This window comes from Sphingomonas sp. (assembly GCF_041661885.1).
GTDB lineage: Bacteria > Pseudomonadota > Alphaproteobacteria > Sphingomonadales > Sphingomonadaceae > Sphingomonas.
On sequence record NZ_JBAZTL010000005.1, the window covers coordinates 56,673 to 111,052 of the forward strand.

Below are 54,380 nucleotides of genomic sequence, written 5' to 3' on the forward strand. Positions count from 1 at the left end.
CGGGGGTTTCATCGGCCAGGCTGGCCAGCCGCGCGGCGGCGGTCAGCTCCGCAAGCGTAACGCCCGGAACGGGCAGGAACGCGGTCGCCTGACGGTCGCCGATGGTGATCGTGCCCGTCTTGTCGAGCAGCAGCGTGTCGATGTCGCCCGCCGCTTCCACCGCACGGCCCGATTTGGCGAGCACGTTGAAGCGCACCAGCCGGTCCATCCCGGCAATGCCGATCGCCGACAGTAACGCCGAAATCGTCGTCGGGATCAGCGTGACGAACAAGGCAACCAGCACCGGCACCGCAATGCCGCCATTTGCATAAGCGGCAAAGGCGGGCAGCGTGCCGACCGCGATCAAGAAGACCAGCGTCAGGCCCGCCAGCAGGATGGTGAGGGCGATTTCGTTCGGGGTCTTTTGCCGCTGCGCACCTTCGACCAACGCGATCATGCGGTCGAGAAAGCCCTGGCCTGCACCCGCCGTCACCCGCACCGTGATCGAATCCGCGATCACGCGCGTGCCTGCGGTCACCGCCGAACGATCGCCGCCGCCCTCACGGATGACCGGCGCGCTTTCGCCGGTGATTGCCGCTTCGTTGACGCTCGCGACGCCCGCGACGACTTCGCCATCGGCGGGGATCAGATCGCCGGTCTCGACCAGCACTGCGTCGCCGACGTGCAGGCGAGCGGCGTCGACCCATTCCCACGCACCCGCCCCTTTTGATTCTATGGGGCCGATCAGTTTCTTGGCGCGGAGATCCGCCTTGGTGGCGCGCAGCGCGGCGGCCTGTGCCTTGCCGCGGCCCTCGGCCAGCGCCTCGGCGACGTTTCCGAACAGCACCGTCAGCCACAGCCAGAAGACGAGCTGCCCTTCAAAGGCAGCATGGCCGGTGCCGGTGGCGAGGCCCTTGATGAGCAAGACGGTCGAGAGGCTGGCAACGATCGCCGTGACGAACATCACCGGCGTCTTGATCAGCTTGGCGGGGTTGAGCTTGAGGAAGGCATCCCGGACCGCTGCGGCAAGCAGCGGGCCGGTGAAGAGCGAAGCGTTCTGGTTTGCCATTGGCTTGGACCTTTTAGAGCAAAGTGCCGGCGGCGACCTGCGCCTGGTCCGCAATCGGACCGAGCGCGAGCGCGGGCAGGAAGGTGAGACCGCCGACGATCACGATCACGCCCGCGAGCAGGCCGATCCACAGCAGCCCGGTGGTCGGGAACGAGCCCGGCCCCTCCGGCACGCGGCGCTTGGCGGCCAGACCACCGGCAATCGCGAGCACCGGCAGGATCACCCCGAAGCGGCCGACGAACATGTCGAGCGCGAGCAGCAGATTGTAGAAGGGCGTATTGCCGCTGAGGCCACCGAACGCCGAGCCGTTATTGGCCGCGCCCGAGGTGAAGGCGTAGAGAATCTCGCTAAAGCCATGCGCGCCCTTGGCGGCGGGCCCCGCAAGCCCCGCGCCCGTGACGCAGGCCACGGCGGTGAGGCCGAGGATGGCGAGCGGGGGGACGGCGATGGCGATCACCGCCAGCTTCATCTCGCGCCCCTCGATCTTCTTGCCGACATATTCGGGGGTACGACCGACCATCAACCCGGCGATGAACACCGCCAGGATGCAGTAGATCAGCACCGCATAAAGCCCTGAGCCGACACCGCCGATGACGAGTTCGCCAAGCTGCATGTTGAACATGGGCACGAGACCGCCGATCGCGGTGAAGCTGTCGTGCATCCCGATCACCGCGCCGCAGGAGGTGGCGGTGGTAATGACAGCGAACAAAGCGGTGGTGGCGATGCCGAAGCGAACTTCCTTACCCTCCATATTGCCCCCGGCGACGCCGAGCGCGTGGTGGATCGGGTTGCCGGCAGCCTCGGCCCCATAAGCGACCGCGACGCCGACGAGGAACAGCATCAGCATGGTAGCGAGGATCGCCCAGCCCTGGCGGATGTTGCCGACCGCCTTGCCGAAGGTAAGCGTGAGCCCTGCACCGAGCACGAAGATCGAGATCATCTGCAGGAAGTTGCTGAGCGCGGTGGGGTTTTCGAACGGATGCGCGGAATTGGCGTTGAAGAAGCCGCCACCATTGGTGCCGAGCATCTTGATCGCGAGCTGCGAGGCGACCGGGCCGACCGCGATGGTCTGCTTGGCACCTTCCACCGTCGTCGCGACGACCGCGGGACCGAAGGTCTGCGGCACGCCCATGACGACATAGCCAAGCGCCAGCACGATCGAGAGCGGTAGCAGTAGATAGAGCGTGGCGCGGGTGACATCGACCCAGAAATTGCCGATGCCCGAGGCTTGCTTACGCGCAAAACCACGGATCAAGGCAAAGGCGACCGAGATGCCGACGGCGGCGGACAGGAAGTTCTGCACCGTCAGCCCCGCCATCTGGCTGAGGTTCGACAGCGAGGATTCGCCACCGTAATTCTGCCAGTTGGTGTTGGTGACGAAACTGACCGCCGTGTTGAAGGCGAGCAGCGTCTCCATGCCGCCAAACCCTTGCGGGTTTATCGGCAATACCCCCTGCAATTTCAGGATCGCGAACAACAGCGCGATGCCGCCCAGGTTGAACACCATCAGCGAGACGGCGTAGCCGACCCAGCTTTGCTCGGCCTTGGGATCAATCCCGGCGAGTTTGTAGAAGCCGCGTTCGAGGAAGCCGAACGGCATCTTCTCGCGGGCATAGAGGGCGTACATCCAATCCCCGGCTGGCTTGGCCAGCGCGACGATCAGCAAGGTGAAGAGCAGGATCATGCTCCAGCCGGTGAGGGTCATGGCCGCGCCTCCCTCAATACCGCTCGGGCTGCGCGAGCACAGCCAGCAGATAGATCAGCACGATGATGGCGACGACGCCGCCGAGTAAAAGGTCAAAGGACATAGGGCCCGCCTGTGATGGTTCAGGCGACGTCCCTGCGCCGAAACGGCGTTAGCCCGCGCGGGGGATTGCGGGGGGCGGGCGTAAAGCGAGCGTAAAGCGGGCTTAAAGCGGGCGTAAAGTGCGGGGGGCTCTCCGGCTAGGCCGCGAGCACACAAAATGGGGATTGCCTTTGCATGGGACGGAACGGCAAAAAGTGTTAGCCGCCGTTCCGAGGCTTGTGTAACGAGGTATACTTCTGCGGCGGCTGCGAGCGATAGCGACCTTTCGCCCTATATGGCGGCAGGCGATCCACTAGGCTAAACACGGCCCGCGTTACGAGACGATCTTTCCAGAAATCGAGCGCTACAAGCACAGCGATGACAGCGATGCCGATTGCAAATGCCGCCAACGCGCTCAAGCTCGCTCTCCTACCATTGCACCTGCATATATGTAGATCGCACCGTCCCCTATCGAGTGGAAGGAGACTATCCCCTTTGTCTAATTCGACCAATAAATATAAGTCTCGCCCGGTTTCGGCTTGGTGCCGAGCGGTCGGTCGATCGCGATTGGGGAGCGGATCAGCGACGGCCAGGCGGGTTTGACGCTGGCGCGGTCATGCGCGGCGAGTAATTGGTCGAGATGCGCGACGACGTCGGGGTGCTGCGCGGCGACGTCCTTCCGTTCGGTCGGATCGGCCTTCATGTCATAGAGCAATTCGACATGCGGTAAATCGAGCGCCTGGAGCTTCCAGTCGCCGTCGCGCACGGTGCGATAGCGACCGCTGCGCCAGAACAGCGTCTGGTGCGGCGTTCCGCTCTGCTTGCCGTCGATGAAGGGCAGCAGATCGACCCCGTCGAGCGCGCGGTCGCGGGGCAGGCTTGCATGGCCCGCATCGCCCGCAGTGGCGAAGATGTCGAAATGGCTAACGGGGCCGGCGATCCTCGTTCCCGGCTTGATCCGCGCGGGCCAGCGCATGAAGAACGGCACCTTCACCCCGCCTTCGAAGAAGGTCGCCTTCCACCCGCGATACGGGCGGTTGATGTCGGGCAGGCCGATATAATTGGCACCGCCATTGTCGCTGGTGAAGATGACCAGCGTGTTCTGGTCGAGCCCCTGTTGCTTAAGCGTCGCCATCACTTGCCCGACCCCGCGATCGAGCGCGCGGATCATCGCGGCATAGACGCGCAGGCGATGATCGGTGATCTGCGGCAGCGCGTCATAATCGGCCTTCGATGCTTGCAACGGCGTGTGCGGCGCATTGTAGGCGAGGTACAGGAAGAACGGCCGGTTGCGATTGGCGGTGATCGCGGCCTTGGCCTGCACCGTCAGATAATCGGTCATGTAGCGATCGGGGTGGAAGCGCTGTCCGCCATTATATTGCACGCTGAACGGCAAATTGGCCCAGAGGAACTTGTCGATCGGGTCGAACGGTTGTTTCGAATTTTCGACGTCGGGGCTCGCTTCGGGCAAATACATCTGCCCGCCGATCAGGAAGCCCAGGCTCTCGTCAAAGCCCTGCTCCTCGGGGCGCATCCCCTTGGCTTCGCCAAGATGCCATTTGCCGAGGTGCATGGTGTGATAGCCCTTGCCGCGCAGCAACTCGGCAATCGTCACTTCGCTCGACGGCACGCCCTTGGGTGCGGTCGAGGCGGGCTGGCGTGCGGCATCTTCGTCGAAGATCGTCTTGTGTTCCCATGTCGTCGGGAAATTGGCGATCGTGCGTGAAAACATCGCATCGGTGCGGATCAGGCTGGAGGGAAACCAGGCTGGCGGGTGCGTATCGGCGGGCGTAAATTCATACCCGAAGCGCGTCGGGTAACGCCCGGTCATCAGCGCGGCGCGGCTCGGCGCGCAGGTGGCGTTGCCGGCATAGCCGTCGGCGAAGGTGACGCCGTCCTGCCCCAGCGCATCGATATTCGGCGTCTTGACCAGCCCGCCCGCAACCCCGCCGCCATTGAAGCTGATGTCGTTATAACCAAGGTCGTCGGCGACAATCAGCACGATGTTGGGCGGGCGTGTGCCCGCTGGAATGGCGGGGGCGGGGCCGCGCTGCCAGGTTACCGCGCGCGTGGGATAGACATGCGGCGCGGTCCAGCCCGGCAGGTGCAGCAGGACATAATCCTTGGAGGCAACCCCCGCGATCGCCAGCACTGCGAGCAGGGCGAGCGTGATCTTGCCCCAATGCTTCACCGTGCGGCGTCCGCGAAGGTGCGGCGTGCGAACAGCAAGATAGCGATCATCACCGCTTCCGCGATCATCGGTGGGAAGGCGGTGGCAGGTGTGCCGTCGAGGATCAGGCTCAGGCAGCGCCCGCCAATCGCGATGCCGAGCAGCGACAGCGGCACCAGCAGCGGCGCGCGCGCGCACCGCCATGCGCCGATCAATGCGAACACCCCGCCGGTGACGAAAAAGGCAGTGAAATCGGCGCGCACCGTCGCCAGACCCTGCGTGCCGACCGGCGTGAGGAAGAAGCGCGACATTGCCCGCGCAGGCTCGAACAGGAAGGTGATTCCCAGCCCGACATTGAACAGGCCAACCAGGCCGACCACCCCGCGCATCAGGTTCCGCATCGCAACCCTCCCCCTATTGCGTCGTCATAGCTCGGTCAGCGACGACGCGACGTTACGACACGTATAGTGTCATTATCCCGCGCGCAATCCGTGGCCGAATCAGGCGTCGCGCCGCGCCAGCCCCGTTTGCTCCATCCGCCATTTGAGCTGGTCGAAGCGATCCTGCCCGAAAAAGGGTTCGCCTTCGAACACCATCAGCGGCACGCCATAATGGCCGCCATCGCGCTGCGCCGCCTGGTTGGTGGCGACGATTTCGGCATAGCGTTCCGGTGTAGCGGTGATCGCGGCATCAAGTTCATCAAGGTCGAGCCCGGCTTCGGCGGTAGCGCGCGCCAGATGGTCGCCCTCATGCCAGCCGCTGATTTCCCCGCTCCAGATCAGTCGGCTGACCGCGCCGAGAAAGGCGAGGCCGCGCCCGCGTTCCGCCGCCGCGACGCCGAGATGCGTCAGGCGGTAAATATAGGGTTGTTCGAGCGGATAGGTGCGCGTCGCGAAATCCATCACCACCGGGTCGGGTTGCGCCCAGCGAAATGGCATCCCCGCAAAGGCGGCGCTGCGCCCGATATCGCGCAGGAAGTAGCTCAGCCACAACGGATCGTTGCTGGTGAAGAAATCAGGCTGGCGAACCGCGATCGGATAGACCGGGCGCACGCGCGCCTGGACATCGAAATCGCGTTCGAGTTCGATCAGGCGCGGTGTCACCAAATAGGAATAAGGCGAGCGGAACGACCAATAAAGGTCATAGACGAGCGTCATGCGCCGAGCGGCTTGGTACGGATGTTGAGCTGCCCCGCGAGCCCGGCGACACGGTGTTTCTCGATCGCCTGATATTCAGGCGATTGCACCATCGCCAGCATCGCGGCGCGTGATGGATAGCGGGCGAGCGCGACCATGTCCCACATCTCGTCCATCTCGCCGATCATCAGCTCGCTCACCGCACCGGCGTAGACCGACGATCCGCCAACCGCGGCGAGGCACGCCTGCACCGCTGCGCCATAGCGGGCATAGGCCTCGCGCCCGGTGAGCGTTGCGTCGGAGCCGTCGGGATATTCGGCATTGTCCTTGAACTTCAGCAGGTTGACCATCACGAATGGCCCGTCCTCCGGCCCGCCGAAAAAGGCGGCGGCTTGCTCGGGCGGGGGGAAGACCGCGTTGGTGAGGTTCATGCCGATGCTCCCGTGCGGCGAATGAAGCCGTCGATCAGCGCGCTCAATTGCTCGGGCGCGTCCTCCTGCAGGAAGTGGCCGGCACCCGGGATGATGGTGTGCGGCTGGCCGCGCGCGCCGGGGACGCGTTCGATAAAGATCTTCTCGCCGCCCGCAGTCACCGCATCCTTGTCGCTGAAGGCGGTGAGGACGGGCTTGTCGAAACGCTCCAGCACCGCCCACGCCGCGCGGTTTTCGGCAACCGAGGCGTGATCGGGCGTGATCGGCACCAACGTCGGGAATTGCCGCGCGCCTTCCTTGTAGCTTTCGTCGGGGAAGGGCGCGTCATAGGCGGCGATTTCGTCGGCGGAGAGCTCCCGCACGGTGCCGCCATTGACGATCGCGCCGACGGGAAAGAGCGGCACATTCTGGCTGAAGGTCAACCACGCATCGAATCCCGCCGATGATCCGGTGCCGATGGGCAAGCCGGTATTGGCGATCACCAGCCGCGCGAAGCGATCGGGGAAGGCGGCGGCCAGCCGCAGCCCGATCAGCCCGCCCCAATCCTGGCAGAACAGCGTGATGCCCTGCAGGTCGAGCGCGGTGAGCCAGTCGGACATCCACGCGACATGGCGTTCATAGGTGTAATCGGCGCGCGCGGCGGGCTTGTCGGATTTGCCGAAGCCAATCAGGTCGGGCGCGATCACGCGGTGTCCGGCGGCGGTGAGCGACGGTACGAATTTGCGATAGAGATAGGACCAGCTCGGCTCGCCATGCATCAGCAACACAGGCGCGGCGTCGCGCGGTCCTTCATCGACATAATGCACGCGCAGCGCGGTGCCGTCGGCGTCGTGTATCTCGCGATAGTGCGGCGCGAAGGGATAGTCGGTCAGCCGATCGAACCGCGCGTCGGGCGTTCTCAAAACCTGCACTACACTCTCCTTATGACATTATTCGTGCCAATAGAATGTCGCATGGTCAAGTGCGAAGACGGAGGTGGACGCTCGCGCACCAAAGCAAGCGTTGCCAGGTGTCGCGCGGATCGGCAGAGAGGAGGCATTGTTTGGGGGACAGATGAAGAACACCGCCGAAACCTTCCTGGTTGCAATGCTGTTGATCTTTGCGCTGCCGTATCTGGTGTGGCGGGTTGGCCGGACCGAGCACGCAGCGCCGCTGGTGGTGGTGCAGATTATCGGCGGGGTATTGCTGGGGCCGGGGGTGCTGGGTGCGGCGCTGCCGGGCTATTACGGCTATGTGTTCAACCCGCAGGTGATCGGCACGTTGAACGGTATCGCGTGGTGGGCGGTGATGTTGTTCGTCTTCGTCGCCGGGGTGGAACTCGATCTGGGCGAAGCGTGGAAGCGGCGACGCGAGACTGGGTTGACCGCGGGCCTGGCGTTGACGGTGCCGTTGATGTTCGGCGCGGGCGCGGCACTGATCCTGCTGCAATGGCCGGGCTGGATCGGGGCGAGCGGCACGCGCTGGCAAGTCGTGCTTGGCATCGGCATGGCCTGTGCGGTCACGGCCTTGCCGATTCTGGTGTTGTTTCTCGATAAGCTCGAAATTCTGCGCCAGCCCTTTGGCCAGCGGATCCTGCGTTATGCCAGCCTGGACGATATCGCGATCTGGGGCGTACTGGCGCTGATCCTGCTGGATTGGGAGCGCGTCGGGCGGCAGGTCGCCTTTCTCGCGGCTTTTGCGATCGCGGCGGTGCTGATCCGTCGCCTGCTGACCCGGATTGTGGTGCGGGACCGCTGGTATGTCGCGTTGGTCTGGGTTGCCCTGTGCGGTTTTGCGGCGGATTGGTCGGGGCTGCACTTCATGGTCGGTGCCTTTGTGGCGGGGGCGGTGCTCGACAAGGACTGGTTCGGCGAGGCCGAGATGGATGCCTTCCGCAACTTCGTCCTGCTGGCGATGATGCCGGTGTTCTTCCTGAGCACGGGGCTGCGGACCAGTTGGAGTGTGGGCGGCGTGCAAGTCTTCGCCGCCGCTGCGCTGTTGCTGGTCGCCTCGGTCGGGGGGAAACTGGCGGGCGTGCAGCTTGCCGGGCGTACGCTGCGCTGGGGCAAGGGCGAGGCGTCGATCGTCGGCTGGCTTTTGCAGACCAAGGCGCTGATCATGATTATCTTCGCCAACATCCTGCTTGATCGCGCGGTGATCTCGAGCGCGACGTTCACCGCATTGTTGCTGATGGCGGTCGGCAGCACGATGCTGACCGTGCCGATCGTAACGCCGCTACTGCGGCGCTACGCCGGAATTGCCCGCGCCGGATCAGGGTCCTGAACCGGCGCGGACTCAGAGTCTGTTTGGAAATGCGCCATCGCGCATTTCGCGGCACCGGCCCGCTCCCCCACCCGGCCACCCATAGAATACTGCCGTTGGGTGGCCGGGTGGGGGAGCGGGCCGGTGCCGCCTTGAAATTCGCTCTTTCGCGAATTTCCAAACGGTCTCTCAGCCCTCAATCCGAGAAGGGGTCGCGGACCAGGATGGTGTCGTCCCGCTCGGGGCTGGTCGAGACCAGCGCAACCGGGCAGCGGATCAGTTCCTCGACGCGGCGGATGTATTTGATCGCCTGCGCGGGCAAATCGGCCCAGCTTCGCGCGCCCGCCGTGGTCTCCTGCCAGCCGGGCATGGTTTCGTAGATCGGCTCAACCTCGGCCTGGTCGGCGGCGTGCGCAGGGAAATAATCGAGCGTTTCGCCGCGCAGGCGATAGCCGGTGCAGATCTTTACTTCGTCGAAGCCGTCAAGCACGTCGATCTTGGTCAGCGCAATGCCGGTGATGCCGCCGACTGCCGCCGACTGCCGCAGCAACACCGCATCGAGCCAGCCGCAGCGCCGCTTGCGCCCGGTGACGGTGCCGAATTCATGGCCGCGTTCGCCCAGGCGCACCCCGGTTTCGTCCTCCAGCTCGGTCGGGAACGGGCCCGATCCGACACGCGTGGTATAGGCCTTGGCGATGCCGAGCACGAAGCCGACCGCGCTTGGCCCAAGGCCCGAACCGCCCGCCGCCGTGCCCGAAATCGTGTTGGACGAGGTGACGAAGGGATAGGTGCCGTGGTCGACATCGAGCAGCACGCCTTGCGCGCCTTCGAACAGGATACGCTTGCCGTTCGCGCGCGCATCGTTGAGCACGCGCCAGGTCGGCTTGGCGAAGGACAGCACGAAATCGGCGATTTCGCGCAGTTCCTGGACCAACGCATCGCGATCGATCGGCGGCTCGCCAAAACCCGCGCGCAGCGCGTCATGGTGCGCGGTCAGCCGGTCGAGCTGTGCGCCGAGCGAATCGAGGTGCGCCAGATCGCAGACGCGGATCGCACGACGGCCAACCTTGTCCTCATAAGCCGGGCCAATGCCGCGACGCGTCGTGCCGATCTTGCCCGCACCGCTGGCATCTTCGCGCAAGGCATCGAGATCACGGTGGAACGGCAGGATCAGCGGGCAGGTATCGGCGAGCATCAGTGTGTCAGGCGTGATCGTCACGCCCTGGCCGCGCAATTTCTCGACCTCGGCCTTCAGCGCCCACGGGTCGAGCACCACGCCATTGCCGATGACCGAGGGGGTGCCGCGTACGATGCCCGAGGGGAGCAGCGACAGCTTGTAGACGCTTTCGCCGACGACGAGGGTATGGCCGGCATTGTGCCCGCCCTGGAAGCGCACGACGACATCGGCACGCTCGGCCAGCCAGTCGACGATCTTGCCCTTGCCCTCATCGCCCCATTGGGCGCCGATCACTGCTACGTTTCCCACGTGTGTTGCCACCTGCTGTTACATTTTCGGTGCAGCCCTAATGCGCAGGGGACAGGGGGTCCATTGTTATTGCGCCTGCCCGTGGGGCAATGAACCTGGCGAAAGCCCCGATACACCTTGCGACACTTGTTTGCTTGTCGCGAAAAACGCTGCCCGATACCAGCACGTCCGACAGGGAATGACGGTGTCCGGGAGCATTGTTGTGAAAAATCGGGCTTTGATGGTAACGATCGCCGCCGCGCTTACGCTGGCAAGTGCCGCTGACGCGCAGGGGCCGCTGCGCAAGGCGATCATGAAGCGCTGGATCGAGCGTCAGCAGCAACAGCAGCAATCGGGCCCGGCAGGAACCGATATCGCTTACGGTGCGGATCCGCTCCAGCACCTCGATTTCTGGCACGCGACCAGGACCGATGGCGCCGCCCCACTGGTAATTTTCGTGCATGGCGGCGGCTGGGAACGTGGCGACAAAAGCATGGCGCGCGGTTCCGCCAAGGTCAGCCACAGTCTTGAGCGGGGCTATGCCTTTGCCTCGGTTGGCTATCGGCTGGTTCCAGCGGCCACGGTCGAGCAGGAAGCGCAGGATGTGGCCGACGCCATCGCGACTTTGGTGCGACAGGCCCCAACGCTTGGTATTGATCCACGGCGGATCGTGCTGATGGGCCATAGCGCGGGCGCGCATCTCGCAGCGTTGGTTGGGACCGATCCGCGCTATCTCGAACGCGCGCACTTGCGGGCGGATGCGGTAAAGGGCGTGATCCTGCTGGATGGCGCTGCGTATGATGTGCCGCGCCAGATCGCCGAAGGCGGCAGCTTCATGCACGATCGCTATCTGGAGGCCTTTGGCAGCGATCCGGCGCGGCAAAAGGCACTGTCGCCAACATTATATGCGGCAGCGCCCAACGCGCCGAGCTTTCTGATCCTCCATGTCGCGCGCGAGGACGGCACGGCACAGTCCGAAGCGCTCGCGGCGGCACTGCGCAAGGCGGGTACTCCAGCCGAAGTGCGCGGCTTCGAGGGTTCGGGCCTACGCGGGCACGCCGCGATCAACCGCCAATTGGGCGAGAAGGACTATCCCGCCACGCCGGTGGTGGATGCCTATCTCGACCGGCTGTTCAAATAAGCCGGGGTTAGACCGCGCGCGCTTCGCCCTCGCGTAAAACATGCGTACACAATTGCGCTTCGGGCGTGTCCCCCGCCTCCAGCGCGGCGACGGTGACCCAGCCTGCGGCGCGCATCGCGGCGGCCAGCGCCGGATCGGTGCCGAGCGGGACGAACAGGCGACGGCGGTCGACCTCGGCCAGACCTGCCGCAACGATCGCATCGGCATAAAGCGAGAAGCCGACGGCGGATTCCTCGGCGCCGCCTTCGTGCATGATCGTGTAGGTGCCGCCGCGCCCGATTTCGCCGCGCACCCCGCCTGCAAAGATCGAGAAGCCGAGCCAGCTTTGATATTCGAAGCCGTGGCGCTCGGTCGGGTCGAGCGTGAGCGCGACGCGGCCTTGCAGGCCCTCGGCGATCTTCCACAAGGCATCGAGCCGCGAGGTCAGCGCGCCGCCTGCGTCAAACGCGCAGAGCCGGGCGTGCGCGGATTCGAAGGGGCCCGCCGCCTCGATCAGCGGCAGATAGGCGGGCGCGATCGCGGCGACGCCGCCGGCATCCTTGGCGTCGAGCCGGTCGCGCAACGCACCGATCTGCTCGGGCGCGATCGGGAAGGGGCCGCTGGCGAGGACGTCGATCAGATCAGGCAGGGTGAAGTCGATCGAAATGTCGTTGACGCCTGCCGCTTCGAGCGCGGCGACTGCAACCTCCACCACTTCGCGCGCCGCCGCCACGGTATCGAGCCCGATTAGCTCGCAGCCGATCTGGCGCAATTCACGTTCGGGCGCGAGTTGCGAGGCGCGCAGCTTCAGCACGGGTCCGGCATAGGACAGCCGCACCGGGCGCGGGTGGTGGCCCATGCGAGTCGCGGCGATGCGGCCGATCTGCGCGGTCATGTCGGGGCGAATCGCCAGCGTCGCCTGGCTGACCGGATCGACGAAGCGCACCGCATCCTGCGCGCGCGCGGCTTTCAGGCGGCCGGCGAGGCCCGCCTCGAACTCGGCGAGCGCGGGGTCGGCGCGTTCATAGCCATAGGCATAAGCGGCGGCGAGGGCTGCGGCTTCCAGCCGCGCGGCGGCGTCGGCGAAGGGGGGAAGCCGGTCACGAAAACCGGTCGGGAGGAGGGCGGTGGTCATGCTATATCCTTCTCCCTCTCCCCTTTTGGGGGGGAGAGGGTGCCTAACTTCCTTAAAACGCCAAGCCCATCGCGGTCTTCACGCCCGGCAGCGCGCGGACCTGTGCCAACAATTCCGGCGTTACCGCATCGTCGATCGACAGCAGTAGCACCGCCTCACCACCCGCCGAGCGTCGGCCGAGATGGAAGGTGCCGATATTGACCCCCGCCGCGCCGAGCAACGTGCCGAGGCGACCGATGAAGCCCGGCGCATCCTCATTGACGACATACAGCATGTGGCCGACGAGATCTGCCTCGACCTTGATGCCGAACAGCTCGACCACGCGCGGCGCCGCTTCGCCGAACAAAGTGCCGGCGACCGACCGCTCGCCCGCATCGGTTTTGACCGAAACGCGCAGCAGCGTGTGGTAATCGCCCTCGCGCTCGGTACGGACTTCGCGCACCTCGATGCCGCGTTCCTTGGCGAGCAGGGGGGCGTTGACCATGTTGACCGTGTCGGTCTGCGTGCGCAGGAACCCGGCCAGCACCGCCGCAACGATCGGCTTTTGGTTGAGCTCGGCGGCGGCACCTTCGCTATGGACCGAAATGCGCGCGATCGATCCGGTGGTGAGCTGGCCGACAAGCGAGCCGAGCTTTTCGGCCAGCGCCATATACGGCTTCAGGCGCGGGGCCTCTTCGGCGGACAGGCTCGGCACGTTGAGCGCGTTGGTGATGCCGCCCGACATCAGATAATCCGACATCTGCTCGGCGACCTGGATCGCGACATTGACTTGTGCCTCATCGGTCGAGGCGCCGAGATGCGGGGTCGAGACGAAGTTGGGCGTGCCGAACAGGGGCGAATCCTTCGCTGGCTCCTGCACGAACACGTCGAGCGCGGCACCGCCGATATGGCCCGAATCGAGCCCGGCCTTGAGCGCGGCCTCATCGATCAGGCCGCCGCGTGCGCAATTGATAATACGCACGCCCTTCTTCGTCTTGGCGAGGTTTTCCGCCGAGAGAATATTGCGCGTCTGGTCGGTGAGCGGGGTGTGCAGCGTGATGAAGTCGGCACGCGCCAGCAGGTCGTCAAGCTCGACCTTCTCGACGCCGAGTTCGACCGCGCGTTCGGGGCTGAGGAAGGGATCATAGGCGATCACCTTCATACGCAGGCCAAGCGCACGGTCGGCGACGATGCCGCCGATATTGCCCGCGCCAATCAGACCGAGCGTCTTGGCGGTGAGCTCCACCCCCATGAAGCGGTTCTTTTCCCACTTGCCGGCCTGGGTTGAAGCGTCGGCCTCGGGCAATTGGCGCGCGAGCGCGAACATGAGCGCGATGGCGTGTTCGGCGGTGGTGATCGAATTGCCGAACGGCGTGTTCATCACGACCACGCCTTGCGCGCTGGCCGAGGGGATATCGACATTGTCGACGCCGATGCCGGCGCGACCGATAACCTTGAGGTTGGTCGCTGCGGCGAGGATCGCCTTGGTCACCTTGGTCGAGCTGCGAATCGCCAAGCCATCATAGTCGCCGATAATTGCGATCAGCTCTTCCGGCGTCTTGCCGGTGATTTCATCGACCTCGACGCCGCGTTCGCGGAAGATTTGGGCGGCTTTGGGGTCCATTTTGTCGGAAATGAGGACTTTAGGCATGGGAACTTCCTTCGATTTCGCGTCCGTCATTCCAACCAGCGTCATCCCCGCGCAGGCGGGGATCCATACGGGCTGGCGTTGCGGATCGGGTACGGACGTCGGGATTGTGGATTCCCGCCTTCGCGGGAAGGATGGAGACTAGTTTTTCAGGCTCGCATAGGCCCAGTCGAGCCACGGCCCGAGCGCGACGATGTCGGCGGTGTCGACGGTTGCGCCGCACCAGATGCGCAGGCCCGCCGGAGCATCGCGATACCCGGCAATGTCATAGGCGGCGTGCTCCTTTTCGAGCAGACCGGCGAAGGCCTTGATGAAGGCTTCGTCGGCACCCTCGACCGTCAGGCAGACGCTGGTCTTCGAGCGTGAGGCCGGGTCGGTTGCGAGATGCCCAAGCCACGGGCGGTCCGCAACGATCTGGTCGAGGGCTGCGGCATTGGCGTCGCTGCGCGCGATCAGTCCGTCCGCGCCGCCGACGCTCTTGGCCCATTCGAGTGCCGCGATGGCGTCCTCGACCGCGAGCATCGAGGGCGTATTGATCGTCTCGCCCTTGAACACGCCTTCGGTGAGCTTGCCCTTGGAAACCAGGCGGAACACCTTGGGCAGCGGCCAGGCGGGGGTGTAGCTTTCGAGCCGTTCGACCGCGCGCGGCCCCAGGATCAACACGCCGTGCGCGCCTTCGCCGCCCAGCACTTTCTGCCAGGAGAAGGTGGCGACGTCGATCTTCGCCCAATCAATGTCATAGGCGAACACCGCGCTGGTCGCGTCGGCGAAGGAGAGGCCTTCGCGCGTCTCGGGGATCCAGTCGGCATTCGGCACGCGCACGCCCGAAGTGGTGCCGTTCCAGGTGAACAGCACGTCGTTCGACCAATCGACCGCGTTCAAATCGGGCAATTGGCCGTAATCGGCGCGCAGGACGGTGGGATCGATCTTGAGCTGCTTGACCGCGTCGGTGACCCAGCCTTCACCGAAGCTTTCCCAGGCGAGCGCGGTGACGGGCTTGGCGCCCAGCATCGTCCACATCGCCATTTCGTACGCACCGGTGTCGGAGCCGGGGACGATCCCGATGCGGTGCGTGTCGGGGAGCTTCAACAGCTCGCGCATCAGATCGATCGAATATTGCAGCCGCGCCTTGCCGATCTTCGAGCGGTGCGAGCGCCCCAACGATTCGGTGGCAAGATTGGCGGGGGTCCAGCCTGGCGGCTTGGCGCACGGGCCCGAGGAAAAATACGGGCGTGCAGGCAAATGCGCGGGACGCGCAGGAAGGTCAGTCATGTAGTCTCTCCTCACAGAGAGCACGCGCGGCGTTGGGACCGCGTGGCCCATCGACCGCCCTAGAGAGTTTCGCCCGGCGGTCAACCGGTTTGCGCGTGATCTGCTCGCCATGCCGGCCACCACGCCATTGCGTGCGCTATCCCGCAAGCGGAGCATTTGCGCTATAAGGGCATGGTGAAACGCGCGGTATTCCTCCTTCCGCTCCTGCTTTCCGCCTGCATGTTCGGGGGCGGGCAGGACCGACGCCCCCCGCCGCGCCCGCGCGGGGCGAAGCCGGTGACGCTCGCGCTGCCGACCAATCGCGAAACGCAGGCTTGCTACGCCGATCTTTCCCGCGAGGATGTGCGCTTTTCGCCATTGCCCGATCATGATTATGGCGGCGGATGTCGGTTGATCGGGACGTTGCAACTGATCGACATCGGCGTGCCGGTCACCAATTTGAAGGCGATGCGCTGCGGGCTGGCGCGGGGCTTTACCGCGTGGGTCGATTATGCCGTTGCCCCCGCCGCGCGGCAAATGCTGGGCAGCGATGTCGTGCGGATCGAAAGCATGGGCAGTTACGCTTGCCGCGCGGTGATTGGCGCACCCGGGGCCGCCGGGCGGCTGTCGGGCCATGCGACCGCCAATGCCGTTGATGTGTCGGGTTTCATCCTGAAGGACGGGCGGCGCATCACGATCCAGCAAAACTGGAACGGCGGCGACCCGCAAGCGCGCGCTTTCCTGCGCACGATCCGTGCATCGGCGTGCAAGCGTTTCGGCACGGTGTTGAGCCCGGATTACAATGCCGCGCATTACAACCACCTGCACTTTGAAGACGATCATGCGGGTTTTTGCCGCTAGGCTTCAAATTTGCGGCGTGGTGGCTTAGGAGCGGTGGATGAACGACACACCGCAAAACCGCCCCCCGCATCACGACACCCCTTCGCAAGACACGCATGTCCCGTCGCGCGTGTTCGCCCCGGCACGGCAGGATGCCGAGACCGCAAAAACCGGCGTCAGCACGCCGCAAACCGAAAATCCGTCCTATCGCCTGGCCTTTCAGGACATGGATTTCCTGCTGCGCGAGGATTTGCGGCCGGTTCGCTTCCAGCTCGAATTGCTGAAGCCGCAACTGATCCTGGACGAAGCCAATATCGGCTCGACCTTCGTGATGTACGGATCGGCGCGTATCCCCGAACCCGCCAAGGCGCAGGCACTGCTTGACCGTGCCGAGGGCGAGACCGCGATCCGCATCGCGCAGAGCCTGGTCGAGAAATCGAAATACTACACCGTCGCTTATGAACTGGCGCAGCTCGTCAGCGCATTCCCGGAGGATGAGGAAGGCAAGCGGCAGTTCGTGGTGTGTTCGGGCGGTGGCCCGTCGATCATGGAGGCGGCGAATCGCGGTGCGGCGGAGGCAGGGTATGATTCGGTCGGGCTCAACATCGTGTTGCCGCACGAGCAGGCGCCCAATCCTTACGTTACGCCGTCGCTTTCGATGCAGTTCCACTATTTCGCGCTGCGGAAGATGCACTTCTTGCTGCACGCGCGCGCGCTGGCGGCGTTTCCCGGCGGCTTTGGCACCTTTGACGAACTGTTCGAGCTGCTGACGCTGATCCAGACCGGCAAAATTGCCCCGATTCCGGTGCTGCTTTATGGCCGCAAATTCTGGGACCGCGTGGTCAATTTCGAGGCACTGGTCGAGGAAGGCGTGGTCTCGGCCAAGGACCTGAACATCTTCACCTTCGTCGAAACCGCCGAAGAAGGCTGGGCGGTGGTGAAGGCGTTTTACCGCGACAAGGATTGAGGCGACATCCCCATCGCGGCTGCGATGGGGATGCGTCGGGCCTTATTGTTCAGTGGCCGTATTGGCCGCGGCAGGATCGGTCGCGTTGTCGGCTTCCGGCGCGGGAGCGGCAGCGGGTGCTGCCGCCGGAAGCGGCATGTTGGAGCCTTGCGCGTTGAGATACAGGATCACGTCGGCGCGATCCTTGGCGTTGGTCAGTCCGGCAAAGGTCATCTTGGTGCCCGCTGCGTAAGCGCGCGGGCTGGTGAGCCACTTGTTGAGCTCCTCAAAATCCCATTTCTTGCCGGTACTCGCAGTCTTCAGCGCGTCCGAGAAAGCGTAACCCCCCTTGCCCTGGGCGATCGCCTCACCCACGGTCGCCCACAAATTGGGGCCGATGCCATTGGCACCGCCTTGCGCGACGGTGTGACAGGCCGAGCATTTCTTGAACACTTCCGCGCCGTGCGAGGCATCGGCCACGGCCATCATTTCCCCAATCGGCTTGTCGGCTGCGGCTGCCCCTGCGCCCTCTTCGGCACCGCCCTCGATCGGATAACCGGCCTTTTCGGCCTTGATCGGGTGAACGATCATATTGCCGGCAATGCCCAGCGCGAGCGCCACGCCCATCGAGCCCAAAACCCAGCCAGCGATTGTATTGGTCCGGTTGCTCATGTCTCGTCCTGTACCTTCTGCCGCGGGGCGGCCCCTGTTAGAGCCACGAAGTACCTCAACCCATAGATTCGCGCGGCGTGCATCGCAAGCGCCGTTGGTGGATGGCACTGCCGATGGCTTGCAGCGGGGCTGCGGGCGCAGTACCGCCCGGCCCGCATGGAAAGCTTTCCCGAACCCGCGCGCGCGCTCGTTGCCGAGATGACCGCCGCCGCCGCTGCCGATCCCGCCCGCGCCGTTGCCTTTCAGGGCGCGCCCGGCGCCAATTCGCACATCGCCGCTCGTGAGGCGTTTCCACAGGGGCTGCCGCTACCGTGCTTCGATTTTGCCGATGCGATCGACGCAGTGCGCGATTTCCGCGCCGATTGCGCGATCATCCCGATCGAAAATTCGCTGCATGGCCGGGTTGCCGACATGCACTTTCTGCTGCCCGAATCGGGGCTGGTCATCACCGGCGAACACTTTCTCGGCATTCGCTATGCCTTGATGGGCAGCGGACCCTTGTCGGGTGTGCGCGAGGCGATGAGCCATCCGCAGGCGCTGGGGCAATGCCGGTTGTGGCTGCGCGACCAAGGCATCGCACCGGTGGCGTATCCCGATACCGCAGGGGCGGCGGCGCTGGTCGCGGAGCGCGACGATCCGACATTGGCCGCGCTTGCCCCGCCGGGCGCGGCGGCGCTGTACGGGTTGGACACCCTGGCCAGCGACATTGCGGACGCCGAACATAACACCACGCGCTTCGTGGTGCTGGCGCGCGAAGGGCAGGAGCCGGTCGGCGAGGGGCCGTGGATGACGACGTTGATCTTTGAGGTAAACAACGTGCCCGCCGCGCTTTACAAGGCGATGGGCGGCTTCGCCACCAACGGCGTCAACATGACCAAGCTGGAAAGCTATCAGCGCGGCGGCAGTTTCGCCGCGACCGAATTTTATGCCGATGTCGATGGCCGCCCGAGCGACCCCGGCCTTGGCCGGGCGCTGGCCGAACTGGCCTTCCATTCAAAATGGGTGCGCGTGCTCGGCACCTATCGTCAGGCGCGCGCGCGGGGGTAAAGCGGGGGCGCGGACAATGTGCTTGCGTCGTCCCCAAGGGACGACCGTACAAGCTGGCGCATGACCCGAATCAAGCGCTTGGCGCGCAGGTCTTCACCCCCGATCAGCAACGACACCTGGCCCAAGTCGCGCCGAGCACCAAGGGGGGATGGCGACTCGCGACGATGTATGTCACATTGAACGTAAGGAGAACAAAAATGAGAGTTTTCGCTTATGTCCTGCTCGCGGCGGCCATGCTGCTGGGTTACATTGGCCCTATCATGTTTGGCGTCGCGGTTGCGCCCGTAATGGGCCAGATGTCGGTCGCTTTCCCGCAAATGGGTGCTTGGTGGCCGATCGTTTTTGGGGTTTTGGCGGCAATTGCTGCTGTGACCCCGATACTCTGTGCGGAGCGCAATGGCTGGCTGAGGCTGTAATTCTCTTCCGCACATGGCGTGCGGCGGGTTGGGCGGTTATCCGGCCGCCCACGCCGTTAACAGCGTGTGCGCGATGGCATAGGGCGGAGGTGGCAGGAATGGCCCCGACTCGCCCGCCAGCACCGCGCGCACCACGTCGCGTGGAACCCAGATCGCATCTTCCAGCTCGTGCGTGTCGAGCGTAATTGCATCGTCATCGGCCATGCCGACGCACGCGACCATCAGCGAGGAGGGGAATGGCCAGGGCTGGCTGGCGATATACCGCACGTCGCGCACGCGCACGCCCGCTTCCTCGGCGATTTCGCGCACCACCGCTTCCTCGATCGATTCACCGGGTTCGAGGAACCCCGCCAGCGCCGAATAGCGACCGGGCGGGAAGGCGGGTTGGCGACCGAGCAAGGCGCGCCCGTCATGCTCGGCGATCATGATGACAACCGGATCGACGCGCGGGAAATGTTCGGCATGGCAATTGGGGCAGTTCCGCCCCCAACCGGCGCGGAACATCGCGGTCTGATGCCCGCAATTGGCGCAGAATTGATGACGGCTGTGCCAGTCGAGCACGCTGCGCGCGGCGGCATAAGTGGCGGCCTCACCCGGCGCAAACTGGTCGAGCAGACCAAACAGCCGCGCCGACCGACCTTTGGGTGCACGCATCCCCGGCGTGTAGGCGGCGAAATGCGGACGGCCATTGTCCAGGCCCAGCAGCACCAGCTCGGCATGATCGGGCGCATCGGCCAGCGTTGCCCAGCCGAGCATTCCCATATCATCGAGCTCAGGCTCGAAATTTTCGAGCTTGAGCAAACGCGCGCGCCAGTCGCTTTTGGCAGCGGCCAGCGCGGCTTCGTCGTGGCGCAGTGCATCGGCGCGGTCGAGCAAGCCGCCGGTAAAGCCGGGTGTCAGCATCGCCGCCGCCTTCACTTGCGTGGCAGCACCGGGGCGAAATCGGCATAGACCGCCTTGGTCGAATCGGCGCGCAACGGCCAGCGGTCGCCCGGCAAATAATTGACCATGATCGTCGCGCGGACCTTGTTGACCGGATCGACCCAGGCAATCGTGCCCGCGGCACCGCCCCAGCCATAGGTGCCCTTGGCTGGCCCGCCGGGGGTGTCGTGCAGCGTGACCGAGCCGCCCGCGCCAAAACCTTGCGGGTCGGTGGTGCCGCCGGTCGCCGCGACCGCGCCCGGATAGACGACGCCACTTGGCAACAGGTTCGACATGGCGAGCTTGACCGTCGCGGTTTTCAGGATGCGCACCCCGTCCAGCGTTCCGCCATTTTGGAGCATGTGCAGGAAGCGGTCGTAATCATAAGCCGAGGTGACGAGCCCGGCACCGCCATAAGGGAAGCTTGGTGCCTTGAGATAGACCGAAGTCGCGCCCGGATCGATCGGCACGCGGCCATTGGGGGTAAGGAAATAGCCGGTGGCGAGACGGCGCGCCTCCGAGCCCGGCACGGTGAACCAGGTCGAGCGCATTTTCAGCGGCGTGAAGATGCGCGTCTGCAGGAAGCGGTCGAACGGCTGATGCGACGCAACCTCGATCACGCGGCCCATCACGTCGAGCCCGATCGAATAGCTCCATTTGCTGCCCGGCTCGGCGATCAGCGGAAGTGTCGCGACCTTGTTGGCGAAGGCTTCCAGTGTCGCCGGGCGCTTGAGCCGCATCTGCGCCTCGGTCTTGGCGTCGGAGGTGAAGGGGGTGATGCCGGCATCTTCATAGGCCTTGAGCAACGGCCCCTTGGTGATGATGGTATAGCCAAGCCCGGCGGTGTGCGTCAGCAGGTTGCGGATCGTAATCGGGCGCGTGGCGGCGCGCGTTTCGAGCGAATCCGGGCTGACCTGCACGCGCATGGTCTTGAAGGCGGGGATGAAGTCGCTGACCGGCTGGTCGAGCCGAATCTTGCCCTCTTCGATCAGCATCATCGCGGCCATCGCGGTGATCGGCTTGGTCATCGAATAGACGCGCCACAGGCTGTCCTTGTCGGCCAGTGCGGCACCGGGTTCATCCCCGATACGGCCCGCCGCGACAACCGCGCTGGGGGCCTCGCCGCGACCGATGACGCCGACCACGCCGGGCAGCTTGTTGGCGGTGACATAGCCTGAAAACACCGCCTGCGTCTTGGGCAGGCTTGGGGTCGTGCGCGTTGCGACGGGGGCTTGCACGACGTGCCGCGCGACGGCGGTTCCGGTCACCACGACGAGCAAGGCGCCCGCTGCCATCTTGAACCGCGTCGCTACCATCGTGCCCTCCTGATTGCCGTTGCCGCCTTGGCGAAGACCGTGGGCAGGCCCGCCGAGTCTATCTCGGTCACGCTCCACCATTCACCGATTGGCCCATGCCCATCCACGCGCGCAACCGCAAGCGCCAGTTCCAGGCGGAAGTGCGTGAAGGTGTGCGATACCGTATCGGGCAACACCCGCCAGGCAGCGCTGAACGGTGGATCGGCGAGCGCAGGTGGCGTGTCCGCCCACGGTCCGGTGGGCAGTGCGCGCATCCCGCCCAGCAGCCCGCGTGGCGGGCGGCGGACCAGCAGCACGCGGCCATGCTGTTCCGCCCAGAAGATCGTGCCGTGGCGTTGTGGCTTGGCGGCTTTGGCGAGCTTGACCGGATAACCCTCGGGAGTCCCCGTACGATGGGCGACGCACTCTTTGGCCAGGGGACAGGCGAGGCAGCGCGGTGCGCGCGGGGTGCAGACTGCCGAGCCCAGATCCATCATCGCCTGCGCGAAATCGCCCGCGCGGGTGTCGGGGGTGATGCGATCGGTCGCTTCGCGCAAATCGGGCATCGCGCCGGGCAAAGGGCGTTCGATCGCAAACAGCCGGGCGACGACGCGCGCGACATTGGCATCGACCACGACCGCGCGCGCGCCAAAGGCGATCGCGGCGATTGCGGCGGCGGTATAGGCCCCCACGCCGGGGAGCGCGCGCAGTCCCGCTTCGGTGTCGGGAAAGCCACCGCGCGCCGCCACGGCGCGGGCGCAGGCGTGCAAGTTGCGGGCGCGGGCATAATAACCAAGCCCCGCCCACGCCGCCATCAGATCGGCCTCGGGCGCGGCGGCAAGCGCCTCCACCGAAGGCCAGCGCGCGACGAACGCGGCGAATCGCGGGCGCACCGCCGCCACTGTGGTCTGTTGCAGCATGATTTCGGATAGCCACACGCGGTATGGATCGGGCGCATTGCTGCCGGGCGCGGCGCGCCACGGCAAATCGCGGGCATGGGCATCATACCAGGCGAGCAATTGGGCGGCGATGGTGGAAGGACGCTTGGCGGACACGGCATCGCTATGGCATGGACAGGCCGATGAGCAAACGCGTCCCTGCCACCCCCGTTACCAAACGCACCGAGCCGGAAAAGCCGCGCGGTGGGCGTGCGCGCTCGGTGGCAGAATTGCTGCCCGATGCCGGGCGCGCGGCGTTTCGCCGCTTTGGCTTCGTGCAGAGCGCGGTGGTGAGCCGCTGGGGCGAGATTGTCGGCCCGCGCTATGCCGGGGTGTCAGCCCCCGAATCGATCAAATTTCCGCATGGGCAGCGCACTGGCGGCACGCTGAGCCTGGTCGTGCGCGGCGCCCATGCGACGATGATGCAGCATATTGCGCCCGAAATCGTCGAGCGGGTCAATCGCTTCTTTGGCTATGAGGCGATCGTGCGCGTGCAGATCCGCCAGGGCGATGTGCCCGCCCCCGCGCCGCGCGCAGCACCGCCGTCGCTGCGGCCAGTACCGGTTGAACTGGGCGCGAGCTTGCGCACAATTGCCGATCCGGAATTGAAGGCGGTGCTGGAAGCACTGGCCGCAGGTGTCGCGGCGACGCGCGGCGCGCCGGTTGTGGGTGGGAGTGAAGGATGAACATGCGGTGGATGCTGGCGGCAATGGCGTTGGCCGTGGGCGCAGCCCCGTTGGCGCAGGCGGCCCCTGTCAAGAAAGCGGCGACGCCCCGCGCGCACGCGAAGGTCGCGTGGGTCGATACGATCGTCGCGACGCCCGAGGGTGGGGTACGGATCGGCAATCCCAACGCCAAGGTTAAGCTGGTCGAATATGGATCCCGCACGTGCCCGCACTGCGCGTTGTTCGATGCGGAAGGTGTGCCCGCGCTGCGGACCGGTTACATCGCGACGGGGCAATTGAGCTACGAATTCCGCGATTTCCCCATTCACGGCGCGCTCGATGTCGGGCCGATCTTGCTTGGCCATTGCGTGCCGGTGCGCGCCTTTTTTCCGGTGCTCGATGCGATGATGGCCAACCAGCAGGCGCTGGTCGGGCGACCGGAGCAAGTGCCCGCCGACAAGCAGCAGCAATTGCAGGGGGCCAAGCCCGCCGTGATCGCCGCGTATCTCGCCAAATTTTACGGCTATACCGATCTCGTGGTGAAAAAGGGCCTTCCGCTGGCCAAAGCCAATGCGTGTCTGGCCGACACCAAGGCGATTGACCGCGTCGCGCAGCAGGCTGAGGTCGCCAATAAGAGCTATGCGGTCAACAGCACGCCGACCTTCCTCATCAACGGTGCCGCGCAGGCCAACGCCTTCAGTTGGTCGGCGCTGGAGCCACTCGTGCGCGCCGCCGTCGCCAAATAACCTCGCATTTCCCCAAGGAGCTTTTTGATGACCCCTCGTATCGCGTTTGCCCTGCTCGCCGCTGTTTCGCTTGCATCCTGCGGCGGGGGCGGTTCTGCGGGCGGCAACAGTGTCGCTGCGGCACCGGTTGCGGCCAAGGCGGCACCCGCCGGGCAGAACTGGACCGAGATCGTTTCCAAGACGCCCGAGGGAGGTTACCGCATGGGCAATCCCGATGCACCGATCAAGCTGATCGAATATGGCTCGCGCACGTGCCCGACTTGCGGTGCGTTCGGCCAGACCGGGCAGAAGCCGTTGACCGAGCAATATGTCGCCACCGGCAAGGTGTCCTATGAATTCCGCGATTATCTGGTGCACGGCCAGCCCGATTTCGCGCCGAGCCTGCTTGGGCGCTGCGTCGATCCGTCGGCATTCTTCCCGCTGCTCGAAGCCATGTATGTAAGCCAGCCGCAATTCGAGGCAAAGCTTGCCGATCAAGCCGCGACCAACGCGGTGCAGGCGCAATTGCAAGGCAAGACGCCGAGCCAGGCTGCGGCGGCGTGGGGCGATTATCTCGGCTACGTCGATTTCGTGAAGCAGCGCGGCATTCCTGAAGCCAAGGCGCGCGCCTGCATCGCCGATGCCAAGGCGCTCGACGAGCTGATCGGCTTGATGAGCAAGGGTGACGGCGCGAGCGTTACGGGCACGCCGACCTTCATCCTCAACGGCACCAAGGTTGAGGGCGTATCGTGGCCCGATGTCGAGGCGGCGTTGAAGCGCGCGGGGGCGTAAGGTCGCGCGTCCCGGTTAAAGGCAGGTCCGTTCGGGCTGAGCCTGTCGAAGCCCCGCCCACCGCACGCGCGGGTGGGTGGGGCGAGGGGCCCTTCGACAGGCTCCGGGCGAACGGAAGTGAGGTTTTTGTAGAACCGTCATCCACTCCAGCCGCAGGGGGGGCTTTGAATGCAGATCAAGCGTCTCCGCCTGTCGGGCTTCAAAAGCTTCGTCGACGCGGCTGACCTGCGGATCGAGCCGGGGCTGACCGGGATTGTCGGCCCCAATGGCTGCGGCAAATCCAATCTGCTGGAGGCGCTGCGCTGGACGATGGGGGAGACCTCGGCGCGCTCGCTGCGCGGGGCGGGGATGGACGACGTCATCTTCGCGGGCACCAACACGCGGCCCGCGCGCGATTTTGCCGAAGTTTCGATGCTGATCGAAAGTGCCGGTGAGGAAAGCGAAGTCGTCCGCCGGATCGAACGCGGCGCGGGCTCGGCCTATCGGATCGACGGGCGGGATGTGCGCGCCAAGGACGTGGCGCTGCTGTTCGCGGATTCGGCGACGGGGGCGCATTCGCCCGCTTTGGTCAGCCAGGGGCGGATCGGCGCGATCATCGCGGCCAAGCCCGCCGAGCGCCGCGCGATGCTGGAGGAAGCCGCCGGGATTGCCGGGCTGCACGTCCGCCGCAAGGATGCCGAGCAGAAATTGCGCGCGACCGAGGCCAATCTCGCGCGGCTCGATGAGTTGATCGCCGATCAGGACGGCCGCGCCAATGCGCTACGGCGGCAGGCGCGGCAGGCGGAGCGCTATCGCGCTTTGTCCGAGCAGATCCGCGTGGCGGAAGCGCGGATGATCTTTGCACGCTGGCGCGACGCACAAAATGCCGCCGATGCCGCCAAGGCCGAGGCGGCGAGGTGCGAGGCGCGTGTCGCCGAGGCAGGCGAGGCGCAGCGCGCGGCGGCGGCCTATGCGCTGGCCGCGACCGAGGCGCTGGCGCGCGCGCGGGGGCAAGCACAGGCGCTGCGCGAGGCGGCGAGCGAGGCAGGGCACAAGCTCGGCGGCTTGCGCGGCGAGCAGGCGGCGGCGGTGCGGCGGACGCAGGAGCTGGCGGCGGCGCGCCTCCGGCTGGCCGAGGACCGTGCGCGCGAGGGATCGCTCGCCAGCGATGCCGCCGAGGCGATCGCGCGGTTGGTCGAAGAGAGCAAGGCGCTGGAGGCACGACTGGCCGAGGCGACCGCGCGCATCCCCAAGCTGGAGACGCGGCTGAGCGAGGCCGAACGCGCCGGGCGCGACGCCGAAGTGGCGCTGGCGCAAGCGCTGGCGGCACAAGCGACCGAGCTGGCCGATGCGCGCGTGGCCGAAGCGGCATTGGCCGCCGCGCGGGTGCGGGCCGAGCGCAGCGCGCGTGACCTGGCGCGGGTGACGGCGGAGAGCGCGGCGTTGGGCGATACCGCGCCGCTGATCGCCGAGCGTGCCGAGGCGGCGGCGGCGCGCGCGCAGGCGGTGCAGCATGGTGAGGATGCGCGCGCTTCTTTGACCCGCGCCGATGCCGACGAACGCGGCGCGCGCGATCAGCGTGACCGGGCGCAAGCCGCGCGCGCGGGCGCGCATGCCGATCTGGCGGCGCTCGACAGCGAAGCGACCGCGCTGACCAAGGCGACGCGGCGCGAGGGGCGCGAACGGCTGCTCGACCGGTTGCAGCCCGAGGCGGGCTATGAACGCGCGCTGGCGGCGGCGCTGGGCGATGATCTGGAGGCTGGGCTCGATCCGGCGGGCGAGCGGTTCTGGGCGGGGGCCGACATTGCGCCGGGCGATCCGGGTGCGCCGGAGGGGACGGTGCCGCTGGGGCAGCACGTCGCGGCTCCGGCGGCGCTGGCGCGGCGGCTGGCGCAGGTGTTCGTGGCGGAACGTGACGACGGCGGGCCGCTTGCGGTCGGGCAGCGGCTGGTGACGCTGGCGGGGGTGTTGCGGCGCTGGGATGGCTATGTCGCCAAATCGGGCGGCGCGGCGGCGGCGGAGCGGCTCGAACGCATGAACCGGCTGCGCGCGATCGAGGCGGCGCGCCCGGCGGCGGTGCGCGCGGTCGAGGCGGCGGATGGCGAACTCGCGCGGATCGACGCGGCGATTACCGTGGCGCGATCGGTAGCAGTAGCGGCGCGGCGCTTGCTGGAAAGCGCCGAAACGCGCGCGCGCGATGCGGCGCGCGCCGAAGATCGCGCGGCGGCGGCGATCGAGCGGATCGAGGCGCAGCGGGCCGATCTGGCGGCGCGGCGGCAGCGCATCGTCGCCGACCATGAAGAAGCCGAGGCCGAAGTGACGCGTGCGGCGGCGGTGCAGGCGGCGCTGCCCGATGGCAGCGCGACGCGTGAACGGGTGCGCGCGCTGTCGGGCGAGGCGGAAGCGCGCCGTACCGCCATCGCCACCGCGCGTGCGGATCGCGCCGGGCTCGACCGGGATGTCGGCAGCGCGCGCGAGCGCGTGGCCGGGATGAGCGCTGAGGCGAAAAGCTGGCGCGCGCGGGCAGGCGAAGCGGCGCGGCGGATCGCCGAGATGGACAAGCGCGACGGCGACCTTGCCGCCGAAGCGCAGGCGCTGGTCGGGCGGCCCGAGGCGCTCGCGGCAGATATCGTGGCGCTGGAGGAGGCCCATGCGGCGGCGCGCGCCGAAGCCGATGCCGCTGCCACCGCCGAACGGGCTGCCGAAGCGGCGCTCCGCGCAACCGAAGCGCAAGCCAGCGCCGCCGCCGAAGCGCTCGCACAAGCGCGCGAAGCCCGCGCCGGGGCGGCGGCGCGCGCGGAAAATCAGGAATTGCGCCGCGTCGAGATGAACCGCCTGTCGGGCGAACGCTTCCAATGCCCGTCGGTGTTGCTGCCCGAACGCGTCGGTTTCGATGGTCAGACGGTGCGCGCGCCGGGCGAGGAATCGGGGGCTCACGAGAAATTGATGGTCGATCGCGAACGGATCGGCCCGGTCAATCTGGTCGCGGAAACCGAGCTGGCCGAGCTCGAAGCCGCATCCAAGGGCAATGCCGCCGAACGTGAAGAATTGGGATTGGCGGTCAACCGCCTGCGCGGGTCGATCGGCACGCTCAACCGCGAGGGACGGCAGCGGCTGATGGCGGCGTTCGAGGCGGTTGACGGCCATTTCCGGCGCTTGTTCACGACGCTGTTTAATGGCGGGCAGGCGCATCTCGAACTGGTCGATTCGGATGATCCGCTGGAGGCCGGGCTCGAGATCATGGCGCAACCGCCGGGCAAGAAGCTGCAATCGCTGACGCTGCTATCGGGCGGCGAACAGGCGCTGACCGCCGTCGCACTGATTTTCGGACTGTTCCTGACCAATCCCGCGCCGATTTGCGTGCTCGACGAAGTCGATGCGCCGCTGGACGATGCCAATATCGAACGCTTTTGCGGGTTGCTGGATGCGATGACGCGCGAAACGCAGACGCGCTATCTGATCGTGACGCACAATGCCGTGACGATGAGCCGGATGCACCGGCTGTTTGGCGTGACGATGGTCGAACAAGGCGTCAGCCGCCTCGTGTCGGTGGATCTCGGCGGCGCGGAATCGCTCCTCGCCGCCGAATGATGCCCGTTTAGCGGCAGCGCTTCTTGGCGGTGATCGAACGATCGATCGCGCGCCCGCCGAGCGCACCGCCAACCCCGCCTGCCACCGTACCGAGCACCCCGCCGCCAAGCGCATTGCCGACCAATGCGCCGCCCACGCCACCGGCGACCAGCCCGGTCGTGCCCGACGAATGGCGACAGCGCGTGTAATGGCGGCTCGATTTGCCGTAATAACGGTGCTTCTTCGCTTCGGCTTTGTCGATCGGCAGGGCTATCGTCACCGGCACGACGAGCGAGGCGGCGGCGAGGCTGAGGAAGAAAGAGCGCATGATTGGGTCCCCTATGATTCTTGTACGGGTGTGATTCTTGTGCGGGCGTAACGTTCCGTGTGCGCAAGGGTTGCATTGGATTGCGGCGAAGCGAGCGCCCGGTGCGGTTTATAGCGGTAGACTGGGTTGCTCGTCATCTGTCGGCGCATCGACAATACCCGAAAGCGTCAGGCCAATCAGGCGGACCCCCAGCGGCACCGGAAGTTGCGCATCAAGCAGCGTCAGGCCGCTTGCGAAAAACGTTTCGCGATCGAACACGCCATGCGCGAGCGAGCGTGCGCGCGTGATCGTGCGGAAATCGGAGAAGCGCAGCTTCAGCGTCACGGTGCGACCGCGCGCCTGGTGGCGGTCGATGCGTACCCAGGCCGCTTCGCCGACCCGGTCGAGCGCGGCGTGCAGGTCGGCTGGCGCGGACAGGTCGGTTTCGAAGGTGCGCTCGGCCCCGACCGATTTGGTTGGGCGATGGCTGCGCACCGGGCGATGGTCGAGCCCGCGCGCTGCACCATAGAGATAGTCGGCATGGCTGCCGAAATGCGCCTGGAGGAAGGCAAGCGGCCGCTCGCGCAGGTCGGCCCCGCTTTCGATGCCGAGCGCCGCCATTCGCGCCGCCGTCACTGGCCCGACGCCGTGGAAGCGCTTGACCGGCAGGCTCGCCACGAACGCCGCGCCGTGGCGAGGCGAGATGACGCACAGGCCATCGGGCTTGTTCTGGTCGGATGCGAGCTTGGCGATGAACTTGTTGTAGCTGACCCCGGCTGAGGCGGTGAGCCCGGTCTCGGCCTTGATCCGCGCGCGGATTTGTTCGGCGATGGCGCGCGCCGAGCCGAGATGGTGGCGGTCTTCGGTCACGTCGAGATAGGCTTCGTCGAGCGAGAGCGGTTCGACCAGATCGGTATAATCCTCGAAAATCGCGCGAATCTGCGCGGAGACCGCGCGATACGCTTCGAAACGGGGCGGCACGAATACCAGATCGGGGCAGCGGCGAAGGGCTGTGACCGAGGGCATGGCCGAGCGCACCCCGAAGGCGCGCGCCTCATAACTGGCGGCGGCGACCACGCCGCGCGCGCGTGATCCGCCGACCGCGACCGGGCGGCCCCGCAGTGTCGGGTCATCGCGCTGTTCGACCGACGCGAAAAAGGCGTCCATGTCGATATGGATGATCTTGCGCTGGGGCGGGGTGTCGGCGGAATCGGCCATGCAACACTCTGATAGCCGCAGCAGGAGAAGGTGGGGAGTTTCTGTTGCTCGGTACTCCCCGGACCGCCGGTGTCTGCTTCTGTTGCCCGGTGCAGCCCGAACCGCGTTCTTTTGGGGTAACCTAGGCCGTTAGGCCTTTAGTTACGCCGCAATCGCGAGTGCTTCGTTATCGTTAGCACTTGTGGTTTTGAGCCTTTTGCAGGTTACTCAGCCCGGGCAAAAACAGCGCCTTTCAACACACGTCGATCCTGGTTCGACCCCGTCAGAGCCCCTCCGGCAAGAGGGGTTTTGGTGGAGTCGCCGGGTACTGCCCCCGGGTCCGCTGCATCTAGTCTACGCTGCACTTTATCACCATAGCCGGGCGAACCCGGCACCCGCGATATAGGCAGGGCCCGGCGCAATGAAAAGGCCCGGTTTTACGCCATGTGCCTTTCACTCGCCACAAATCGGGTGCATGGGGTATAGTATCATGTTGACGCAACGTTCTCGCTACGCGCTCCGCGCGATGATGTTCCTGGCCGAAGCACCCCCCGGTGGGCCGCCCATCCCGATGAACCGGATCGCCACCGAAGCGAACGTGCCGCGCAAATTTCTTGAGCTGATCCTGGCTGATTTGCGCGAAGCGGGCTTCCTGCACAGCCATCGCGGCAAATTGGGCGGCTATTGCCTGTCGCGCCCGCCGCACCTCATTTCCCTGGGCGAGATCATCCGCGTGATCGAAGGGCCGCTGGCGTTGGTGCCGTGTGTCAGTCGTACCGCCTATCGCTCATGCAAGGATTGCAAGGACGAGGCGAGTTGCGCGATCCGCCATGCAATGATGCGCGTGCGCGACGAAACCGCCCGGATTCTCGACGGCACCAGCCTGGCGGATTCGGTTGCGGAGCATTTGGTCGCCGCCTGACCGCGCTTACGCGAATAACGCCTTGGAGCTTCGGCGGCCAATCCCCAAACCCGTTCACCCTGAGCCTGTCGAAGGGCGTTCCACGCGAGCGGCTCGCGTGGAAGGGCTTCGACAGGCTCAGGGTGAACGGAATATACGGTAAGCGCGAGCCCCCCTCAGCGCCGTTTCAATTCATCGCGAATTTCGCGCAACAGCGTGATGTCGGCGGGTTCAACCGGCTCTGCGGGTGCTTCGGGGGGCTTGGGCATCAGCCGGTTCACCGCGCGCACCAGCAGGAAGATGATGAAGGCGACGATCAGGAAGTTGACCGCCGCCGTTACGAACGCGCCATAGCCGAACAGCGGCACGCCAGCCTTTTTCAGCGCGGTATAGTCCGACGATCCGGCGAGTGCGGGCGGCACCTTGCCCAACACCACGAAATAGCTCGAAAAATCGAGCCCGCCGAATATCTTGCCGATCACCGGCATGATGACGTCATCGGTCAACGAGGTGACGATCTTGCCGAACGCCCCACCGATGATGACCGCGACGGCCAGGTCCAGCACGTTGCCGCGCGCGATGAATGCCTTGAACTCCTTGAACATGGAGCCTCCTGATCCGATTTCGTTTCTCGCGGCCATGCTACCCCGCTATCATGGCGGCGCAAGGCCTGGAGGAAACAAGACCATGAAGTATCGCACTCTGATCGCATTCGTCGGCGCGTTCGCGCTGGCCGGTTGCGGCCTGAACAGCGTGCCGACGGCGGAAGAGAACGCCAAGGCGAAATGGGCCGATGTCGAAAATTACTATCAACGCCGCGCCGACCTGATCCCCAATCTGGTGGCAACGGTGAAGGCGGCGGGCGCCCAGGAAAAATCGATCCTGGTCGAAGTGACGCAAGCACGCGCCTCGGCTTCGCAGGTGAAGGTGTCGGGCGCGGACTTGAACGATCCGGCCAAGGTTGCGGCGTATGAAAAGGCGCAAGCCGGTCTCACATTGTCGCTGCAGCGGCTGCAGGAGGCCTATCCCGAGCTGAAGAGCCAGGGCAATTACGCCACGCTGCTGGACCAGCTCGAGGGCACCGAAAACCGCATCTCGACCGCGCGCCACGATTATAACGAAGCGGTGCAGGCGTATAACACGACGATCCGCACCTTCCCCGACGCAATCGGCGCGAAGGTGTTTTACGGGGCCAAGCCGCTGGTGCCGTTCAAGGCGACAACGCCGGGGGCGGACGTGGCACCGAAGGTCAATTTCGGCAACTCGAACTAAGTTACCGGGCCGGAGGCCCCAAGCCGATGCGCCTGATTCAGGCAATGCTCGCGATGCTGGTCGCGCTGCTGCTGGGGGTTAGCCCGGCGGCAGCGCAGACCTATCCCAAATTTACCGGGCTGGTGGTGGATGCCGCCAACGTGTTGCCGCCCGCGACCAAGGCCAATCTGACGGCCAAATTGGAAGCGCTGCAGAAGGACACCAAGCGGCAATTGGTGGTCGCGACGATCCCCGATCTGCAGGGACGCGAGATCGAGGAATATGGCGTCGCGCTTGGGCGGGCGTGGGGCGTGGGCCTGAAAGGCGCCAATAATGGCGCGATCCTGTTCATTGCCCCCAACGCGCCCAAGGGACATCGCGGACCACGGCTTGAGGTTGGCTATAGCCTCGAACCGATCCTGACCGATGCCTTTGCGGGTACGATGATCCGTGAAACGATGATGCCCAAGCTCACGCAATCGGGCGACATTGCAGGCGCAATGGAAGCGGGCACCGACGCGGTGATCGCGCAACTGCGCGCCTCGCCCGAAGAAGCCCAGGCGAATGTCGATGCGGCGGCGGCGAAGTTCGACAAGGTGCATCGGCGCAGCCGTGCCGGCAGTGGCGGCGGGATTCCGTTCGGCGTCATCATGATCCTGTTCGTGATCGGCTTTATCGTGCTGTCGAGTTTGCGGCGCGGGCGGCGCGGGCAGCAATATCGCAGCGGTGTCGCTCCCGCAGTGCTGTGGGGGTCAGGTCTCGGCAGTGGCTGGGGAAGCGGTTGGGGCGGCGGCTGGGGTGGTGGTTCCGGCGGCAGCTTTGGCGGTTTTGGCGGTGGCGGCGGCGGCTCTAGCGGTGGCGGTTCAGACGGAAGCTGGGGCGGCGGTGGTTTCACTGGCGGCGGCGGCGGTGATTTCGGCGGCGGTGGCGCTTCGGGGGATTGGTGATGGCGGGAACGGCACGGCTGACGCCAGAGGATCATGCGCAGGTGCTGGCCGCCGTGGCGCGCGCCGAAGCGGGGACTGACGGCGAAATCGTCACGATCGTGACCGAGCGTTCGGACAGTTACCACGATGCGGCACTGCATTATGCGATCGCGGCGATGCTGATCGTGCTCGCGCTGGCGGCGATCGATCCGCTGGCGATCGAGACCTGGTTGAGCGGCTTTACCGCCGGGTGGGACGATGCGCCCGATCCACGTTTGCTGTTGGGCGTGATTCTGGCGGCGCAAGCGCTGGTGTTCCTGATCGTGCGGTTCGCGCTGGCCTATATGCCGCTGCGGCTGGCACTGGTGCCCAAGGCGACGCGCGCGCGGCGGGTGCGCCGTCGGGCGATCCAATATTTCAAGGTCGGTGCCGAACGCCGCACCACCGCGCGCGTCGGCATCCTGCTCTATCTGTCGCGCGATGAACGCATGGCTGAGATTGCCGCCGACGCGGCGATCCACCGTGCCGTCCCGGCCGAGCGCTGGGGTGATGCGATGGCGGCGTTGGTCGCCGAAACGCGCGGCGGAAGGCCGGGGGCGGGCATGGCGGCGGCGGTCGAGCGGATCGGCGCGATCCTCTCGGAAACCTTCCCCAAAACAGCGGACGACCGCAACGAACTCCCGGACAGGCTGATCGAACTATGAGTGCTGACGTCGTTTGGGAAGGCAAGTACATCAAGGTTTTGAAGGACGGCACGTGGGAATATGTGTCGCGCGCGCGTGGCATTCAGGCGGCGGTGATTCTGGCGGTCGAGGACGGGCACGTCCTGCTGGTCGAGCAATATCGCGTGCCGCTGGGCAAACGCTGTCTGGAGCTTCCCGCCGGGCTGGTTGGCGACGAGGAGGCAGGCGAGAGCGTCGAAACCTCCGCCGCGCGCGAGCTGGAAGAGGAAACCGGGTATCGCCCGCGCGTGATCGAGCCGCTTGGCTTTTTCCATTCCTCGCCCGGCATGGTGTCGGAAGGCTTTACGCTGGTGCGCGCGACCGGGCTGGAGCGCGTTGGCGCGGGCGGCGGGCATGAAGGGGAGAATATCACCGTGCTGCGCGTGCCGGTCGCGGAAATTGCCCCGCTGGTCGCCGCCAAGCGCGCCGAGGGCGTGGCGATCGACGTGAAGCTGCTGCTCTTGCTCGGCGCGGGGATGCTGGCGGGGTAACCGCCGCGCCCAGCGCTTAGCGGAAGTTGTCGGCGTAGCTTTGCAGCTTCAGCGTGCGCGCGGGCGCAGGGATAACGGTGAAGGCCAGCCCTTCGCGCTCGGCATAAGCGACCGCCGCGTCCTGCGTCGGGAAGGTGAGGCGCAACTGGTCGCGCGTGTCGCCCGAACCGGCCCAACCCGTCAGCGGGTCGGGCTGCTTGGCCTCGGCGGGAGCGAAGTCCAGCACCCACAAGGTGGTGCGCGCACGGCCCGACGACATGGAATTCTTCGGGCGCTGATAGATTCGGGCGATCGACATGGCGCCTCCTTACCGTGCTTCTTTCGCGCGCGCATCTGCGTTTTTCGTGCGCAGCGTTGCATTGGCCGATGCGGGGTCATCGGGCCAGGGGTGGCGGGGATAGCGCCCGCGCATTTCCTTGGCGACGGCGGCCCAACTGCCCGCCCAAAACCCCGGCAAATCGCGCGTCGTCTGGATCGGGCGGCCGGCGGGCGAGGTGAGGCTCAGCACCAAGGGAACCTGCCCGCCCGCGATCATCGGATGCGCGGCGAGGCCGAACAGCGCCTGCGGGCGCAAGTCTACGCGCGGCCCGCCTTCGGCATCATAATCGATCGGGTGGCTGCTTCCGGCGGGGCTGGTGAAATGGGTGGGGGCGAGGCGGTCGATCGTCTTGAGCGCGTCCCAGCCGATCAGCGCGCGGAGTGCATCGGTCAGCGCGCCCGAGTCGATCGCATCAAGCCGCCGCTTGCCGACGAACAAGGGCGTCAGCCATTCATCGGCGCGCGCGAGCAGGGCGGCGTCATCGAGCATGAGTTCCGCGCCACCATGCTCCTGCGCAAAGGCGGCGCGGTGACGCAGCGCGAGCGCCGTGTCGCTCCACGGCAATAGCGCGAGGCCGTGGGCGTGGACACCCGCCAGCAAGGCGGCGGTGATCGCGTCAGGATCGGCCTGCGCATCGGGGCCGCTCGACAGCCGCAACGCGCCGAGGCGGCGGTCGCGCGTGGTTTGCACGCCCCCCGTCGTGGGATCGAAGCTGACGGTGCGGTGCGTGGCGATCGACTCGCCGAACAGCGCCTCGATCGTCGGCAAATCGATCGCGGCGGCGGAGAGGATGCGTGCGCCGGATGCCATCCCTTGCGTTTCGGCCACCGCCAGCCATTCCTCGCGGGCAAGGGCACTGGCTGGATCGAGCTTGAAACCACGCCCGCCGACCGACGCCCAGGTTTCGCCCGAGCCATCGCGGCGACGCGCGATGCGATCGGGGAAAGCGAGCGCGATGGCGGTGGCCTCTCCACCCCTCCCGCTTGCGGGAGGGGGCGGGGGAGGGGCTGTGGGGCGAGCGGCGGGGGCTTTATTCCCTCCCCCAGCCCCTCCCGCAAGCGCGAGGGGAGCGAGATTCGTCCACCGTTTCGCCAGTTTGCGCCCGGCGTCCGCACGCGCGCCGCGTTCGCCGCGCCAGCGACGGCGGCGGGATTCGAGGTCGACATCGTTGCCGCCAAGCCCACGTTCGTCGAGCAGCACGGCAATCTCAGCTGCGACATCTGCCAGCCCGAGTTCGCCCGCGCGCACCAGCATGTGGCCAAGGCGCGGGGCCAGCGGCAGGCGGGCAATGGCGTGGCCGTGCGGCGTCGGGCGGCCATCGGCATCGAGCGCCTCCAGCGTGCGCAAGCGCGTGCGCGCTTCCTGCACGGCGGCTTCGGGCGGCGGATCGAGCCAGCGCAAAGCACGCGGATCGGCGACGCCCCATAAGGCGCAGTCGAGCGTCAGCGCCGACAGATCGGCCTCCAGAATTTCGGGCGGATCGAAGCGCGGCAGGCCAGCGGTCGCGGCTTCTTCCCACAGGCGATAGGCGGTGCCGGGCTGCTGCCGCGCGGCGCGCCCGGCACGCTGCGTGACGGCGGCTTGGCTCGCGCGTTCGGTCACCAGCCGCGTCATCCCCGCCGCGCGATCATAACGCGGGCGGCGGGCGAGGCCCGAATCGACCACGACAGAGATGCCGTCGAGCGTCAGGCTCGTCTCGGCGATCGAGGTCGCCAGCACGACCTTGCGCCGCCCGTGCGGATCGGGCGCGATCGCGGCGCGCTGTGCGGCGGGATCGAGGCTGCCGTGGAGCCGGTGCAGCACGATATCGGGCCCAAGCCCCTCCAGCCGCTCGGCGGTGCGGTCTATCTCGGCAACACCGGGCAGGAAGGCGAGGATGCCGCCCGTTTCCTCGCGCAGCGCCAGCCGGACTGCGGCGGCGACCGAATCCTCGATCCGCGCTTCGGCGGCGCGGCCAAGGTGGCGCAAGCGCAGCGGGTGCATCCGCCCGGCGCTTTCGATGATGGGCGCACCCTCCATCAGGGCGGAAAAGCGCGCGCCGTCGAGCGTTGCCGACATCGCCACCAGCCTGAGATCGGGCCGCAGCGCGCTTTGCGCATCGAGCGCGAGTGCGAGGCCGAAATCGCTGTCGAGGCTGCGTTCATGCACTTCGTCGAACAGCACGGCGGAGACCCCGGCGAGTTCAGGGTCGGCTTGAATACGCGCGACGAAGATGCCCTCGGTCACCACCGTTACGCGCGTCGCCGCCGAGCGCTTTGTATCCATCCGCGTGGCATAGCCGAAGGTTTGACCGACATTTTCTCCGGCGGTGGCGGCCATGCGCTCGGCTGCAGCGCGCGCGGCGAGGCGGCGCGGGGAGAGCAGCAGGATCTCGCCGCTGCACCATTGCTCTTCCAGCAAGGCGGGCGCAACTGCGGTGGTCTTGCCCGCCCCCGGCGGCGCAACCAGCACGGCGTTGGGTGCAGCGCGCAAGTGGCGGAGCAGGTCGGGCAGGACGGCGTGGATGGGCAAAGCGGGCGTCACGCCTCGTTCCTACCGCCATGCGCCGGTTTTGGAACCACCGCATCGTGACGCACGGGTGATATCGCGCGTGCTATAGGGTGAGCTCAGAAACGATTGTGGCCGCCTGCCGACCAATGCAAGGCGTCGGACATTGGGCGGGTGCAAGTCCGATACCGACACGAGCAGATGCGGAGGTTAAAACGCCGCAGTTCTGATATTTCGGTGTTATAGGAACGTCCGCCGATATCGGGCGAACCGGCGTTTCGCGGTAATGTCAGTCGCGTCCGGCTCCTCGATGATCGAACGCTCCCGTGCGCCGGGAGCATTGCTTCTCCGTTTCTGGTGGCGGTCGCTAACGCGGTGTTGAGGCCTCGCACGGAAGGGCGTTGAAGTTTTCGCCCGACTTTATACGAGCACCGGATTGGTTGCCTCAATCGCCTCGCGCTCGGCTTTCGCGCGCAGCAGCACGTATAAAGGCAGATCGTCAGGATTTTGAATTACAATGAATTATCGCCATTCCTTCCATGCCGGCAATAGCGCCGATGTTGTGAAGCACAGCCTGTTGATCGCCCTCGTGCGGGCCCTGCAGCACAAACCGGGCGCGCTGACCCTGATCGACACCCATGCCGGCTGCGGGCTGTACGACCTTGACGGTGAGGAGGCCGGGCGTACCGGCGAGTCCACGCAGGGCGTGCTGCGCGCCTTTGCCGACGCGAATCCCTTGCTGAGCGACTACCGTGCCGCGGTACGGGCGGTGAATGTCGGGGCCGAGCCGCAGCTCTACCCCGGCTCGCCGCGGATTTTGGCGCAGCTTGTGCGCCCGCAGGATTTCCTGATCCTGAACGAAAAACATCCTGAGGACGCCTATACTTTGCGCGGCGTGATGCGCGGCACATCCGCTGCCGTGCATGAGCGCGACGCCTACGAGTTTTGGCTGGCGATGCTGCCGCCCCGCACAGCGCGCGGCGTGGTGGTGGTCGACCCGCCGTATGAACAGCCGGACGAACGCGCCCGTATCACAGCCACCCTTGCCGCCGCGCACCGCAAATGGGCGCATGGCGTGACGGTGATCTGGTATCCGCTGAAAGACCGCGCCACGCATTGGCGGTGGAAGGAGCAGCTACGCACGCTCGGCATCCCGAAATTTCTGTGCGTTGAGCATTGGTTGTACGATGACGATCAGCCCGGCATCTATAATGGTGCGGGCCTTTATATCGTCAACCCGCCTTACGCCTTCACGGAAGGACTGCCGCCTGTGCTGGAAGCTCTCCGTGCCGCGCTGGCGCCCGAGGGGCATAGCGGTGAGATCACAACCGATTGGTTGGGTGGATTAAAATAAATCCTCATCGCTCCCTTCTCTTAAAAAGGAGGCATTGCCGCGCTGCAGGTTGCAAGCACAGCATCTCGCGAGATTCGTGCGGTATCGGAAGGCTGGCAGGTCTGCTTTCTGCGAAAAGCAGTCGATTGCCGAAGGCACCGGGAATGGCAGTTAAGTCCGATAAAGCGGTCAGGCGGCTACTCACCCAATCCCGCCCCTTCGCGGTTTGTGGCCCCGCGCGCTAGTATCTCACGGATTTGAAATGCTAGGCCCGCGCCAGGACATTGGAGACCGACATGGCGGGGCATGGTCATTCCCACGGGCACGGCGATCATCACGGGCACTCGCACGGTCATGGGCATTCCCACGGGCACGGGCACGGGCATAGCCATGCGCCGATGGCGGGGCATGATCGTGCCTTTGCGATCGGCATTGGGTTGAACCTCGCTTTCGTCGTCGGCGAAGCGGTGTTCGGCCTGATCGCGGGTTCGGTCGCGCTGCTGGCGGATGCCGGGCATAATCTATCCGATGTGCTCGGCTTGTGCGCGGCGTGGGCGGCAATTGCGCTGGGGCGGCGCGCGGCGTCGAAGCGCTTCACGTATGGGCTGAAGGGCTCGACGATTCTGGCGGCGTTGCTCAACGCCTTGCTGCTGCTGGTCGCGCTCGGCGCGATCCTGCTTGAGGCGGTGCAGCGGCTGGCGGTGCCCGCGCCGGTGGATGGGCCGACAGTGGCCTGGGTCGCGGGTGCCGGGATTCTGGTCAATGGCGTGACGGCCTTGCTGTTCCTGCGCGGGCGCGAGGGCGACATCAACATTCGCGGTGCCTATCTCCACATGGTGAGCGATGCGATGGTGTCGGCGGGCGTGGTCGTGTCGGGGCTGGTGATTTGGTGGACCGGGCTGACCTGGATCGATCCGGTCGTCAGCATCGTCATCGCGGTGCTGATCTTCCTGCAAACCTGGGGGCTGTTGCGTGAATCGGTCGAAATGGCGCTGGCGGCGGTGCCGCGCAGCATCGATTCGGACAAGGTGTGGGATGCGCTACGCGCGCTGCCGGGCGTGGCGCGCGTCCACCATGTCCATATCTGGCCGATGAGCACGACCGAGACCGTACTGACCGCGCATCTGGTGATACCGGCGGGGCATCCGGGCGACGCCTTTCTGGATACGACGCGCGCGATGTTGAAAAGCCGCTTCGGCATCGGCCACGTGACGTTGCAGGTCGAATTGTCCGAAGTAGCGGCAGGCGATGCCGAACGGCGCGGCTGCTAGAGCCCGGAACGGCGCAGGGCCGTCCGCCATCGCTCAATAAGCGCGCGCGATCGCAAATTCGACGGCTTCGACCATCGCATCCTTGGCCTTGCCATTGGCGAAGATGCCGAGCGCGTCGATCGCGCGCTGGCCGTAATGGCGCGCGCGCGCCAGCGTATCATCAACCGCGCGAGTCGAGCGCACGAGTTCGATCGCGTGGACGAAATCCTCGTCGCGATTGCGATGCCCTTCGATCGCCGCTTTCCAGAACGCCCGATCTTCGGCACCGCCGCGCGCATAAGCAAGAATGACGGGCAACGTCGCCTTGCCCTCGCGGAAATCGTCGCCCGCGTCCTTGCCCATCGTGCCCGCGTCGGACACGTAGTCGATCGCGTCATCGACCAATTGGAATGCGATGCCGAGGTTGCGACCATAGGCATCGAGCGCGAGTTCCTCCGCCTCGGGGCGTTCGGCGACCACCGCCGCGACACGGCAGGCGGCGGCGAACAAGGCCGCCGTCTTCGCGCCGATAATGTCGAGATAGCGTTCTTCGGGAATGTCGACTCGCCGCGCGGCGGTGAGTTGATTGACCTCGCCCTCGGCAATGATCGCGCTTGCCCCCGCCAGGATCGACAACACCTTGAGCGAGCCGTCTTCCACCATCAGCTCGAACGAGCGACTGAACAGGAAATCGCCGACCAGCACGCTGGCGGGGTTACCCCAGATCAGGTTGGCGGTGCGCTTGCCGCGGCGCAGATCCGACCCATCGACCACATCGTCATGCAGCAGCGTGGCGGTGTGGATGAATTCAACCGCTGCGGCCAGCCGGTGATGGCGCGAACCAAGATAGCCGAGCAGCCGCGCACTCGCGAGCGTCAGCATCGGGCGCATACGCTTGCCGCCGCCCGCGATGAGATGGCCTGCAAGTTCCGGGATCAGCGGAATTTCCGACTGCATCCGCGACAAAATGACCGCGTTGACCAGATTGAGGTCACCCGCGACGAGTTGCACCATCGGCTCCAGCGAAGGCTGGGCACGCGAGGAATCAATGCGGTGAATGGTGGCGCTCATCTGCGCTGCGATGTGGCGGGACGGCGCGCTAAAGGCAAGCCTTTCTCGGGTTGCGTCGGGCTGCAAGCGCACGCAAAAGAGCGTCGATGGGCGACAAGGAGCAGACGGTGACCGACGAAACGCTGAACGGATACCGCCAGAGCATCGACAATATCGATGCCGCGCTCGTTTTTCTGCTCGCAGAACGGTTCAAGACGACGCAGGCGGTTGGGCGGTATAAAGCGCAGGCCGGGCTTCCCCCGGCGGACCCCGGTCGCGAGGAGGCGCAAATCGCGCGGTTGCGCGGTCTTGCCCATGACGCCAATCTCGATCCCGATTTCAGCGAGAAATTCCTGCGGTTCATCATCGATGAGGTGATTCGCCACCACGAGCGCGTCCGCGGCTAAGCCGGGTTATGGCCGCAGCTTGGCCAAAAAGTCCGGCAGCGTGCAGAGCCCGGTAACCCCGCGCGCCTTGCAACCTGCGATCGGCAGCACTTGCCGATACGGCGTTTTGGCGGTCGCGGCGCGAAGTTCGGCAAGCGACTGGGCGCGATAAACCGCGCGGACATAGTGGTTACCCGCCATATCGCTCAGCCGTTCGAGCGTGATCGCACCGCCCGGTACGGGATCGTCGACCGCGATGCCGGGAACACGCCAATGCAGCCCCAATATACCCGCGAGATTGGCGACATTGGTGTCATGCCCCGCGATCATCGCGATTTTGGGAGCAGTGGCACCATCATCGGACAACCACGCCGCGATACGTGGCGACAGGCCAGCCAGATTGTGCGCCGCGATATAGGGCGGTTGCGCGAGCAAACGGAATTCGAGGGCGTGGAATGCCCCAAAGGCGGTGATGTCGGCGGCTGTGGCGCGACCCCAGCCGACCTCCTTCGCTGGTTTGCCCTCGGCATATTCGAGCAGCAGAATTTGGGCGGCGGTCGAGGCGCGGTCGAGCGCCCCGCCGAGTTTGGGGCGCGATGTGGCGGTGGCGGGGGTGATCGCGCTGGGTTCGCGTGCGACGCCACAGCCGGTGCGTGCCTGCCCGCACAGGACCCGGTCGAGGCGCGCGAGCAAAGGTTTCATCCGGCGTTCGAGGGCGGCGATGCCGCCGGGGCCCACTGCCGCATCGACTGCGGCGGTCGCGCGGGCGGGGTCGAGCGGTGCATGGCCATCGTCGATCTGGTTGAACAACGGATCAGGCTCGTCCTGCGGACGGTGCTCGATCGCGAGGGTGCAACCGGGGGCCAGGCCTTTGGCGTAACTCGCTGCGGTTGCGATCGTGCGTTGGTCGCTATCGGCGAGCAGCGCGATGCGCGTTGGACAGTCGGTGCGCGGCAGCAATCCTGCGTTGATGAAGCCGATCCGGTCGAAATCGGCGACCGCGACAATCGCACGCGCGCCATGATCGGTCAGCCAGCCTGGTTTGGTGTCCCAAGTCGGCCACGGGGCAGTGGCAACACCCGGTGGCATCGGTTGCGCTTTTGTGGGCGGGCGGATGCCGTGGCGCATCATTAACACCACGCGATCGACCTTCAGTGGTGCGTCGGCAAACGCCGCCGTCCCAAGCAACGCGGTTCCCAGCGCCGCCAACAGTCGCCCCGTCCCTGAAAAGCGCATCGATCATCTCCCTGGGGACCTATGCCGCACAAATGTGACAGCATGGCAATCCCTGCGGGTCAGTCGTGCTGGGCGGTCATGCGTCGGGCAGCGTGAAGAATATCGCGGCACCGCCATCCGTCGGGTTTGCGTTGCGGATCGTGCCGCCGTGCGCCGCCACGATCGATTTGCACACCGACAGGCCGATGCCAAGGCCGCCGGTGGTCGACTTCACCGCCTGGTCGAAGCGCGTACTGTCCACCGCAGGATCGAATCCCGGACCGTTGTCGGTCACGCCAATCTCGATCAGGCCATTGCTGATACGGTGGCACGATACGGTAATGGTGGGCGCCTGGGTCCCCTGCAATGCGGTTGCCGCATTACGTAACAAATTGGTCATCACCTGCGTGATCTGTACGCGGTCGACAACGAGATAGGTGATGCTCGGGTCGACGTCATAGATCATGGCGGGCGGGGCACCGTCACTCCCCGCAAGCGCGAGTTCGAGTGCATCCGACAGGATTTCACACAGGCAGGACCGTTCGCTTGTCACCGTTCCGGTTTCGACCAGTTGCCGTGCCTTGGCGATGATCTGGGCAGACCGCGTGATTTGCGTCCGCGCCAGCGCCAGGCGGCGAAGAATGTCGGTCCCCCCCGTACCGCCCAATGCAATTTCGGCGGTGGCGATATAGTTTGCAGCAGCGGTCAACGGCTGCGTCATTTCGTGCGCCAGTGTCGATGCGACCGAAGTCGCGTGCGACAGCCGCGACAGGGCGGCGACCCGATCGACCAGGCGAACATGCTCGATCGCCAGGGCGTCGCGCGAACATGTTGTCTCGGCCAATACCTTTTCCGTCCGCAGGCGGCTCTTGGCGACGGCGACGAAATTGCAGATCGCGCGAAGAAATTGCACTTCGCTGGTGTTGAAGGGCATTCCGCCCTTGCGACCAAAGCCAAGCGTCCCAATCAACGTTTCGCCGTGCAACAGCGGGGAAACCGCATAAGAGCCAAGCCCGATGGCACGGGCATAAGCAAGGCGCGTGTCCTTGGAGCCACGGACGCGATTGAAAACGTGCGGAGCGCGATCTTTTGCCACAAGGCCGCACGGGCCTTCCTCGATGGAAAGACGCCAGGCGGCGGCCCGTTGCGATGGGGTCAACCCGCCATGTTCTTCCAAGAAAAGACCTGTCGTTCCATCATAACGATAGAAAAAATAGACGCTGAGGTTCAGCTTGGTGCGCAAGGACGCAAAAAGCGTGCTCAACATCGATGCCGTATCGGTCGCGCATAGGATTTGGGCGGCACAATCCGCCAAAAGCCCAAGATAGGGACTGCTGCCGTCATCATTCGAAGGAATGATACCGTTGTCATTTAACCGTAACGCGGCGTTCGATCGCATCGATATTTCCTCTCTGCAATCGGGATGCCACGGTTTTATAACAATAAAAAGTCCACCAAACCCCTATTGCCATCGTCTTATAGTATGAATTTTGTGAATTTCGTCACTTTTTGCCCACGGACGTTGAAAAAATCCGGGTCCGTAACGCTTCAAAGGACAATGCGTCGGACCTCCAGATCGCAATTTGCACGACGTACGAAGATGCAAAGGAAGGTGCGAAGGTTGCGAGTCGTAACGGCCATTGGAGCTGCACGAAACGACCGGACCCTTCGCAAGACGAAAATCCCCGCAGGAAATGGACCGGCTATAATCGAGCGTTGATCGAGATTGGGGCAGGCAGTTCGATCCGCGTCATGCCGCCGCTTGCACCATAGGTTGAACTGCGCTTGCCCGTAACGCGCTGCGCTTCCGCCGCGATTGCCCCCATCAACTCGGTTGAAAAGGCGATCTGCCGCTCCAGGATTTGCGCGTTGACGATCGAGGCATCGCGCAAATGCCCAAAGGCCAGCGCCATTTCGGCGCGCTGTTCATCGGTGGCGGTATCGGCCCAATCGGGGGTCTCCCGTTGACGCCTGCTCACCTCGGCCTCAATTTGTCCGACCAGGCGTACCTTCGCCGCGACCAGTTCGGATAAGGCCGGCATCCGACCGCTCAGTGCCAGCGCTTCGCTTTCCTGTTCCATCAAATGCGACAAAGAGGTCGCCAGATCGATCAATTCATCGGCCATTGTCGGCATTTTCCTGCATTTTGAGAATTTGGGTAAGGACAACCGGGGCCAGCCCGATGCCGCCTTTTTGCGCCATCGCGGTGCCAAGCTTTTCAGCGAGCACGCCGCGAAACATCTCTTCGCCGTGCCCGCCCGAAAATTCGCCGGTCTGGACGCTTTCGAACATCAATTGTGTCATCTGTCCGAGGAACACCGCCTCAAACGACTGCGCCGTTTCCTTTTGCGCCGCCGTGGCGGGCTTCGCGGGGGCGGGGCCGGTGGCCGGGGGCGTGGTGCCAGGGGTTGGGGCTGCGATCGTCATTGAACCTCGATATCGGCCTGAAGCGCGCCTGCGCTCTTCACCGCCTGCAAAATGGTAATCAGGTCGCGCGGCGAGACGCCGAGCGCATTCAGCCCGCTGACCAGCGCCTTGAGCGAGGCCCCGCCGCCGATCAGCGCGAGATGCGCATCGCCACCGTCATTGACCGACACTTGCGAACGCGGGACGACGGTGGTCTGCCCGTTCGAAAGCGGCGCGGGTTGTGACACTTGCGGGCTTTCGGTCACGCTGATCGTCAGGCCGCCCTGCGCGATGGCAACCGCGCTGATCCGCACATCGGCCCCCATCACCACCGTGCCCGAGGCTTCGTTGATGACGATGCGCGCAGGCTGATCGACATCGACGTCGATGGTTTCGATCTGCGTCATGAGATCGACCACCGATCCCTGAAAGGCACCACGCGCCGCGATCTCGACGGTGGCGGGGTCGAGCATTTCGGCGGCGCCCGAAAATCGGTCGTTAATGGCCGTTACGATGCGTTGCGCGGTGGTGAAATCGGGATTTTTCAGCGCGAGTTTAAGGCTGGTCGCGCTGCGCAGCGTGAACGGCACCTCGCGTTCGACGATCGCGCCGCCCGCGATCCGCGCCGAGGTAGAAACACCGCGACTGATGCTGGCGGCGGCACCCTGCGCCTTGAAGCCGGATACTGCCAGCGGCCCTTGCGCCACTGCGTAGATTTCACCGTCGAGCGCGCGCAGCGAAGACGCGATCAAGGTGCCCCCTTGCAGGCTGGTGGCGTCGCCAAGCGCGGCGACCTGCACGTCGATGGTCGATCCCGCGCGTGAAAAGGGCGGCATCGATGCGGTGATCGAGACCGCAGCGACATTCTGCGTCTTCATGTCCGACCCGCGGATGTTCACGCCCATTCGCTCGAGCATTGCCTGCATCGATTCCTCGGTGAAGGGCGAATTGCGCATCCGGTCGCCTGTTCCGGCGAGCCCGACAACCAGGCCATATCCGACCAGTTGGTTTGGCCGCACATTCTGGACGTTGACGATGTCCTTGATCCGCGTGCGCGCCACGCCGGGCGCGGCTGCGCCACCGACCAGCATGATCGCCACCATCACGCGCATGGCATGTTGGATTATGCGGGAAATTCGTGGAAAAGATCTCATGAATCTCTTATAGGATAGGTATGGCCGATGACGGTCTGGAGGTTGAAGTTTCGGTGCGGATCGATGCCCTGACAGTGCCGGTGATGCGCAACCTGCTGTTGGGCGCGCTGCCCAAGGCGGCGGCGCAATTCACCGCGCCCGATGTGCATCCCCATACCGTGCTGGCACCGACCCCGCCGCCGGCCGCACCCGCGATGCCGAGCGTGGAAATGCTGGTCACGCTGGCCATGAACGAAGCCCCGGTCGAACGCCGCCGCCGGATCGCGCGCGATGCCAGCCGCGGGCTCGACATGCTCGAACGGCTGCACCAGGAATTGCTGATCGGTGTGTCGGCACCCGCGCGGCTGCGCGAAATCGTCGAGTGGGCCCAGACGACCGAGCAACCCGAGGACCCGGTGTTGGCGCAGATTTTCCACGACATCGACGTGCGCGTCCGCGTCGAACTGGCGAAGCACGATATCGAAGTGTAAGGCAGGGCGAGGATGCCATTCGGGCGACCCGGGCGCGGTCAACCCGAGGGAAACCACGCTGGCGTCAGCGCTGCTGCCCGCGCGCGAGCCGCAAGACATAGCTGATGATTTCCGCGACCGCCGCATAATGTTCGGTCGGGATCGGGCGTTCCAGTTCGGCGCTGGCGTAGAGCGCACGGGCGAGCGGCACATTCTCGACGATCGGTACGCCGTGCGCGGTGGCGACTTCGCGGATTTTCAGCGCGATCGCATCGACGCCCTTGGCGACGACGACCGGCGCGGCCATCGCACCATGATCGTATTTCAGCGCGACGGCATAATGGGTCGGGTTGGTTATGATTACGCTGGCATCGGGCACCGCCGCCATCATCCGGCTGCGCGCGCGCTGCATCTGCATCTGGCGGATCTTGCCCTTGATTAGCGGGTCGCCATCCTGCGCCTTATGCTCGTCCTTGATTTCCTGCAGCGACATTTTCATGCGATTGGTGAAGGACCAGCGCTGATAGACGAAATCGAAGATGGCGAGCGCGGCGACCAGAATCGCCACCGCCTTTATCATGGCAAGCACGACACCAAGCGCCGCCGCAGTGATCGCGGCGGGATCGGCGCCGACCAACTGGTCGAGCCCGATGATCTTGGGCCAGATCACATTGGTTGCGATGACGATGACGCCGGTCATCTTGGCGAGCGTCTTGCCGAATTCGATCAGCGCGCGCGGGCCGAACATGCGGCCAAGCCCCGAAAACGGGTTGAGCTTCGACCATTGCGGCTTGAGCCGGGCAAGCGCGAAGCTCGGCCGCCCCTGCAAAACACCGCCGAGCAGCGCGAACGCGAACAACACGCTTAGTAATGGTGCCACTGCCATGCCGACCGCGCCGAGGAGCCCGATCGCAAAATTCTCTGCTCCCTGGGGGGTGAAGAGATAGTCGTCCGCGCCGCCCCACAGGCGCACGAAGATAACGCCGAGCTGTTGCACCGTATAAGTGCCCATGCCGCCAACCACCACGATGGCGGCGGCGAACATCGCGGCGTGCTTCATTTCGGGGGACGAGGGGATGTCGCCCTTGGCGCGCGCGTCCGCCAGCTTCTTTTCGGTGGGATCGAAAGTTTTCTGGTCGTTGTCGGCCACGACCTAGTTCCAGCTTGTCTGCATATACGTGGCCATTGCCTGGGCAAAACCGGTCAGCAACCCGCCCAACGTCATCGCCATCACCGCCAGCCCCAGCAGGATGTTGAGCGGCTGGACGATGAAGAAGAGCTGGATCGCAGGGGCAATCCGCGTCGACAGGCCAAGCGCCACGTTGAACACGATGCCATAGACCAGCAACGGTGCCGACAGCCCGATCCCCAAGGTCATCGCTCGCCCCACCGCATCGAGCGCGGCGCGCAGAAAATCATGCGCCGGCGGGATGCCGCCGATCGGGAAGGAGCGGTAGGATTCGATGATCGCGCCGATCCAGAGGTGGTGGACATGCAGCGACAGGCACACCACGGCGGCGGCGACCGTGACGAATTTCGACAGCAATGCTGCCTGGCCACCCTGTGAGGCATCGTAGAGCAACGCCGATGACAGGCCGATTTGCGAACTGATGATCGACCCCGCCATCGAAACCGCGCTGAACACGATCTTGACCAGCGCGCCGATGGTGAGGCCGGTGATGAGTTCGGCGAGCACTATGGCGGGCAATGCCCCGCCTGCCGCCGCCGCCGTGCGCATCAGCGGTGCAAGCACGCCCCACAGGCCGATGCTCATGCCAAGCGCGATCAGCAACCGAATCCGCCCCGGCACCGCATCCTCCGAAAAGACCGGCAGCAACATCAACACCGTGCCCACGCGCGCGAACAGGATGAGGAATGCGGTTGCCTGCACATCGATATGCGACAGGTCGAACGATGGCGGGGTGAGGGCGGTCGGCAATTTTCAGCCCGCGATAATCATGCTGCTGATCCGCGCCATGAAATCGGACATGGCCCCGCCGATCATCGGCAGGCACAACAGCATCACCACGCCCATCGCGATGATCTTGGGAACGAAGGTCAGCGTCATTTCCTGGATCTGGGTCAGCGCCTGCAACAGGCCGATCGCGACGCCGATAATCAACGATGTAATCAGCAGCGGGCCGACGATCGTCATCACCAGGATCAGGGCGGCGCGGGCAAGCTCCATCGCGGCGAGCGCGTTCATCTGCTGCTGCCTCAGATCTGCATACGCATGATGTCGGAATAAGCGTTCACGACGCGATCACGCACCGCGACCATCGTGTCGAGCGCGGTTTCGGCCGATCCGATTGCGGTCACCACATCGATCAAGTCACCCTTGCCCGCGACTTGTTTGGCCGATGCGGTTTCGGCGGCGCGCAGTTGCGTCGAGGTGTCGGAAATCATCGCCTCGACCATGCCGCCAAAGCCGCCCGCCGATGCGCCGGGTGCGGTTTCCTTGACGCCGCCGGACTTGAGCGGATTGCCAAGGCCAAGCGTGCGACCGTAAGCCGAGGCTGCGTCGAGAGATCCGATGGACATTGTCGCTCTTCCTTATTTCAGCAAATCGATGGTGCGCATCGTCAGGTTCTTGGCCGCTTCGATGGCGTTGAGGTCGGCTTCATAGGAGCGCTGCGCGTCCTTCATGTCCGCAGCCTCGAGCAGCGGATTGACGTTGGGTTTCAGGACATAGCCTTGCGCATCGGCAGCCGGGCTGCCGGGCTGATACACTTTGGTGAAGGCGGTCTTGTCGGACTCGATCCCCGAAACCTTGACTGCGGTGCCGCCGCTGGCCCGGTCGACCTCGGCCTGAAAGCTGACGACGCGACGGCGATAGGGATCGCCCCCCGCCGTCCGCGCAACCGAATCCTGGTTGGCAAGGTTTTCCGCGATCACGCGCATCCGCAGCGACTGCGCGCGCAAACCCGATGCCGAAACTGCCAACGATGTTTTGAGATCCATGAAGTCGCTCCACCGGCCTGGTGCCGTCACCCCTCCTTCATAGGCAATTATTGCCTAGCGCGGCCGTCGATGCGGAAAAATAATCCTATAACTCGGGGAAAGGAGCCGTGCATTGTCCATCCTCGAAGATATCGAAGTCGAGCTGTCGATCGTCCTGGGTTCGGCCCAGGTGCAGATCCGCCAGATCCTGCAAATGAGCCGTGGCGCGATGATCCCGCTCGATTGCGGGCAGGACGATCCCACCCTGGTGTTCGTCAATGACGAGCTGATCGCCAAGGGCCGGATCCTGGTCAACAGCGAGGAAATGTCGCTGGAAATAACCGAAATTACCCGCAAGAGCCGCAACTGATGGACGCGCTGTCGCTGCTGCGCACGATGGGCGCACTGGGGGTCGTGCTCGGTCTGCTGGGCGGTGCGCTGTGGGTGGTGCGGCGCTACAATATCGCATTGCCCGGGCGTGTTACGCTTGGTCGCGGGCGGCGCCTGGAACTGGTCGAGCGCGTAACGCTGGATGGCAAGCGCTCGCTCGCACTGATCCGGCGCGACGGATGCGAGCATCTGATCCTGATCGGCCCCGACGGGCAAATGGTGGTCGAAAGCGGCATCCAGCCGACGGAGGCTCCGGTCACCGCCGAGGCCACGCCAGCCGCCGTGGCCGCTGCGCCGGTCGATGCTGTGCCCGCCGCCGCATCGACGCCCGAACCGGATTTGCGCACGGCCTTCACCCTGTTGCTCGACCATCTTCAGGCACGCCGCGATTCATCGGCGTCGGCACCAAAATCCCTGGCGACGCCGCCCGCCCCGCCGCCCGCGCCACAGCGCTCTGTAGGCGCACTGCTCGAATATCTGGCTGAACATCATAAGGCGAACGTCGTTGCGTAAGTCTGTCCTTTTCACGGTCGCTGCCGCTGCGCTGCTGATGCCGGCCGTGGCGCACGCCCAATCGGCCTTGGGTTTGCCCGGCACCGGTGGCGGCTCGCTGTCGGGACGGGCGATTCAACTCGTGCTGATGCTGACGGTGCTGAGCCTTGCGCCGGGCATTTTGATGACCGTCACCAGCTTTACCCGGATCGTCGTCGCGCTGTCCTTGCTGCGCACCGGCATCGGCGCGCAGGGCGTGCCGCCCAATCCGGTGATTATCAGCCTAGCGATGTTCCTGTCCTTCTTCGTGATGGCCCCGACCTTCGAGAAGGCGTGGGAGCAGGGCATCAAGCCCTACACCGCCGGCAAGATTGCCGAGGAACAAGCCTTCACCGCGACTGCGGAGCCCTTTCGGCAGTTCATGCTGAAACAGGTGCGCGATGACGATTTGAAGCTGTTCATCGACATGGCCCGTGCCAAGCCGACTGCGCGCAAGGATGTCGCGCTGACGACGTTGACCCCGGCCTTCATGATTTCGGAACTGCGCCGTTCGTTCGAGATCGGCTTCCTGCTGCTGCTGCCATTCCTCGTCATCGATCTGGCGGTGGCGGCGGTGTTGATGGCGATGGGCATGATGATGCTGCCCCCACCGACGATCGCCATGCCGATGAAGATCATCTTCTTCGTGCTTGTCGATGGTTGGGCGCTGGTCGCGGGGTCGCTGGTCAAGAGCTTCGGTATGACCTGAACCGGGCTTTCCCACCCCCGCTGAGGCAGGGGGTGGGACGGGGCTCAATTATTGTGGCTTGCGCCTGCGAGCCACGCCGACAGCTCGGCATAAGAAATCAAATCGATAAAGGCCACGCCGACGTGAAGCTCGTTGCGCCAGCGCACCGAACACGCGCGCGGCGACAGGCCGGCGATCGTGAGCGTAACGGGCGCGCCGAGCGGGATGTCGTTCGACAGCGTGAGCCGTGCGCCGCTTTGCGACAGGTTTTCGACCATGACCGGGCAGGAGCGACCGAGGCTGCTCAACCGGCCCGGCGCGGTGACGACGAAGCGCGGGGCTCGCCCAATGGCGGGAACGTGCCCCTTGGCCTTTACCACCTGCGGTCGCAAGGTGCTCGCCACGTCGATTTCGTGGTCTAGCTTGATGCCGACCCGCCCTTCGTCGGTCCATACCACGGTCGCCGGGAGGCGTTCGCCCGATCGGAGCTCGATCACCACCGTGTCGTCGCGGGTGAGTGGGTGACCCGTTTCCACCAACATGCCGGTGGTCGACACGTTGCGCAATCGGCACAGCGCCTCCTTGCCTGGGGCGAGCTCCAGCTTGGCGGCAATCAGCGTGGTAACGGTTCGCTGCGCGCGCGGGCGAAGCCCGTCCGGCGGAGTGACGGGGGAATCGGCCGGTGTGTGATGTTCGATAGTGGCCATGATCGTCTCTCGTGGAAAAGAGGGTTCCTCTTTTTATAGGATGATTGCCCCGTCAGGCGGGTTCTGCGCGCGTTATTGCAATGCGCTTGACCGTGCCCGGGCCGAATGCCTCGGTCGAAGCGGCGCGGACCACGTCGCGAAACCCGCCGATATTCGCCAATAGCCCATCGGGCCCGGTCGCAAGCGGGGTGCGCCAGGTGCGCATGTTGATCGCGTGGAGCATCAATGGCAGTTCCGAGCTTACCGCCTCGGCCTTGTCGCTCGATACTTCGAGCGACACGTCGAAATTGACGTATCCGGCCAGGCGCCCGTCTGGAAACACCAATGGTGCCAGGATTTTGGTGCTGGACACGAAGCTGCGCGGCGGCTCCGCCACGGGTGTTGCTGCAGCTTTGGGTGCGCCGCCGCCGGGTTTGGCGAACAGCACAACCGCGCCATAGCCCGCCCCGCCGCCGATCGCGACGCCGAGAATGAGCAGTACCAGCAGGGAGAGCACGCGTTTCACGAACCGGATCTCCTTAAAATTTGAAGCTGGCGTCGCTTGGCAGCGCCGATTGCTGGCCCATCACGACGACGGTAATGCGCCGGTTTTCCGGGCGGTCGGGTTGTTCGGGATAGACGGGCTGGCTGGCCCCCAGCGCGACGATCTCGGCGAAACGATCGGGCGTCATGCCCGCGGCGATCAATGCCGATCGTGCCGCGAGCGCGCGCGCGCCTGATAACTGCCAGTTTGCATCGCTTTGGCCGCCGGTGCCATCGGTATGGCCTTCGATCGCCAATTGGGCCGAGGAGTGCGCGAGTTTTTCGGCGAGCTTGCCGAGCACCACCCGCGCATAAGGGTTGAGCTCCGCCGTGCCGGCGCGAAACATCGACTGCCGATCATTGTCCATCAGCGTGATACGCAGGCCATCGCGGGCCACTGCCAAGGTGACGTTCTTTTGTCCGTCGCTGGCCTGCGGCACGCTGTCGATCGCGATTTGCAGTTCGGTCGCGACAACGCGCTGCGACGCATCGGGGACGTTCGCGGTGCCGCCGCGCGTGGGCCCTGCTGCTGCGATCTGGGTTGAAGTCTTGCCTTGCGAACGGCTGCCTGCGCCCGACCCCGGTGCGCCACCTTGCGGCCCCGTGCCGCTCGCGCTGCTGGGGGGGGATGGCGTGAAATATTCGGCGAGACCCTTGAGCTTCGCCTTGTCCGGGCTCGACAACAGCCACAGCAACATGAAGAACGCCATCATCGCGGTCACGAAATCGGCATAGGCCACTTTCCACGCCCCGCCGTGATGGCCGCCGGCAATCTTTTTGACCCGCTTGATGATGATCGGGCGATCGCCGCCGCCTCTGGCCGCCATGTCAGGTTCCGATCAGCGCGACGCGCAGCCGCTCCTGCACCGCGCCCAGGCGGACGTGCTTGATCGCATCAAGCGAGTTCTCGCCCGCCGCGATGCGGATCATAAGATTGGCGCATTCATCGGCGTGCTGGATCAGGTAATCGAAGCTTTGAAGCTGTTCGAGAAAGCTCGTCACGAAATGTTCGTCGGCGACCAGCACTTCGGCAAGGCGCTCGAGCTGCTCGCGAATTTCGCGCATCTCGGCCGCCATCACGCTGTGCAACAGGCTGGAAAAGGGATCGAAACCGGTCACGGGCAAGCCATCCTGGGGTTTGATCGAGGGAAGATAGACCATCAAAACAACTCCAGTTCGCCGTCGCTCTGCGGCGCGATGAGAGGGGCGGGGGTGCGGATGATGGGGACGGCGTCCGAAACATTCGTGCTGCGGCTCAACCCCTGATAGGGCAAGAATTCAATCTTGCGGGCCGATCGGCCACCAACGTCGATGTGGCCGATCGCGATTCCTTCGGTTTCGAGGAAGCGGCGTGCGAACTCGGCATTTTGCGACCCGATCGAGCCCAGCCCGGCGATGATGTTGGCACCGCCATAGATATGGCCCTTCAGCCGCGCCCGCGACGCTCCCTTCGCCATCATGCCGTTGATCAGCAATTCCATCGCGTGGACGCCATAGCGCTGCATCTCGTCGGGCCGCGGCTTTACGTCGACACCGGGTTCGCCGAGCAGGAAGTGATTCATGCCGCCGATCCGCGAAACGCTGTCGTTCAGGCAGACCGCGATGCAACTGCCCAGCAGGGTCGTCACCATCGTGTCTGGCTCGGATACGACGCAATGCTCGCCCTGGATGATGTTGATTTTCCTCATGGCGTCAGGTCAACGCGCCGAAGACGCGCTCAATCTTTTCCTTGAGGGCAGCCGGGGCAAACGGTTTCACGACATAGTTGTTGACGCCAAGCGCCGCCGCCTTCTGCACCAGATCACGGTCCGAAGAGCCGGTCAGCATGATGAAGACGGTCTTGCCGATCACCGGGTCGGCGCGGACTTGTTCCAGAAACTGGAGTCCATCCATTTCGGGCATGTTGTAATCGGAGATGATGAGATGGACACGGTCGCTGCGGACCGCGCTCAACGCCTCGGATGCGCTGCCCTTGTCGCGCACATCCTTGAAGCCGAGATCCTGGAGCGTGCGGCGGATCATCGCGCGCATACTCGTCTGGTCGTCGACCACCATAACCTTGATCTGTGCAGCCGCAGGCATCACGCAATTCCCAGGGGCTTAGCCCGGCATGCCGCGAGGATCGCCTCGGGCATGGCAGACAGGCTGATTTCTTCCATCACCGCGCCGATTTCCATCGCCGCGCGCGGCATACCGTAAACAACGCAAGTCTGCCGGTTCTGCCCCAGCGTGCGCGCACCCGCGCGGCGCAACTCGAGCAGGCCCTGCGCGCCGTCCGATCCCATGCCGGTCAGGATGACCCCGACCGACCCGGATGCAACGGGGCAAAGCGAGCGAAACAGCGTATCGACCGAGGGGCGATGGCCACTGACCGGATCGGATGCGCGGAGCTTGATCCTGCGTTCGCCGTTTGTTGCCAGTTCCATATGCGTCTTCCCCCCAGGAGCAATATAGACGGTTCCTTGCTCGACCGGGCTGCTATCCATCGCTTCTACAACGCGAACCGCGCATTCTCCGTCGAGCCGCGCCGCAAAGTTGTGCG

At 65.3% G+C, this 54,380-nt stretch carries 61 protein-coding genes and 1 other RNA gene (2 of these 62 cut by a window edge); 22 read left to right on the plus strand and 40 right to left on the minus strand.

Going from position 1 to position 54,380, the window contains the following annotated elements:
• From kdpB to WC704_RS10900, 8 genes are all read right to left on the minus strand, one after another.
• Nucleotides 1–1,048: the 5' portion of a potassium-transporting ATPase subunit KdpB gene (gene kdpB, locus WC704_RS10865; RefSeq protein WP_372889942.1), read on the minus strand. It extends 995 nt beyond the left edge of the window; 1,048 of the gene's 2,043 nt are visible here — the first part of the coding sequence; its start codon is at nt 1,046–1,048; its stop codon lies beyond the left edge, outside the window.
• 13 nt (nt 1,049–1,061) lie between these two features.
• Nucleotides 1,062–2,753 (minus strand): potassium-transporting ATPase subunit KdpA, encoded by a 1,692-nt coding sequence (gene kdpA, locus WC704_RS10870; protein WP_372889943.1) that lies wholly within the window; start codon nt 2,751–2,753, stop codon nt 1,062–1,064.
• 13 nt (nt 2,754–2,766) lie between these two features.
• Nucleotides 2,767–2,856 (minus strand): potassium-transporting ATPase subunit F, encoded by a 90-nt coding sequence (locus WC704_RS10875; protein ID WP_083834087.1) that lies wholly within the window; start codon nt 2,854–2,856, stop codon nt 2,767–2,769.
• 477 nt (nt 2,857–3,333) lie between these two features.
• The gene (locus tag WC704_RS10880) at nt 3,334–5,025 is read right to left on the minus strand and encodes a sulfatase-like hydrolase/transferase (RefSeq protein WP_372889944.1); all 1,692 of its coding nucleotides are present in this window, start codon (nt 5,023–5,025) and stop codon (nt 3,334–3,336) included.
• Nucleotides 5,022–5,405, minus strand: a complete 384-nt coding sequence (locus tag WC704_RS10885) for a hypothetical protein (RefSeq protein ID WP_372889945.1) — start codon at nt 5,403–5,405, stop codon at nt 5,022–5,024. The genes WC704_RS10880 and WC704_RS10885 overlap by 4 nt, the downstream gene beginning before the upstream one ends.
• A gap of 99 nt (nt 5,406–5,504) precedes the next feature.
• The gene (locus tag WC704_RS10890; RefSeq protein ID WP_372889946.1) at nt 5,505–6,161 is read right to left on the minus strand and encodes a 2-hydroxychromene-2-carboxylate isomerase; all 657 of its coding nucleotides are present in this window, start codon (nt 6,159–6,161) and stop codon (nt 5,505–5,507) included.
• A complete protein-coding gene (locus WC704_RS10895) occupies nt 6,158–6,571 on the minus strand; it encodes a DUF1330 domain-containing protein (protein WP_372889947.1) in 414 nt (137 codons plus the stop codon). Before WC704_RS10895 ends, WC704_RS10890 begins: the two co-directional genes overlap by 4 nt.
• A complete protein-coding gene (locus WC704_RS10900) occupies nt 6,568–7,482 on the minus strand; it encodes a haloalkane dehalogenase (RefSeq protein WP_372889948.1) in 915 nt (304 codons plus the stop codon). The genes WC704_RS10895 and WC704_RS10900 overlap by 4 nt, the downstream gene beginning before the upstream one ends.
• A gap of 142 nt (nt 7,483–7,624) precedes the next feature.
• On the opposite strand from WC704_RS10900, the gene WC704_RS10905 reads away from it, so the two are divergent.
• Entirely contained in the window at nt 7,625–8,833 is a 1,209-nt protein-coding gene (locus WC704_RS10905) for a cation:proton antiporter (protein ID WP_372889949.1), read from the plus strand.
• Nucleotides 8,834–9,008: 175 nt separating this feature from the next.
• Here the strand turns inward: WC704_RS10905 and WC704_RS10910 are convergent, their stop codons facing one another.
• Nucleotides 9,009–10,298, minus strand: a complete 1,290-nt coding sequence (locus WC704_RS10910) for an adenylosuccinate synthase (protein ID WP_372889950.1) — start codon at nt 10,296–10,298, stop codon at nt 9,009–9,011.
• A 292-nt stretch (nt 10,299–10,590) separates the two neighbouring features.
• On the opposite strand from WC704_RS10910, the gene WC704_RS10915 reads away from it, so the two are divergent.
• Entirely contained in the window at nt 10,591–11,418 is an 828-nt protein-coding gene (locus tag WC704_RS10915; protein WP_372890212.1) for an alpha/beta hydrolase, read from the plus strand.
• Nucleotides 11,419–11,425: 7 nt separating this feature from the next.
• On the opposite strand, the gene WC704_RS10920 is transcribed toward WC704_RS10915, so the two are convergent.
• From WC704_RS10920 to WC704_RS10930, 3 genes are all read right to left on the minus strand, one after another.
• Complete coding sequence (locus WC704_RS10920; RefSeq protein WP_372889951.1) at nt 11,426–12,532, minus strand: ATP phosphoribosyltransferase regulatory subunit; 1,107 nt, start codon at nt 12,530–12,532, stop codon at nt 11,426–11,428.
• Nucleotides 12,533–12,584: 52 nt separating this feature from the next.
• Nucleotides 12,585–14,162: a phosphoglycerate dehydrogenase gene (serA, locus tag WC704_RS10925; protein ID WP_372889952.1), complete on the minus strand. Its 1,578-nt coding sequence runs from the start codon at nt 14,160–14,162 to the stop codon at nt 12,585–12,587.
• A 138-nt stretch (nt 14,163–14,300) separates the two neighbouring features.
• Entirely contained in the window at nt 14,301–15,431 is a 1,131-nt protein-coding gene (locus tag WC704_RS10930; RefSeq protein WP_372889953.1) for a phosphoserine transaminase, read from the minus strand.
• Between the two features lie 171 nt (nt 15,432–15,602).
• Here WC704_RS10930 and WC704_RS10935 point away from each other — a divergent pair, with 171 nt between their 5' ends.
• Both WC704_RS10935 and WC704_RS10940 read left to right on the plus strand, forming a co-directional pair.
• On the plus strand, nt 15,603–16,271 hold the full coding sequence (locus WC704_RS10935; protein ID WP_372890215.1) for an extensin family protein: 669 nt from the start codon (nt 15,603–15,605) through the stop codon (nt 16,269–16,271).
• A gap of 37 nt (nt 16,272–16,308) precedes the next feature.
• Nucleotides 16,309–17,217 carry an LOG family protein gene (locus tag WC704_RS10940; RefSeq protein WP_372889954.1) on the plus strand — a complete coding sequence of 303 codons (909 nt, stop codon included), beginning with the start codon at nt 16,309–16,311 and terminating at the stop codon, nt 17,215–17,217.
• A gap of 42 nt (nt 17,218–17,259) precedes the next feature.
• Here WC704_RS10940 and WC704_RS10945 read toward each other — a convergent pair whose 3' ends face one another.
• The gene (locus WC704_RS10945; RefSeq protein ID WP_372889955.1) at nt 17,260–17,868 is read right to left on the minus strand and encodes a cytochrome c family protein; all 609 of its coding nucleotides are present in this window, start codon (nt 17,866–17,868) and stop codon (nt 17,260–17,262) included.
• A 156-nt stretch (nt 17,869–18,024) separates the two neighbouring features.
• Between WC704_RS10945 and WC704_RS10950 the strand changes: the two genes are divergently transcribed.
• Together WC704_RS10950 and WC704_RS10955 are read left to right on the plus strand one after the other, a co-directional pair.
• Nucleotides 18,025–18,915: a prephenate dehydratase gene (locus WC704_RS10950; protein ID WP_372889956.1), complete on the plus strand. Its 891-nt coding sequence runs from the start codon at nt 18,025–18,027 to the stop codon at nt 18,913–18,915.
• A gap of 197 nt (nt 18,916–19,112) precedes the next feature.
• A complete protein-coding gene (locus tag WC704_RS10955; protein ID WP_372889957.1) occupies nt 19,113–19,331 on the plus strand; it encodes a hypothetical protein in 219 nt (72 codons plus the stop codon).
• Between the two features lie 36 nt (nt 19,332–19,367).
• Here WC704_RS10955 and nudC read toward each other — a convergent pair whose 3' ends face one another.
• The 3 genes from nudC to WC704_RS10970 are packed head-to-tail and all read right to left on the minus strand — an operon-like array spanning nt 19,368 to nt 22,566.
• Nucleotides 19,368–20,234, minus strand: coding sequence for an NAD(+) diphosphatase (gene nudC / locus WC704_RS10960; RefSeq protein ID WP_372889958.1), 867 nt, complete (start codon nt 20,232–20,234; stop codon nt 19,368–19,370).
• 11 nt (nt 20,235–20,245) lie between these two features.
• Nucleotides 20,246–21,568: a serine hydrolase domain-containing protein gene (locus WC704_RS10965; RefSeq protein ID WP_372889959.1), complete on the minus strand. Its 1,323-nt coding sequence runs from the start codon at nt 21,566–21,568 to the stop codon at nt 20,246–20,248.
• Nucleotides 21,562–22,566, minus strand: a complete 1,005-nt coding sequence (locus tag WC704_RS10970) for an A/G-specific adenine glycosylase (protein WP_372890217.1) — start codon at nt 22,564–22,566, stop codon at nt 21,562–21,564. Before WC704_RS10970 ends, WC704_RS10965 begins: the two co-directional genes overlap by 7 nt.
• A 50-nt stretch (nt 22,567–22,616) precedes the next feature.
• On the opposite strand from WC704_RS10970, the gene WC704_RS10975 reads away from it, so the two are divergent.
• From WC704_RS10975 to WC704_RS10990, 4 genes are all read left to right on the plus strand, one after another.
• Complete coding sequence (locus tag WC704_RS10975; RefSeq protein ID WP_372889960.1) at nt 22,617–23,171, plus strand: DUF721 domain-containing protein; 555 nt, start codon at nt 22,617–22,619, stop codon at nt 23,169–23,171.
• Entirely contained in the window at nt 23,168–23,896 is a 729-nt protein-coding gene (locus WC704_RS10980; protein ID WP_372889961.1) for a thioredoxin domain-containing protein, read from the plus strand. Before WC704_RS10975 ends, WC704_RS10980 begins: the two co-directional genes overlap by 4 nt.
• Nucleotides 23,897–23,923: 27 nt before the next feature.
• Nucleotides 23,924–24,667, plus strand: a complete 744-nt coding sequence (locus WC704_RS10985; protein ID WP_372889962.1) for a thioredoxin domain-containing protein — start codon at nt 23,924–23,926, stop codon at nt 24,665–24,667.
• A 168-nt stretch (nt 24,668–24,835) separates the two neighbouring features.
• On the plus strand, nt 24,836–28,237 hold the full coding sequence (locus WC704_RS10990; protein ID WP_372889963.1) for a chromosome segregation SMC family protein: 3,402 nt from the start codon (nt 24,836–24,838) through the stop codon (nt 28,235–28,237).
• A gap of 7 nt (nt 28,238–28,244) precedes the next feature.
• On the opposite strand, the gene WC704_RS10995 is transcribed toward WC704_RS10990, so the two are convergent.
• The 3 genes from WC704_RS10995 to ssrA all read right to left on the minus strand — a co-directional run bounded on the left by WC704_RS10995 (nt 28,245) and on the right by ssrA (nt 30,152).
• Entirely contained in the window at nt 28,245–28,544 is a 300-nt protein-coding gene (locus WC704_RS10995) for a hypothetical protein (RefSeq protein ID WP_372889964.1), read from the minus strand.
• A 108-nt stretch (nt 28,545–28,652) separates the two neighbouring features.
• On the minus strand, nt 28,653–29,741 hold the full coding sequence (gene dinB / locus WC704_RS11000; protein ID WP_372889965.1) for a DNA polymerase IV: 1,089 nt from the start codon (nt 29,739–29,741) through the stop codon (nt 28,653–28,655).
• A gap of 68 nt (nt 29,742–29,809) precedes the next feature.
• Nucleotides 29,810–30,152, minus strand: a transfer-messenger RNA (tmRNA) gene (ssrA, locus tag WC704_RS11005).
• A 58-nt stretch (nt 30,153–30,210) separates the two neighbouring features.
• Here ssrA and WC704_RS11010 point away from each other — a divergent pair.
• The gene (locus tag WC704_RS11010; RefSeq protein WP_372889966.1) at nt 30,211–30,642 is read left to right on the plus strand and encodes an Rrf2 family transcriptional regulator; all 432 of its coding nucleotides are present in this window, start codon (nt 30,211–30,213) and stop codon (nt 30,640–30,642) included.
• Nucleotides 30,643–30,797: 155 nt separating this feature from the next.
• Here the strand turns inward: WC704_RS11010 and mscL are convergent, their stop codons facing one another.
• Nucleotides 30,798–31,226 carry a large conductance mechanosensitive channel protein MscL gene (gene mscL, locus WC704_RS11015; protein WP_372889967.1) on the minus strand — a complete coding sequence of 143 codons (429 nt, stop codon included), beginning with the start codon at nt 31,224–31,226 and terminating at the stop codon, nt 30,798–30,800.
• Nucleotides 31,227–31,308: 82 nt separating this feature from the next.
• Between mscL and WC704_RS11020 the strand changes: the two genes are divergently transcribed.
• From WC704_RS11020 to WC704_RS11035, 4 genes are read left to right on the plus strand one after another with little or no spacing between them, the layout of a single operon-like run.
• On the plus strand, nt 31,309–31,893 hold the full coding sequence (locus tag WC704_RS11020; RefSeq protein ID WP_372889968.1) for a LemA family protein: 585 nt from the start codon (nt 31,309–31,311) through the stop codon (nt 31,891–31,893).
• Nucleotides 31,894–31,919: 26 nt separating this feature from the next.
• Nucleotides 31,920–32,819 carry a YgcG family protein gene (locus WC704_RS11025; protein WP_372889969.1) on the plus strand — a complete coding sequence of 300 codons (900 nt, stop codon included), beginning with the start codon at nt 31,920–31,922 and terminating at the stop codon, nt 32,817–32,819.
• On the plus strand, nt 32,819–33,502 hold the full coding sequence (locus WC704_RS11030) for a TPM domain-containing protein (RefSeq protein ID WP_372889970.1): 684 nt from the start codon (nt 32,819–32,821) through the stop codon (nt 33,500–33,502). Before WC704_RS11025 ends, WC704_RS11030 begins: the two co-directional genes overlap by 1 nt.
• A complete protein-coding gene (locus tag WC704_RS11035; protein ID WP_372889971.1) occupies nt 33,499–34,011 on the plus strand; it encodes an NUDIX hydrolase in 513 nt (170 codons plus the stop codon). Before WC704_RS11030 ends, WC704_RS11035 begins: the two co-directional genes overlap by 4 nt.
• 16 nt (nt 34,012–34,027) lie before the next feature.
• On the opposite strand, the gene WC704_RS11040 is transcribed toward WC704_RS11035, so the two are convergent.
• Nucleotides 34,028–34,309, minus strand: coding sequence for an ETC complex I subunit (locus tag WC704_RS11040; protein ID WP_372889972.1), 282 nt, complete (start codon nt 34,307–34,309; stop codon nt 34,028–34,030).
• Nucleotides 34,310–34,318: 9 nt separating this feature from the next.
• Nucleotides 34,319–36,853: an ATP-dependent helicase HrpB gene (gene hrpB / locus WC704_RS11045; RefSeq protein ID WP_372889973.1), complete on the minus strand. Its 2,535-nt coding sequence runs from the start codon at nt 36,851–36,853 to the stop codon at nt 34,319–34,321.
• A 481-nt stretch (nt 36,854–37,334) separates the two neighbouring features.
• On the opposite strand from hrpB, the gene WC704_RS11050 reads away from it, so the two are divergent.
• Both WC704_RS11050 and WC704_RS11055 read left to right on the plus strand, forming a co-directional pair.
• Entirely contained in the window at nt 37,335–38,171 is an 837-nt protein-coding gene (locus WC704_RS11050; RefSeq protein WP_372889974.1) for a 23S rRNA (adenine(2030)-N(6))-methyltransferase RlmJ, read from the plus strand.
• 275 nt (nt 38,172–38,446) lie between these two features.
• Entirely contained in the window at nt 38,447–39,421 is a 975-nt protein-coding gene (locus WC704_RS11055) for a cation diffusion facilitator family transporter (RefSeq protein ID WP_372889975.1), read from the plus strand.
• Nucleotides 39,422–39,454: 33 nt separating this feature from the next.
• Here the strand turns inward: WC704_RS11055 and WC704_RS11060 are convergent, their stop codons facing one another.
• Nucleotides 39,455–40,471, minus strand: coding sequence for a polyprenyl synthetase family protein (locus WC704_RS11060; protein ID WP_372889976.1), 1,017 nt, complete (start codon nt 40,469–40,471; stop codon nt 39,455–39,457).
• 86 nt (nt 40,472–40,557) lie between these two features.
• Here WC704_RS11060 and WC704_RS11065 point away from each other — a divergent pair, with 86 nt between their 5' ends.
• Complete coding sequence (locus WC704_RS11065; protein WP_372889977.1) at nt 40,558–40,857, plus strand: chorismate mutase; 300 nt, start codon at nt 40,558–40,560, stop codon at nt 40,855–40,857.
• Nucleotides 40,858–40,863: 6 nt separating this feature from the next.
• On the opposite strand, the gene WC704_RS11070 is transcribed toward WC704_RS11065, so the two are convergent.
• The 5 genes from WC704_RS11070 to WC704_RS11090 all read right to left on the minus strand — a co-directional run bounded on the left by WC704_RS11070 (nt 40,864) and on the right by WC704_RS11090 (nt 45,611).
• Nucleotides 40,864–42,072 (minus strand): histidine-type phosphatase, encoded by a 1,209-nt coding sequence (locus tag WC704_RS11070; RefSeq protein ID WP_372889978.1) that lies wholly within the window; start codon nt 42,070–42,072, stop codon nt 40,864–40,866.
• Between the two features lie 76 nt (nt 42,073–42,148).
• Nucleotides 42,149–43,450: a sensor histidine kinase gene (locus WC704_RS11075; RefSeq protein WP_372889979.1), complete on the minus strand. Its 1,302-nt coding sequence runs from the start codon at nt 43,448–43,450 to the stop codon at nt 42,149–42,151.
• Nucleotides 43,451–43,754: 304 nt separating this feature from the next.
• A complete protein-coding gene (locus WC704_RS11080; protein WP_372889980.1) occupies nt 43,755–44,177 on the minus strand; it encodes a flagellar protein FlgN in 423 nt (140 codons plus the stop codon).
• Nucleotides 44,167–44,478 (minus strand): rod-binding protein, encoded by a 312-nt coding sequence (locus WC704_RS11085; RefSeq protein ID WP_372889981.1) that lies wholly within the window; start codon nt 44,476–44,478, stop codon nt 44,167–44,169. Before WC704_RS11085 ends, WC704_RS11080 begins: the two co-directional genes overlap by 11 nt.
• Nucleotides 44,475–45,611 carry a flagellar basal body P-ring protein FlgI gene (locus tag WC704_RS11090; protein WP_372889982.1) on the minus strand — a complete coding sequence of 379 codons (1,137 nt, stop codon included), beginning with the start codon at nt 45,609–45,611 and terminating at the stop codon, nt 44,475–44,477. Before WC704_RS11090 ends, WC704_RS11085 begins: the two co-directional genes overlap by 4 nt.
• Before the next feature lie 20 nt (nt 45,612–45,631).
• Here WC704_RS11090 and WC704_RS11095 point away from each other — a divergent pair, with 20 nt between their 5' ends.
• Nucleotides 45,632–46,081 (plus strand): flagellar assembly protein FliX, encoded by a 450-nt coding sequence (locus WC704_RS11095; protein WP_372889983.1) that lies wholly within the window; start codon nt 45,632–45,634, stop codon nt 46,079–46,081.
• Nucleotides 46,082–46,145: 64 nt separating this feature from the next.
• On the opposite strand, the gene flhB is transcribed toward WC704_RS11095, so the two are convergent.
• The 5 genes from flhB to flgC are packed head-to-tail and all read right to left on the minus strand — an operon-like array spanning nt 46,146 to nt 49,021.
• A complete protein-coding gene (flhB, locus tag WC704_RS11100; protein ID WP_372889984.1) occupies nt 46,146–47,210 on the minus strand; it encodes a flagellar biosynthesis protein FlhB in 1,065 nt (354 codons plus the stop codon).
• A 3-nt stretch (nt 47,211–47,213) separates the two neighbouring features.
• Nucleotides 47,214–47,999, minus strand: a complete 786-nt coding sequence (fliR, locus tag WC704_RS11105) for a flagellar biosynthetic protein FliR (protein ID WP_372889985.1) — start codon at nt 47,997–47,999, stop codon at nt 47,214–47,216.
• A 3-nt stretch (nt 48,000–48,002) separates the two neighbouring features.
• Nucleotides 48,003–48,266, minus strand: coding sequence for a flagellar biosynthetic protein FliQ (locus WC704_RS11110; protein WP_372889986.1), 264 nt, complete (start codon nt 48,264–48,266; stop codon nt 48,003–48,005).
• Nucleotides 48,267–48,277: 11 nt separating this feature from the next.
• Nucleotides 48,278–48,601: a flagellar hook-basal body complex protein FliE gene (locus WC704_RS11115; RefSeq protein WP_372889987.1), complete on the minus strand. Its 324-nt coding sequence runs from the start codon at nt 48,599–48,601 to the stop codon at nt 48,278–48,280.
• Between the two features lie 12 nt (nt 48,602–48,613).
• Nucleotides 48,614–49,021, minus strand: coding sequence for a flagellar basal body rod protein FlgC (gene flgC / locus WC704_RS11120; RefSeq protein WP_372889988.1), 408 nt, complete (start codon nt 49,019–49,021; stop codon nt 48,614–48,616).
• A 112-nt stretch (nt 49,022–49,133) separates the two neighbouring features.
• Here flgC and WC704_RS11125 point away from each other — a divergent pair, with 112 nt between their 5' ends.
• Genes WC704_RS11125 through fliP form a run of 3 tightly spaced genes read left to right on the plus strand, consistent with a single transcriptional unit; the run spans nt 49,134 to nt 50,630 of the window.
• Complete coding sequence (locus WC704_RS11125) at nt 49,134–49,370, plus strand: FliM/FliN family flagellar motor switch protein (RefSeq protein ID WP_372889989.1); 237 nt, start codon at nt 49,134–49,136, stop codon at nt 49,368–49,370.
• Complete coding sequence (locus WC704_RS11130; RefSeq protein ID WP_372889990.1) at nt 49,370–49,903, plus strand: flagellar biosynthetic protein FliO; 534 nt, start codon at nt 49,370–49,372, stop codon at nt 49,901–49,903. The genes WC704_RS11125 and WC704_RS11130 overlap by 1 nt, the downstream gene beginning before the upstream one ends.
• Nucleotides 49,896–50,630, plus strand: a complete 735-nt coding sequence (gene fliP, locus WC704_RS11135) for a flagellar type III secretion system pore protein FliP (protein ID WP_372889991.1) — start codon at nt 49,896–49,898, stop codon at nt 50,628–50,630. Before WC704_RS11130 ends, fliP begins: the two co-directional genes overlap by 8 nt.
• 44 nt (nt 50,631–50,674) lie before the next feature.
• Here fliP and WC704_RS11140 read toward each other — a convergent pair whose 3' ends face one another.
• The 7 genes in view from WC704_RS11140 to WC704_RS11170 are tightly spaced (at most 52 nt apart) and all read right to left on the minus strand, a layout consistent with a single transcriptional unit that may run on beyond the window.
• Nucleotides 50,675–51,316, minus strand: a complete 642-nt coding sequence (locus tag WC704_RS11140) for a PilZ domain-containing protein (RefSeq protein ID WP_372889992.1) — start codon at nt 51,314–51,316, stop codon at nt 50,675–50,677.
• Between the two features lie 52 nt (nt 51,317–51,368).
• Nucleotides 51,369–51,821 carry a hypothetical protein gene (locus WC704_RS11145; RefSeq protein WP_372889993.1) on the minus strand — a complete coding sequence of 151 codons (453 nt, stop codon included), beginning with the start codon at nt 51,819–51,821 and terminating at the stop codon, nt 51,369–51,371.
• A 13-nt stretch (nt 51,822–51,834) separates the two neighbouring features.
• Nucleotides 51,835–52,665, minus strand: coding sequence for a flagellar motor protein MotB (locus tag WC704_RS11150; RefSeq protein ID WP_372889994.1), 831 nt, complete (start codon nt 52,663–52,665; stop codon nt 51,835–51,837).
• A gap of 1 nt (nt 52,666) precedes the next feature.
• Nucleotides 52,667–52,999: a hypothetical protein gene (locus WC704_RS11155; RefSeq protein WP_372889995.1), complete on the minus strand. Its 333-nt coding sequence runs from the start codon at nt 52,997–52,999 to the stop codon at nt 52,667–52,669.
• The gene (locus tag WC704_RS11160) at nt 52,999–53,526 is read right to left on the minus strand and encodes a chemotaxis protein CheD (protein ID WP_372889996.1); all 528 of its coding nucleotides are present in this window, start codon (nt 53,524–53,526) and stop codon (nt 52,999–53,001) included. Before WC704_RS11160 ends, WC704_RS11155 begins: the two co-directional genes overlap by 1 nt.
• A gap of 4 nt (nt 53,527–53,530) precedes the next feature.
• Nucleotides 53,531–53,920: a response regulator gene (locus WC704_RS11165; RefSeq protein ID WP_372889997.1), complete on the minus strand. Its 390-nt coding sequence runs from the start codon at nt 53,918–53,920 to the stop codon at nt 53,531–53,533.
• Nucleotides 53,920–54,380 carry the final stretch of a chemotaxis response regulator protein-glutamate methylesterase gene (locus WC704_RS11170; protein WP_372889998.1) on the minus strand. It continues 580 nt past the right edge of the window, so only the last 461 of its 1,041 coding nucleotides appear in the window; its start codon lies beyond the right edge, outside the window; it ends in the stop codon at nt 53,920–53,922. Before WC704_RS11170 ends, WC704_RS11165 begins: the two co-directional genes overlap by 1 nt.

Coding starts and splice junctions, on each gene's coding strand:
- WC704_RS11065 (WP_372889977.1), top strand. CDS start 40,558: ATGGGCGACAAGGAGCAGACGGTGACCGACGAAACGCTGAACGGATAC.
- WC704_RS11010 (WP_372889966.1), top strand. CDS start 30,211: ATGTTGACGCAACGTTCTCGCTACGCGCTCCGCGCGATGATGTTCCTG.
- WC704_RS10885 (WP_372889945.1), bottom strand. CDS start 5,405: ATGCGGAACCTGATGCGCGGGGTGGTCGGCCTGGTTGGCCTGTTCAAT.
- WC704_RS11155 (WP_372889995.1), bottom strand. CDS start 52,999: ATGGTCTATCTTCCCTCGATCAAACCCCAGGATGGCTTGCCCGTGACC.
- WC704_RS11080 (WP_372889980.1), bottom strand. CDS start 44,177: ATGGCCGATGAATTGATCGATCTGGCGACCTCTTTGTCGCATTTGATG.
- WC704_RS10975 (WP_372889960.1), top strand. CDS start 22,617: ATGGACAGGCCGATGAGCAAACGCGTCCCTGCCACCCCCGTTACCAAA.
- WC704_RS10950 (WP_372889956.1), top strand. CDS start 18,025: ATGGAAAGCTTTCCCGAACCCGCGCGCGCGCTCGTTGCCGAGATGACC.
- WC704_RS11150 (WP_372889994.1), bottom strand. CDS start 52,665: ATGGCGGCCAGAGGCGGCGGCGATCGCCCGATCATCATCAAGCGGGTC.
- WC704_RS11110 (WP_372889986.1), bottom strand. CDS start 48,266: ATGAACGCGCTCGCCGCGATGGAGCTTGCCCGCGCCGCCCTGATCCTG.
- WC704_RS10895 (WP_372889947.1), bottom strand. CDS start 6,571: ATGAACCTCACCAACGCGGTCTTCCCCCCGCCCGAGCAAGCCGCCGCC.
- WC704_RS10990 (WP_372889963.1), top strand. CDS start 24,836: ATGCAGATCAAGCGTCTCCGCCTGTCGGGCTTCAAAAGCTTCGTCGAC.
- WC704_RS10945 (WP_372889955.1), bottom strand. CDS start 17,868: ATGAGCAACCGGACCAATACAATCGCTGGCTGGGTTTTGGGCTCGATG.
- flgC (WP_372889988.1), bottom strand. CDS start 49,021: ATGGATCTCAAAACATCGTTGGCAGTTTCGGCATCGGGTTTGCGCGCG.
- WC704_RS10955 (WP_372889957.1), top strand. CDS start 19,113: ATGAGAGTTTTCGCTTATGTCCTGCTCGCGGCGGCCATGCTGCTGGGT.
- WC704_RS11165 (WP_372889997.1), bottom strand. CDS start 53,920: ATGCCTGCGGCTGCACAGATCAAGGTTATGGTGGTCGACGACCAGACG.
- WC704_RS10915 (WP_372890212.1), top strand. CDS start 10,591: ATGAAGCGCTGGATCGAGCGTCAGCAGCAACAGCAGCAATCGGGCCCG.
- WC704_RS10965 (WP_372889959.1), bottom strand. CDS start 21,568: ATGGTAGCGACGCGGTTCAAGATGGCAGCGGGCGCCTTGCTCGTCGTG.
- WC704_RS11055 (WP_372889975.1), top strand. CDS start 38,447: ATGGCGGGGCATGGTCATTCCCACGGGCACGGCGATCATCACGGGCAC.
- WC704_RS10920 (WP_372889951.1), bottom strand. CDS start 12,532: ATGACCACCGCCCTCCTCCCGACCGGTTTTCGTGACCGGCTTCCCCCC.
- WC704_RS11115 (WP_372889987.1), bottom strand. CDS start 48,601: ATGTCCATCGGATCTCTCGACGCAGCCTCGGCTTACGGTCGCACGCTT.
- WC704_RS11090 (WP_372889982.1), bottom strand. CDS start 45,611: ATGAGATCTTTTCCACGAATTTCCCGCATAATCCAACATGCCATGCGC.
- WC704_RS10930 (WP_372889953.1), bottom strand. CDS start 15,431: ATGACTGACCTTCCTGCGCGTCCCGCGCATTTGCCTGCACGCCCGTAT.
- WC704_RS11070 (WP_372889978.1), bottom strand. CDS start 42,072: ATGCGCTTTTCAGGGACGGGGCGACTGTTGGCGGCGCTGGGAACCGCG.
- WC704_RS11140 (WP_372889992.1), bottom strand. CDS start 51,316: ATGGCCACTATCGAACATCACACACCGGCCGATTCCCCCGTCACTCCG.
- WC704_RS10940 (WP_372889954.1), top strand. CDS start 16,309: ATGAACGACACACCGCAAAACCGCCCCCCGCATCACGACACCCCTTCG.
- WC704_RS10905 (WP_372889949.1), top strand. CDS start 7,625: ATGAAGAACACCGCCGAAACCTTCCTGGTTGCAATGCTGTTGATCTTT.
- WC704_RS11130 (WP_372889990.1), top strand. CDS start 49,370: ATGGACGCGCTGTCGCTGCTGCGCACGATGGGCGCACTGGGGGTCGTG.
- WC704_RS11060 (WP_372889976.1), bottom strand. CDS start 40,471: ATGAGCGCCACCATTCACCGCATTGATTCCTCGCGTGCCCAGCCTTCG.
- WC704_RS11050 (WP_372889974.1), top strand. CDS start 37,335: ATGAATTATCGCCATTCCTTCCATGCCGGCAATAGCGCCGATGTTGTG.
- WC704_RS11085 (WP_372889981.1), bottom strand. CDS start 44,478: ATGACGATCGCAGCCCCAACCCCTGGCACCACGCCCCCGGCCACCGGC.
- nudC (WP_372889958.1), bottom strand. CDS start 20,234: ATGCTGACACCCGGCTTTACCGGCGGCTTGCTCGACCGCGCCGATGCA.
- WC704_RS11095 (WP_372889983.1), top strand. CDS start 45,632: ATGGCCGATGACGGTCTGGAGGTTGAAGTTTCGGTGCGGATCGATGCC.
- WC704_RS10935 (WP_372890215.1), top strand. CDS start 15,603: ATGGTGAAACGCGCGGTATTCCTCCTTCCGCTCCTGCTTTCCGCCTGC.
- WC704_RS10985 (WP_372889962.1), top strand. CDS start 23,924: ATGACCCCTCGTATCGCGTTTGCCCTGCTCGCCGCTGTTTCGCTTGCA.
- WC704_RS11160 (WP_372889996.1), bottom strand. CDS start 53,526: ATGAGGAAAATCAACATCATCCAGGGCGAGCATTGCGTCGTATCCGAG.
- WC704_RS10995 (WP_372889964.1), bottom strand. CDS start 28,544: ATGCGCTCTTTCTTCCTCAGCCTCGCCGCCGCCTCGCTCGTCGTGCCG.
- WC704_RS11020 (WP_372889968.1), top strand. CDS start 31,309: ATGAAGTATCGCACTCTGATCGCATTCGTCGGCGCGTTCGCGCTGGCC.
- WC704_RS10890 (WP_372889946.1), bottom strand. CDS start 6,161: ATGACGCTCGTCTATGACCTTTATTGGTCGTTCCGCTCGCCTTATTCC.
- kdpA (WP_372889943.1), bottom strand. CDS start 2,753: ATGACCCTCACCGGCTGGAGCATGATCCTGCTCTTCACCTTGCTGATC.
- WC704_RS11025 (WP_372889969.1), top strand. CDS start 31,920: ATGCGCCTGATTCAGGCAATGCTCGCGATGCTGGTCGCGCTGCTGCTG.
- WC704_RS11030 (WP_372889970.1), top strand. CDS start 32,819: ATGGCGGGAACGGCACGGCTGACGCCAGAGGATCATGCGCAGGTGCTG.
- WC704_RS11075 (WP_372889979.1), bottom strand. CDS start 43,450: ATGCGATCGAACGCCGCGTTACGGTTAAATGACAACGGTATCATTCCT.
- serA (WP_372889952.1), bottom strand. CDS start 14,162: ATGCCTAAAGTCCTCATTTCCGACAAAATGGACCCCAAAGCCGCCCAA.
- WC704_RS11040 (WP_372889972.1), bottom strand. CDS start 34,309: ATGTCGATCGCCCGAATCTATCAGCGCCCGAAGAATTCCATGTCGTCG.
- dinB (WP_372889965.1), bottom strand. CDS start 29,741: ATGGCCGATTCCGCCGACACCCCGCCCCAGCGCAAGATCATCCATATC.
- WC704_RS11035 (WP_372889971.1), top strand. CDS start 33,499: ATGAGTGCTGACGTCGTTTGGGAAGGCAAGTACATCAAGGTTTTGAAG.
- WC704_RS10980 (WP_372889961.1), top strand. CDS start 23,168: ATGAACATGCGGTGGATGCTGGCGGCAATGGCGTTGGCCGTGGGCGCA.
- WC704_RS10875 (WP_083834087.1), bottom strand. CDS start 2,856: ATGTCCTTTGACCTTTTACTCGGCGGCGTCGTCGCCATCATCGTGCTG.
- mscL (WP_372889967.1), bottom strand. CDS start 31,226: ATGTTCAAGGAGTTCAAGGCATTCATCGCGCGCGGCAACGTGCTGGAC.